This is a genomic window from Prosthecobacter sp. (assembly GCF_044226605.1).
Taxonomy (GTDB): Bacteria; Verrucomicrobiota; Verrucomicrobiia; order Verrucomicrobiales; family Verrucomicrobiaceae; genus Prosthecobacter.
The window spans coordinates 1-57671 of sequence record NZ_JBGAGS010000024.1 but is presented as its reverse complement, the minus strand read 5'-3'; the positions used below and the strand labels follow the sequence as shown (position 1 = coordinate 57671).

Below are 57671 nucleotides of genomic sequence, written 5' to 3'. Positions count from 1 at the left end.
TTTTTGTACACCACCTGCGGCGGCAGGAGCGGCTGCGGCCGGAGCAGGAGCAGCACCACCGCCGGTGAGGCTGGCACCTTCATCGATCCAGGCCTTCAGCGTGGCCAGTTCCGCATCGGTGAGGCGGTTCTTGCCTTCTGGAGGCATCACATCACCATCGTCGTTCGGCAGCGTACAATTCACGTACATCGTGCTCTTCGCTCCTTGGCCCGGAATGATGTTCTTGCCCGGCCCAATCTGGTCGGTGATCTTGTCGTCATCCAGCGCCAGCTTGCCTTTCACCTTCTTGGTGACGCTGTGGCAGGCATAGCACTTGGTTCGAAAAATGATGGCCACCTGGGACTTGTAATCGACCGCGGATGCAGCGGTGGTGGTCAGGGCAAGGGCGAGGAGAAGGCTGAATTTCATGGTTGCTGGTGACATGGAACGCTCAAACGTGGTATTTGCCTAGCTTATTTTGCGGATTCCTTGGGGTCATCGCGCCGCGGGGTCCAGCTCCCGCAGTTGCTGCAGGGTGGCCAGAATGGCATTGCGCTGGACCTGCAGGCGGCTGATGCCCAGCACCGCGCGGCTGCCCGAAAGCGAGTTGAGCAGCGGGCTGGCTTCTGGCTGGGAGGAATTCCACTCCACGCCTCGCAGGGCAGCAGAGTTTTTGGCGGCTAGTTCATGGTACTCCGCATTCAGCAGCTGCCTCTGCGTGGCAAGCTGGGTGCGCAATGCCTCCACCGGACTGCGCGCCGGGGAGGCGGGCAGCGGGGCGGGGACAGGAACTGGAGCTGCTTTCACCGGCTCCGGGGAAGGCCTGGCTGGTGTCTCCCGGCTTTTGGCCATCGTCTTTTCCCGCGCCTTCTCGCTGGCCTCCTGCGGGTCGTAGCAGGCCTCCATCCTCAAATCAGGCGAGCTCTTCGCCAGCGCGACTTTGGCGATGCCATCGGCATGCCGGATGGAAAGCTCGTCCGCACTCACCGCCGTGATCTCCGCCTGGTGCAGCACTTTGCCATCATCCAGATTAAGCTGGGCATACCTCTTCCCCACCATCGCCGTGCGGTGCTGGGTACGGAAATGGTCAAACCGTGATTTCAGCGCCGTAAATTCATCCTGCGACACCTTGAAATCCTGCTGCGTCTTTTGCAGCTGGGCCTGTACCGTCAAATATTGCCGCATCTGTACCTGCAGCGCGGAGAAATCCGCTTGTGATTGCACCAGGGCGTGGTTGGTCTCATCCACACGTGTTTGCAGCGTCTGATTTTCGACCTGCAGCGCATCATACTCGCTTTTTTTGACACAGCCGCACAGCAGCGAAAGCAGCGCGGCGGCTGTCGCTCCGGGAATGCGTGTGGGGTGCCTGCTCATCTCCAAAGAAAACTGTAACCCCTTTGTTCCCCCTTTGTCACGCACCCTCACATCGATTTTCAAAAACACGCCCCAGGCTCAAGCACTTGCAATCAAGCCATCTTGGCCGACACTCCCAGCCCCCCAGATCCTACCCTTATGAGCAAAGCCTCCGTTGAAGACCTCAAACTCGCCTCAGACGGCCTCCGCGGCCAGCTGGCCGAGCAGTTCGCTGACACCAGCACCCCGAACATTCCGGACGACTCCAACATCCTGCTCAAGCACCACGGCTCCTACCAGCAGGATGATCGCGACGTCCGTGCCGAGCGCACCAAGGCCAAGCTGGAAAAAGCCTGGAGCTTCATGATCCGCAGCAAGATGCCCGGCGGCCGCATCACCGCCAAGCAGTGGCTCATCCATGACGACCTTTGCTCCAAGGCCTTCGGCAACATGCGCCTGACCAACCGCCAGGGCATCCAGCTCCACGGCGTGCTCAAAGGCGGCCTGAAAGAAGTGATCCACAATGTCTGCCACAGCGGCCTCAGCACCATGGGTGCCTGCGGCGACGTCGTGCGCAACACCATGGGCCCCGCCGCCCCCATCAAGGATGCCGTTCACGCTGATACTCAGAAGCTTACAGAGGAAATCAGCCAGCGCTTCCTGTGGCGCTCCAGCGCCTATGCAGACATCTGGCTGGACGGCGAAAAGCTCGAGCCGGACTGGATCAAAGACCCCGAGGTGAACCCCGCCGTCCGTGAGGCCACCAAGGCCCCCGAAGGCGACGACCCCATCTACGGCAAAGTCTATCTGCCCCGCAAATTCAAGATCGGCGTGGCCATCCAGCCCTGCAATGACGCGGACATCTACTCCCAGGACGTCGGCCTCGTGCCCCACGTGGTGGACGGCCAGGTCGAAGGCTACACCATCACCGTCGGCGGCGGCTTTGGCATGAGCCACGGCCAGCTCACCACCCGCCCCTTCCTCGGCCAGCCCCTCCTCTACGCCAAGCGCGCCAACGTCGTCGATGCCATCGAGGCCGTCGTGACCACCCAGCGTGACCACGGCAACCGCACCGAGCGCAAAAACGCCCGCCTCAAGTACACCGTGCAGACCATGGGCCTCGACGGCTTCCGCGCCGAAGTCGTCCGCCGCCTCCCCGGCATCGAGACCTTCCCGCCCAAAGAACTCCAGTTCGACAGCGTCGAGGACAAGCTCGGCTGGCACGAGCAGGGCGACGGCAAGCTCTACTGCGCCGTCCACGTCAGCATGGGCCGCATTGTGGACCGCGAAAACGGCCCCCACTACCGCAGCGCCTTCGTCGATCTGTGCAAAGAACTCGACCTCCCCCTGATCGTGACGCCCAACACGAACATGATCATCGCCGACGTCGCGCCTGAGCAAAAGGCCGCCGTCGATGCCATCCTCACCAAGCACGGCGTCATCCACGCCGACGGCATGACCCGCGCCCGCAAGGTCGCCCACGCCTGCGTCGCCTTGCCCACCTGCGGCCTCGCCCTCAGCGAATCCGAGCGCGTCCTGCCCGGCTTCATGGACAAGATCGACGAATCCCTGCGCGAACTCGGCCTCGAAGACGAGCCGATCCTCTTCCGCATGACAGGCTGCCCGAACGGCTGCGGCCGCCCCTACAACGCCGACTTCGGCTTCGTGGGCCGCTCGCCCAACAAGTACGCCATGTTCGTCGGCGGCAGCATCCGCGGCAACCGCCTCGCCGGCCTCGAATTCAAGACCGTCCTCGGTGAAGAAGTCCCCGGCAAGGTCCGCGCCTTCCTGGAAGCCTTCAAGGCCGAGCGCAAAGACGGCGAAATCTTCGCCGACTGGTTCGCCCGCACCCGCACCACCGGTGAAGCCCCCACCCCCGAGCAGTTCCACATCGAACTGGCCGAACGCGCCGCCAAACTCGCCGGCGCCAAAGCATCGGAAGAAGGCTGATCCTCCAAAAAGCACCCTTATTCCAAGGCGGTCCGCACCCAGCGGACCGCCTTTTTTTGCGCTCGCTCGCCCCGAAAGTAACAGGGCCATTCCTGGCCCCTCTGGCCTCTGTTTTCCGTGCCTTCCGTGTGTTCCGTAGGCCAACTCAAGCACCCTCAATTCATCCAAAGATGCCGCCCAATCCTCCAAAAACATTGCCAAACCTCCAATAACCCGCTTTCATCCTCCACATGAGCCTATCGGTGACCTTGTTCGGCGACTCCCTCCGGGATGCAGCAAAACCTTGGCTGGAGGAACTCGGAAAGTCCGACCGCGACCGCCTGCAGAAGCTCCTAAATCTGGCCCTCACCGACAAAATCCGCCTCTCCGAGGTGCTCGCCAGACTCTTCCCCGGCGAAGACACCCAGACCGCCCTCGCCAACCTCACCCGCCTCCGCAACCGCCTCAATGAAGTCGGCGCCTCCCTAGGCCTGAGCTTCAAGGTGGACACCAAAAAGAAAAGCCCGCCCGAAGAACGTACCGTGTGGTTCACCGGACCGGACGAGGCCGTCCTCCGCGCCACCCGCTTTTCCCAAGATGCCACGGCAGACATCGTCGGCAGGCCCTTCATTCCTTCCAAGGGCATCGCCACCACCCGCACCGCGCTGGAGGAGAAGAAAATCTTCGTCCGCTTCTTTGTCTCCTATGCCCGGGCCAACAAGGACTTGGCAGACAGCCTCGTGAATGAACTGAAAGACCAGTTCGGCTGCTCCAAGCGCTACGAAGTCGAGCTGTGGATGGATCAGGACACGACCGTCGGAGATCGCTGGCACGAGCGCATTCAGGAGGCCATCAAAGCCTCCGACTTTGGTCTGCTCCTCATCGGTCCCAAGTTCCTGACTCGAGACTACATCCGGGACCATGAGCTGCCGCACTTCATGCAGGACAAAAAGCCCATCCTCCCGGTGGGCCTGATCAAGGTGGACTTCCAGCATCAAGATCTGCTCGGCCTGGAGGAGCACCAAGTTTTTCGCCTGCCCGGGAAGAACGATGCCGTGCGCTTCTACGAGGAAATGTCCGGCACGGCCAAAAAGCGCGAGTTTGTCCATCAACTCTTTGTCGCCATCCAGAAACGCCTCGATGCACGCTCCCAAAGTGATGCGGGCACTCCTGCCCGCAACGAGGACGAGGAAACCTGCGAGTTGCCGGCAAAAGCACCCGCGCCACCTCCCGACCCCGATCTCCAGCGCTTCATGCCGCCCCCGGAGGAGACGCGCCATTTCCAGCGCCCGCGCGGCTACATGCACCACCTGGCGCAGCGCGAAGCCATCGATCCCACACGCTCCAATCTCGGCGATGCACGCGATGCCTTGAATGAACTGGAAGCCTGGGCGGTGCGTAAAGATGGCGCACCGTTCTTTGCCCTGCTCGGAGAAGTCGGCATCGGCAAAACCACCACGCTCAAACAGTTCACCCGGCACCTGATTCAAAAACGTGCCCTGGAGCCAGGCCGCTACCCGCTGCCCATCTACATCGATCTGCGCGATTACGTGGGCGACAAGCCCGACACCCTGCCCACGATTGAGGAACTGCTGACCAGCGTGATCCAGCGCTCCTGGCGCATCACCGACCGCAAGGTCACAGCGGCAGATCTGCTGCGCCTCGTGCGCGAGGAGGGGGCGCTCATCATCTTCGATGGCCTCGATGAAAAAATCGTCCACCTCACCCAGAACCGGGCACGCGATTTCATCCGCACCCTCTGGTCCGTGCTGCCACAGGCCATGCTGAAAAACAGCGCAGCCTCATCCGGCAAGCTGCTCCTCTCCTGCCGCAGCCACTACTTCCGCGATGTCTGGAGCCAGAACGCCATGCTCACCGGCGAAGACCGCGAAGGCATCGACCGCAGCCAATACCCCTCCTTCTGCCTGCTGCCCTTCGATGAAGCGCAGATTCGCGGCTACCTCACTTCTTTCCTCGGCGATGAAAAACGCGGTGGCGAAGCCTTCGACCTCATCGCCTCCATCCACAACCTGCGCGACCTCGCCGAGCGCCCCTACCTCCTCACCCTCATCAGCGGCCGCCTCGGCGAACTCGAGGCCCTGCAAATGCGCGGCGAGACCGTCAATGCCGCGCGCCTTTACGATCTCGTCGTCCGCTCCTGGCTTGGCCGCGATGACGGCAAGCACCACCTCGACCCCATGCACAAGCGCCGCCTCATGGAGGCCCTCGCCGCCGCCCTCTGGCGCAGCGGCGAAAAGCAGTGGGACGCGGACCGCCTGGAGGAATGGTTCGACGAATTCCTCCACCAAAACCCCGCCATCGCCTCCGCCTACGCCAGCAAAGACCGCTCCCTCCTCAAAGAAGACCTCCGCACCGCCACCTTCGTACTCCGCCCCGACACCGAAGAAAAACACTTCCGCTTCGCCCACACCTCCCTCCAGGAATACTTCCTCGCCAGCCACCTCGCCCGCGCCCTCGCAGACCAGGCCGATGCCCAATGGGACATGCCCATGGCCTCCTTGGAAACCCTCGATTTTCTCGGTCAAATCCTCGCGACGAACAAATCCAGCACAGCCATCGTCTCCCTGGAACGCATCCTCAGCGGCAACTGCCTGCAAGCAGCCGTCCTAGCCTTCAAATACTGGCTTGAGGCCATCAAACACGGTCATCCCGAGCCACAGCCGCAGCAGGTGATTCTCGCCGGTGCGGATCTGGACGAATGGCATCTCAAGGGACGCAGCAAGGAGCAACCACTGAATCTGCGAGGAGCCAATCTGCGAGGTGCGTGGCTCAATCGCGCACGCGTGGAGTTTGTCGATTTCTCAGATGCGGACCTTAGCGGCCTAGAAGCGCGGCAGGCTTTGTTCCTGCGGGTGAATGCTGCGCGGGTGAAGTTGAGTGGGGCCGATCTAGCAGGATTGCTGTGGCGAGGCGGATCGCTGTTGGGAGCAACTTTGGAAGTAGAAGCAATGGACGTGACGGAACTTTTACAGGTCGAGACTTTGGGCCTGGGGCTTTACCAGCATCCTCGCGCGTTGCGGGCGCATTCATCGTCTAGAGTTTATATAGAGAGTTGCATAACAGCGACCGCTTGCGCTTGGAATCCGAGTGGCACTGCCTGGATTTCAGGTTTTGAGGACGGCCGCATCAAACTTTGGGATGCTGCCTCAGGAAGAGAACTCCTCTCACTCTCTGGGCATGCAAGTGCCGTAAACTGCTGCGCTTGGAGTCCCGATGGTTCACGTTTGCTCTCTGGATCCGATGACACGACTCTCAAACTTTGGGATGCCGCTACTGGCAAAGAACTTTTCTCGTTCAAGACACATACCAGCAATCTGAGGTGCTGTGCCTGGAGTCCAGACAGCTCACGCTTGCTCTCAGGCTCTGACGACAACACCCTTAAGGTCTGGGATGCCAACTCTGGAAGAGAAATATTCTCCCTGCGGGCGCATTCCAGTTACATCAATTGCTGCACATGGAGTCCCGACGGCTCACGCCTGCTTTCGGGTTCTTATGACAACACTCTCAAGCTCTGGGATGCGAACTCTGGAAAAGAACTCCTATGCCTCATTGGACATGCCCTTTCGGTCAGGTGCTGCGCGTGGAGTCCCGACGGCTTAAGACTGCTATCAGGATCTGATGACAACACCCTCAAACTCTGGGATGCTTGCACCGGCAAAGAACTTCTTTCCATCAAAGGGCATGCTGGTTCTATCAAGTGCTGCGCGTGGAGTTCTGATGGCTCACGACTGCTATCAGGTTCTTATGACCACGTACTCAAGCTCTGGAATGCCAGCACTGGGCAGGAGCTTCTTTCTTTCCGTGGGCACTCAGACCGAGTCATATGCTGTGCTTGGAACTCCGACGCCTCGAGATTGCTATCAGGTTCCGATGACAACACCCTCAAACTCTGGGATGCCACTACTGGAAAAGAAATTTTTTCTCTTCAAGGTTTTTCACATTCGATCAACTGCTGTGCTTGGAGTCCTGATGGCTCTCAAATACTTTCCGGCTCCTCTATAAACACCCTCAAGCTGTGGGATTCCATCACAGGCAAGCAGCTCCTATCTCTTCAGGGACACAAAGGTGCAGTCAACTGCTGTGCATGGAGTCCGGATGGTTCACGCCTTCTCTCAGCTTCGTCTGACAAAACTCTCAAGCTCTGGAATGCCTGCACTGGCCAGGAAACTCTCTCCATCCGTGGGCATGTCAATTCGGTCAATTGTTGTGCTTGGAGTCGCGACGGTTCACGACTGCTCTCAGGAGCATCCGACAACACCCTCAAACTCTGGGATTCCAGCTCGGGAAAATCACTCAGCTCTATCTCGATGTTTGCTTCTGCAATTTTTTGCTGTGCTTGGAGTCCCGACAGCGCACAGCTGCTATCTGGGTCGGCATATAAGCCCATGTTTGATCAAGAACCTCTTGAGATAAGGGATGCCAATTCCTGCAAACGCCTTCTCTCCTTCTCGGGACACACTCGTTCCGTCATTTGTTGCGCCTGGAGTCCCGACGGCTCACGCGTGCTCTCAGGCTCCCATGACAATTTCCTCAAAGTCTGGAATGCCGCCACGGGCAAAGAACTCATTTCCTTCAACGGACATGACAGCTCCATTCTGTGCTGTGCCTGGAGTCCCGATGGCTCCCGCATCCTCTCCGGCTCCGTTAACAAAAGCCTCAAGCTTTGGGATGCCACTACGGGAAGAGAACTCCTGAACCTGAGGGGTCATGCCGGCGGTGTCAGGTGTTGCGCCTGGAGTCCCGATGGCTCCCGCATCCTCTCCGGCTCCTCCGACAACACCCTCAAGCTCTGGGACGCCACCACCGGCCAATGCATCTGGACCGCCCACAACCTCCCCGAAAACCAATCCGCCGTCATCAACGGCTCCGGCACCGAAATCCTCCACGCCACCCCCGAGGCCTGGCGCTGGCTTGGCTGGGAGGAACGGGATGCTCGAGGCCGCTTCATTCGCCGCCTGCCCGCGGAGGCCTTTGGCCCGATCTCGGGGATGGAGGATTGAAAAGTAGCCTTGTTCCTGTGGAACAAGGATGGGCACCGCAAAACACCCAGAATGTGGGTCCGCCGTGCCTACCGGGATGCTGCGGAGCGCCCCCTTGTTGCGCAGCAACAAGGCTACTTTGAACATCCCGGCACTTGTGCGCAGCGTGGGTCTGGGCCACAGACTGGGCATGTCTCTCCCCGTTTACCACTTCCTGCATCTCATCGGCCTCATCCTCGTCTTCATCGGCATCGGCGGCCTGCTTTCCAGCGAAGGAGCCAAGAAGGCCATGATGTGGCACGGCATCGGCCTCGTCATCAGCCTTGTCTCCGGCTTTGGACTGCTCGCGAAGTACAACAAGCTGCTTCCCGAAGGCGCGCCTTCGTATTACACCTACCACTGGGTGTGGGCCAAGTTCGCCCTCTGGCTCGTCCTCGGCTTCCTCCCCGTGCTGGCCAAGCGCCGCGTCATCGCCGCCCCGCTCGTCGTCCTCATCGCCGCCATCTGCGGAGCCGGCCTCGCCGCCCTCGGCTACTTCAAGCCGCAGTTCTGACGCAGTACAGTGGCCATCTCGCTCCGTCGAGATGAGCCGGGCGTGACCTCTCTCGCGGCGCGCCCTCAAGCCATCACCACGCAGCAGCCTGCGGCAGCGCTGCGTACCTCTCGCGGAGCGAGAGGAGTACTGTTCCTCACGCCCCCAGCGCTTTGCTCTTTTCCGTCGCCGCACGCACGGCCTGGATCATCGCATTCCGCAGCCCGTGCTGCTCCAGCTTTTCCAGACCGGCGATCGTCGTCCCACCGGGACTCGTGACCTCATCCCGCAATGGCGCGGGGTGTTTGCCCGTGCTGAGCACCATCTCCGCCGCACCCGCCACGGTTTGCGCGGCCAGACGCAGCGCCGCCGCACGCGGCAGGCCCATGAGCACGCCGCCATCGGCCAGTGCCTCGATCACCGTATAAACATACGCCGGTCCGCTGCCGGAGAGGCCGGTCACCGCATCGAGCAGCTTTTCCGCCACCTCATCCGCCGTGCCCACGGCTCCGAGAATCTTCGCTGCCAGCGTCGCGTCCTTCGCAGTCGCCGTGCTCCCGCGTGAAAAAGCTGCCGCCCCCTTGCCCACCAGCGCGGGAGTGTTCGGCATGCTGCGGATCACCCGCTGCTTCCCACCGAGCCAGGTTTCCAAATTCGCCAGCGAAATCCCGGCCGCGATGCTCAGGTAAAGCCGCGCGCCTTTCACCTGCGCGAGCGTCTCGCACAGCGCCTTCATGTCCGCCGGCTTCACCGCGAGGATGATCACGTCTGAAGCCGCCGCCACTTCCGCCGGGGTGCCGGTGGTGGATTTACAGCTCAGGCATTTGCGCAGCGAGTTCACCGCCTCGGGCATCACATCGCTCAGCGCCACGTTCAGGCTGGCCTTGCCCAGTGCCTGCTCCACGCCGCGCAGCAGCGCGCCGCCCATTTTCCCACAGCCGATCAGTCCGAGTTTCATCATGCCGCGACTGTGGGGCAGATGCGGCATCCTGCAAGTGCGCCAATCTTCTCTTGCCTTCCACCCCTCATTTTTGCCATGCTCGTACAAATCTTCGCTAAAAATGCATCCCGACGACCCCTTTCAGCCGGAAAAGATCATCGCAGCCGGGCCTTCGGCCAAAGTGTATCGCGGAGTGGAAACGATGACCGGCCGCAAGGTGCTCATCAAAGCCCTGCTTCCGGATCACGAGACCGCCCACCCGCTGGACCGCGAGCGTCTTCAGCAGCTGGCCCCCGCGCTCATGCAGATGCGGCATCCGCAGATCGCCGGACTCATCGCCCTCCTGCCCGAGGAGGAGGAGTTTGCCATCGTGTCTGAATTCATGCCGGGCATAAGCGCCCGCACCTTTGCCGCCGAGCGCCAGCCCACGCCCCACGACCTCCGCGCTCTGGCCATGCAGCTCATGCACGCCCTGATGGTGGGCGAGCACCTGCGCCAGCCGCATGGAGATCCCAAGCCGAGCAATCTCATCATTGCCGACCACCCCGGCGGCGGCCTGTTTCTCCAGGTGCAGGACTGGGGCCTCTCTCTCGCCCGGCAGGTCCACCCCCAGGAGACGCTGTGGTTTCGCGCTCCGGAACTCCATGCCGGGCATCCGCCCACGACGCAGAGCGATCTTTTCACCGCCGCAGGCAGCCTCTTTTGCCTGGCCACCAACAGCTCTCCCACCCAGGCCACCGAGGTGGAGGAAATCCTGCGCGACTGGCACACCTTCAATGCTGGCATGATGCTCCACCACCTGCGGCCGGACATCGATCCACCGCTGCGCGACTGGCTGGGCTGGCTGCTCAATCCCATGCCGCACATGCGTCCGCAGGCCGTGGCCCAGGCGCTGGACATGCTGATGCTCAGCATGCACGCCGGCTACGCCTACATGCCGCAGCATGCGCCAGTGATGGCACCGGGATCACAAACCACTCCGCTGGTGGCTGCCATGCCACCGGGTGCCTACACCGCACCCCTCGTAGCTGCCATGGCACCTCCCGTCGTGCAGGCCACACCTGTCATGGCTGTCCCCGCACCCGGAGTGCACACAGCCCCCCTCGTGGCCGCCGTGGTCCCGGGCCCTCAGACTCCCGCGCGGCCGGCCGCTCCGCAGTCCACCGCACGTTTGGGCAGACCTGCAGTGGCGAATGCGGTGCCGGCGGTTCCTGTCGCGGCCGTTGCCGCAGTGCCTGTCGCCGTAGCTGTGGCCGTCTCGTCCACGGCCACCCCGGTGGCCAAAGCCATTCCGGCTCAGGCCCCGAAAAAACCTTTCAACAGCCGCGTGGCCGTAGCCATCGCACTCAATCTGGTCGCCGTCGTCGTCATCGGCTTTTTTGCCTGGTATTCCCTGAGGCCCCCTGTCTCTGAGCAACCCGCAGCGGCTGCCACTGCTAGCGCTACCAAAACGACCAGCCCCGCCAAACCCATCGCCGCTGCCGATCAGGCACCCGCCAAAGAGCCCGCTCCCGCCACCACAGCCCCCGCTGCACCCGCCGCCGCTCCTGTGACCGCGACTGCTGGCAGCAGTCAATAGCCTCTCTCCCGGTTTGCGGCTGACAGCATTCTCCATGCACTGGGCGCTGATTTCGCATGCGCCCGCAGCGTACTCCTGACCTAGTGAAACGCTCTCCTGCCCTTCTCCTGCTCCTCCTCGCCACACCTGCTGCCGCAGCGGTCGATTTCGTCCAGGACATCCAGCCCATCTTCAGCAGCCACTGCTACAAGTGCCACGGCCCGCACAAGCAGGAGGCCGCCTTCCGCCTGGACCACAAACCCAGCGCCCTCAAAGGCGGCGACTTCGGCATCGCCATCGTCCCTGGCAAAGCAGATGACAGCCGCCTCATGCACGCCGTGCTCGGCACCAATCCCAAAATGCGCATGCCGCGCAAAGGTGATCCGCTCAGCACCGATGAAATCGCCAGACTGAAAGAATGGATCAATGCCGGTGCCGTCTGGCCAGACAGCGCCAGTGCAAACATCGAGAAGAAAACCGACCACTGGGCCTTCAAGTCCCCTGTTCGTCCTCCAGTTCCCACCACCGCGAAGCATCCCATCGACGCCTTCATCCGCGAGCGCCTGGCCAAAGATGGCCTGCAGCCCTCGGCACCCGCATCTCCTGAAACTCTTCTGCGCCGCCTCCACCTCGACCTCACCGGCCTGCCTCCACGTCCGGAGGAAATCGCCCCCTTCATCATCGAGTACAAGCGCGATCCCGCATCAAGCATCCAGCATCTGACCGCAAATCTGCTCGCCAGCCAGCACTACGGCGAGCGCTGGGCACGCCACTGGCTGGATGCCGCGCATTACGCCGACAGCAACGGCTACGAGAAAGACCCCATGCGCTTCATCTGGTTCTACCGCGACTGGGTCATCAGCGCCTACAATCGCGACCTGCCTTACGATCAGTTCATCATCCAGCAGCTCGCGGGAGATCAACTGCCCAAGGCCACGCAGGATCAGATCGTCGCCACCGGATTTCTGCGCAACACCATGATCAATGAAGAAGGCGGTGTCGATCCCGAGCAGTTCCGCATGGAGGCCATGTTCGACCACATGGAGACCATCGGCAAAAGCATCCTCGGTCTCACCATCGGCTGCACGCAGTGCCACAATCACAAGTACGACCCCATTTCCCAGGAAGAGTACTACCGCATGTTCGCCTTCCTGAACAACGACAACGAACCCTGGCGCGTCGTTTACACCGCTCCCGAGCAGATGCAGCGCACGCAAATCCTTGCCCGCAGCGCCGAGCTCGAAGCCAAGCTGAAGCACGACAACCCCGACTGGCAGAAGCGCATGCAGGCCTGGGTGGCTTCCGTCAAAGCCGCGCAGCCGCAGTGGCACACCCTCCATTTTGAGGACGATCCCTCCGGCGGTGAAAAAGCCCTTCGCCAGCCCGATGGCAGCATCCTCGCCCAAGGCTACGCCCCGACCAAGAGCGATGTGAAGTTCGAGGTGAAAGGTTTTCACGATGCCGCAGCCGTCGCACCCCGCACCATCTCCGCCTTCCGCCTGGAACTCATGAACGACCCCAACCTCCCCGCCTACGGCCCCGGCCGTTCGCAGAAAGGCACGGCGGCGCTCACGGAGTTCAGCGCCGAAATGAACATCGACGGCAAGCCCACCAAGCTCAAATTCGTCAAAGCCACCGCCGATTTTGGCGAGGCGGAGGACACACCGCTCGCCGCCTACGCACGCGACAAGGAAGTGGACAAGGACAAGCGCGTCACCGGCCCCATCGCCTATGCCATCGATGGCAAGGCCACCACCGCCTGGGGCATCAATGCCGGACCCGGACGTCGCAATGTGCCGCGCAATGCCGTCTTCGTTTTGGAAAAACCCGTCGAGCTCAAAGCCGACAGCACACTCACCGTGACCCTCAGCATGAAGCACGGCGGCTGGAACAGCGACGACCTGCAGACCATGAACCTCGGCCGCTACCGCATCAGCGTCACCGACGCTCCGAATGCCGAGGCCGATCCGCTCTACGGCAGAAAGCCCGAGTTCTCCGCCTTCCGCACCACCGTTGCGGATTGGAAGCTCATCAATGACGAGATCGAGTCTGCCTGGAAGCAGCACCCCGAAGGCACCACCACGCTCGTGCTCGACAGCCGCGCCGAGCCGCGCATGACCTCCGTGCTCAAGCGCGGCGATTTCCTCAAGCCCGACAATCAGGTGACCGCCGGCGTGCCCGCCTTCCTGAACAATCCGCTGCCCAAGGATGCCGATGGCTCTCGCCTCACCTTCGCCAAATGGCTGGCGGACAAAAAATCTCCCACCACCGCGCGTGCTTATGTGAACCGCGTCTGGCAGGCCATGTTTGGCACCGGTTTGGTCGAGACGGCCGAGGACTTCGGCACGCAGGGCGCCCTGCCCAGCCACCCCGCACTGCTCGACTGGCTCGCCGTGGACTTCATGGAGCACGGCTGGAGCACCAAATACCTGCTGCGCCTCATCACCAGCAGCGAGACCTATCAGCAGTCCAGCAAGGTCACGCCTCAGCTGCTGGAAAAGGATCCCTACAATCGCCTGCTCGCACGCGGTCCGCGTTTCCGTGTGGAGGGAGAAGTCGTGCGGGACATCCAGCTCGCTGCCAGCGGCCTGCTCAATCCCACCATCGGCGGCCGCCCTGTCATGCCGCCCGCGCCTGCCTACCTGTTTGAAAAGCCCGCCAGCTACGCGCCCTTCCCCTGGAAGGTCGATGAAGATGCCAACCAGTACCGCCGCAGCGTTTACGTCTTCCGCCGCCGCAGCACACCTTATCCGTTTTTGACCACATTTGATGTCCCCAATGGCGAAAGCTCCTGCATCCGCCGCTCCAAGAGCAACACCCCGCTGCAGGCTCTCATGACGCTGAATGAGACCCTCAGCATGGCCGCCGCCAAAGCCCTCGGTGAGCGCATGTGGAAGGAAGGTGGCGCCGATGATGCCTCCCGCATCGCCCACGGCTTCGAACTCTGCACCGGTCGCCATCCCACCGCCAAAGAAACCGCCGTGCTCGTGGACATGCTCAAGCGCCACCAGCCCAAGCCCGGAGACATCGACTCCCACACCCTCGTCGCCCGCGTACTGCTGAATCTGGATGAGACGATCACGAAAGAGTGAACTTCAAGGCGCCCACTGCATGCGCCACAGCCAGTCCTTGTCCGTTGCTCCACCATCATCTTTCGCATCCGGTCCTGCAGACCATAGAAGATAGCCAGCAGGTTCAAGCCGATACTCCAGCGGCATCCCCGTGCGTGCCGGATCAGTGATCGTGTAGAGTTTCAGATCCTCCTTCACGGCCTCGAGCGACGTGGGAAAGCCGCCATTCTTCAGGCGATGTTTTTCCAAAGCACAGGCGATGATCAAACAGCGGCGGCGGAAGAGGTTCTTCGCTGCTGTTTCTGAAATGTTCCCCACATTCGGAATGGCGATGGCACCGAGCAGGCGCCGGGGATTGGGCCACGAGTTTGCCGCTCGGCTGCGCATGAGCACCGCTTCACATCGGGGCCCGGCCGTCAGCCAGGCCTCAGACCCCGCCGGACCGAGCTGCTCAAGCATGCAGTCAGCGTAGAACGCCACATTGGCATCGTGCCAGCCGACCGGCCCTTGAACCATGCCACCATTGAAGAAGTTCTCCACCAGCCGGTCCCACACCCAGGGCTGTGTGGAGCGGGAGGTAAAAAGCGCTGCCATTTCGGCACGGTGACTGCGCCAGTAAGCGAGCTGGAAAAACATGCCGAGAATCTCCTGCCCATGAGCCGACTGGTACTGCTGCAGATCATCAAACTGGCCCAGCCGCACCTGCAGACGGCCCAGCGACTCCGGCGTCCACGCCGGATGACTCAGCGCCTCATGCAAAGCATCAAAGCTGATCTCATGCAGTGCCAGCGGCACCAGGCAGCCGATCATGCCGCCGCGAGCCGTGCCTTCGCTGATGCGCAGCATGATCAGCGCCGTACTCGCCGTCTTCGCCGTGTCTCCGGCCAGCGCGGCGCTGCGCAGGTGCAGGCCCAGCTGGCGCTGAAAATCGTTCAGGCCATGGAAGTTGGGGATCACCGCATTCCATGGATTGTCGCCTGCTGCTTCCAGCGCCTCGCGTGGGCCTGGCTTGATGACCGAGAGAGGTTTGTTCAGACCTTCGGCCAGCTTTGGCAGCAGCCCGTTGCCATCTCCCAGTTCACGGGCCAGCACCGTCGCAGCGGGTTCGCTCCCCTGCCCTCCACGTTTCTTCATCCACGCATCCAGATCGAGCCTTTCGATCTCCCCGTCTGCGGAATCGAGAATCTCAGGCTGAATGAAGCCTGGAGGCAGCAGCGCGTTTGAAGGAGGCGTGTATTTCATCTGTCCCCTTTCCGGCTGTGTCACACGCAGCCAGGCTTCGAACACAGGATTGGCAAAATAATTGTCCTCATCAGCCACCTTGGGCAGCATCAGAGTCAGTGGATCATCCGTGCCCAGCCGCTCCACCATGCGCTGACGCACCACCGCCAGTTCACGCGCGCTCCGCCAGTTCTCCCACTGATAGTAAAGGGTGATGAGCGAGACCAGACAGACCATTATCCACGCGGTGCGCCGGTTCCAAACCAGCGACCAAATCCAGCGTGCAAATCGAATGGAATACCAGGAGTTCATGGGAGTTCAGGATTGAATTTCATGCGCCACACAAAGTCTTGCTCGGCCTGCCCGCCATCATCCCGCCCATCAGGTCCGGGAGACCAAAGCACGTAGCCCTCCTTCTCAAGGCGGTAGCTCGGCAGCTGTTTCGGACGAGCAGGATCATTCACAGCAAAGGGCCGGAGTTCGTCCTTCATCCCATCGAGCGAAGAAGGAAACGCCCCATGCTTCATCCGGTGCTTCTCCAGTTCGCAGGCGATGATGAGACAGCGCCGACGAAAGAGAACCTCGGCAGCAGCATCAAACAAGTTGCCAACATTCGGCAGCGAAATCGCCCCGATCTTGCGCCGCATGTTCCAGTCGAGGTGGCGGTATTCCTCATCGCGCCGTTTTTTAAGCGCCACGCCGCGCGCCCTGCCATCCAGCCATGCCAGCTCGCTCTTTGGCCCGAGCATGTCGAGGTAGGTCTCCGCAAAGAAGGCTGTGTTTGCGTCATGCCAGCCGGTGGGACCATAAAGGTAGCAGCAGCGCGTCCCGATGCCGAACACAGACTTGAGCCAGGTGTCATCATCACTGGTGAAGCGCATTTCTTCCGTGGCAGCCCATCCTTTGCGGCAGGTTTCGCGCAGATAAAGGCCGAAGCTGAAGCCGGTCAGCACCTCGATGCTCATGCCGCGCTCCATCACCTCCAGATCATTGATCTTGCCAAGCTGAAGTTGCAGCGCGCGCAGGCCCCCTTCGTCCCACGATGGATGCCCCAGGGCATCCTGCAATGCCTCAAAGGCGATCCCATGCACCGCCGTGCTGACCAGTGAACCCACCAGCCAGGAATGCGAGGTGGCAGACTCCGGAAACAGCCGCAGCAAAATGAGCGCCGTGCTGCGTGTCTTCTCAACATCGCCCGCAGCTGCGGCTGCACGCAGATGCAGGCCCAGATCGTCCACGGCCTTGTTTATATTGCTCACATGCGGCTGTGCTGCCACATAGGGATTCGCTCCCGCTTCGCTGTAGGTCTCCCGTTGCGCCGGCTTCCATGCCGAGAAGGATCGCGAAAGCCCTGCGGCAAGCTGCGTCAGCAGGCCGTTTCCATCGCCAAGCTCGCGGTTCATGACCACAGCAGGTTTCTCTCCCTTCAAATCTCGTCCTGCAGCCCACCCGGCGAAATCCACACGTGAGCTCTTGCCCACTTCGTTTTCGATCACTTTGGGCTTCACAAAACCAGGCGGCAAAAACACCCCCTGCGGGATGACGTAGCGCACGCGCTCCTTGTCACGATGCAGCCACTGCTCCACGACCGGCAGCGCGAAGAGATTTTGCTCATCCGGCACTCCTGGCGCGGCAAAGGCCACCCAGTTGTCGGTGCCAATTCGCTCCACCATTCGCGCATGGGCCGCTTTCAGCTCAAGCGCGCTGCGTCTGTTCTCCCATTGGTAATACAAAGTGAGCAGCGAGACGAGGCAGACCAACGTCCAGCCCACACGCCGGTTCCACACCAGCCGCGCCACCCATCGAAAGATGCGGACACTAGAGAGGCGGGATGGCTCCATGGTGCTGGGGGTGGAGGAGTTCATCGGCAAGCTTTTCGATTTGTTTGAGATTTGCCAGAAGCTGCGCGGGCGTCAGCGGCGGCAGCTTCGCGTAACTGTCCAGCGTGGATTGCGGAATCGCCTCAGGCGTCGTCGCCCGAAAGAAGAACGCCAGCATCCAGCATGCCGCCAGCGGCAGCCGCAGCGGGCGCGGGATGAAAGTGAACAGGGCCAGCACACGCGGTGTCTTCTTATGCGCGACAGCGTCCTGGAACCGGAGCGTAGCGAAGATAGACAACCGAAGGTTGCCCGAAGGGCGAGCAGAGCGAGTCAATGCTCCAGCCCTCTGGAGCTTTCGACCGTCCCCAGGCTCTCGCAAAGCCCCGGACCGCTGCCGCGACTCCTCTAGCGCCGTATGCAAAACGCTCTCCAGAAACTCCGGCGGCGGATCGCGCCAGCTCTGGGCGCGGAGGGTGGCTTCGATGTCTTTTTTCATACCAGGGTGTGTTTTTGCGCACGCAGTTTTTCCAATCCATAGCGGTAACGGCTCGCCACCGTCTGGGTTGGCAGGCCCAGCAGTTCACCGATCTCCCGAAAGCCCAGCTCCTCCCACACATGCAGGTGAATCACGCTGCGCTGTTCCTCAGGCAAAGCCGCCAGCGCCGCGGTGATCTGAGTTCGAGTTTCCTCCGCCTCGGCATCCGCAGACGGCACGAACCAGCCGGGCAGTTCATCGGCAAAGCGCTGCATCGTATCCTCCCGCGAGGAACGCCGCCGCAGGGCATCCAGCGCCAGATTTCGCGCGAGCGTAAAAATCACCGCTCGCTCTGACTGCGCCGCCGAGATAACTCCCGCATCCCGCGCCAGCTTGAGAAACAGCTCCTGCACCACCTCCTGCGCCAGGCACTCGTCCTTCGTCACCGACCACGCAAAGCGATACACGCTGACCGCGTGGTCAGCATGGAGGCGGGTGAGAGTTTCTTCAGAAGGCGGCATCCGTGGTCAGTCTGGCAAACGACGCACGGGCTTGGCGATTTTATTTATTTACTTCAAATCGCCAGAGCATTCTCCGCATCGCCGAAATGCCCCACGTGCAGTCCCATGCGATCCATCAGGGCGATGTGCAGGCGGCACATCTTCCGGTTCGGATCAGCGCTCAAATCATGGAAGCGACCGCCCTGGATGGTGCCGCCACCGTTGCCGGCGAGGACGACGGGGAGCTGGCGCGAGTCATGCGCATTGCCGTCAAACAGGCTGCTAGTCAGCATGATCATGCTGTTTTCCAGCAGGGTGCGCTCGCCTTCATTGGTGGCCTGCATCTTGGTGAGGAACTCGCCCCAGAGCTTCACCTGGTGCTGGTTCACGCGCTGGTACATGTCTAGGCGATGTTCGTCATTGGCGTGGTGGGACAGCTCATGGATGCCGCCGCTGATGCCTTCCAGGCTGGGGAAGCGCATGTTGGAGAGGTCGTTGTTCATCATGAACGTGGCCACGCGGGTGCGGTCCATCTGGAAGGCCAGAAGCATGATGTCGAACATGAGGCGCAGGTGGTCCTCGCTGCTGGTGGGAATGCCCGCCCCGGGACGCGCGAGGGTGGGCACCTTCACCGTGGGCTGCCAGCCAGCGCCATTGGTTTCCGCCTTGCTGATCTTTTCCGCCAGCTCCACGCGCTGCTCGATCTCGCGCACAGAGGTCAGGTATTCATCCAGCTTCTGCTTGTCGCGCTGGCTGAGCTTGGGCTTCAGCGCACCGGCGTCTTCCATCACCAGGTCGAGGATGCTCTTGTCGCGCTTGCGCTTGCTGCCGTCGTCAAAGAGCTGGTCAAAGGCCTGCTGCGGGAAGATCTCTTTTGGTGCAGGAGTCGTCGGCGTGCTCCAGGAGATATACGCAGAGTAGATGGAGGTGAAACCGGAGTCCGTGCTGTAGCTCGGCCGTTCCGTGCCAAGCACCACGCAGGGCATAGGAGTGAACTTGCCCGTCTGCGCAGCCACAAGCTGATCCATCGTGGTGCCCACCTCGACATCCGTCGTGGTCTTCTTAACCTTGAGGCCGCAGAGCACGTTCATCTTCGGGTAGTGCCCGCCCTCGCCTTCCACCGTGGTGGGATTCCACAGCCCCTTGAACACGCTCACGTGCTTCTTCAGCGGCTCCAGTGGCGACAGCGTCTTCATGAACTCCATGCCCGCAGCGCCCTGTGTCGCACCCCAGTGGTGCGGATTGACGCCATTGCCCGTAAAGCACACCGCGAGCCGCCGCGGCGCAGTGTTGTTTTTCACCGACTCAGCGCCAAAAGAGCTGATCGATTCAAACCACGGCAGGCCAAGGGCAATGCCGGTGCCACGGAGAAATTTACGACGGGAAAGATTCATAGAGGTTATAGCAGAAGGTTACTGATTGGAGGCCATCACCGCCTCACTGCGGCGATTCAAAAACTGGCGGCTGTTCACGACTTCGAGCACAGCGGCGGAAAACTTGCCGGCGTTCTGCCTCAGCGTGGCCTGCATCTTGGCCAGCAGGGCCTTGTCGCTCGGCATCGTCTGGCGGCCCAGCGCGTAGCCGAGGAGCTTGCGGCAGAACTGGGCGTTGAAATTGGCTTCGTTCTTTTTCAGGTAGTCGCGCAAACCGGCAAGCCCCTGGAATTTGGTGCCGTCTTTCAGCTCCCCGGTGTCGTCGATCTTGCCACCGGTTTCGTCCGCGGTGCGGAAGCGGCCGATGGGGTCGAAACTTTCGAGCGCGAAACCCAGCGGATCGATTCGCTCATGGCAGACCGCGCAGGCGGCATCCGTGCGGTGGACCATGAGAGCTTCGCGCAGCGAGGCGGGCTTCACGGCGCTGTCCGGCAGCTTGGGAACGTTCGGCGGCGGAGGTGGCGAGCTGAACCCCAGCACCACCTGGTAGAGATAGTCACCACGAACCACCGGGCTGGTGCGGTTCGGGCGCGAGGTCTTCGTCAAGACTGCCCCCATGCCGAGCAGACCGCCGCGGTTTTGCTGCGCCACTTTCACCTCGCGGAAGTCACCGCCGGTCACGCCGGGAACGCCATAAAACTTGGCAAGACGCTCGTTCAGGTAGGAATAATCACCCCCAATGATGTCACCCACATTGCGGTCATCACGCACCAGGTGGGTGAAAAACTCCGTCGTCTCACGCTGCATGTCGTTGCGGATCTCGGTGGTGAACTCTGGATACTTCTTTTCATCCACCGTGCTCTTCTCATCAAAGCCGGCGAACTTGAGCCACTGCCCGGCGAATTCTTTGGCAAGCGCGCCGGCCTTGGGATCGGCCAGCATGCGCCTGGTGTGCGCCGCGAGCACTTCAGGCTTGAGGAGGCTGCCGTCTTCAGCCGCTTTGCGCAGCTCACCGTCCGGCTGGGAGGCCCAGATGAAATAGCTGAGGCGTGAGGCAAGCTCAAAGGCATTGAGCTTCACGTCCCCTGCAGGTGCCGCGTTCGCCAGAGGCAGCGTCTCGGCCTTGAAAAGAAAATAAGGCGAGACAAGCACGCGTACAACGACCTCGCGCGCCGCAGACTCACGATCGAGCTCCTTCTTCCGGCCTTCATAGTAAAGCGCATCAAGCTTCTGGCCCTCTTCCGGCGTGATCGGACGACGCCAGGCACGGCCGGCAAAGTATCGCAGATGACCGATCATGGCGGCGTCGAACTCTTTCTGCTGCTGCGGATTGAGATTTGGATTGGCGGTGTAGCCAAAGTCCTTCTTCATCGCCGCGAGGTAGTCGCGGTCCTTGGGTCCGAGGAGCTGCCCCAGCTGCTCGTCGCTGAAGTAGTAAACTGTGATGCCCGGATTCCGGCGATAGAGATTGCTGGCCACCTCCTCCAGCCGGCGTTCATACATGTCCGGGAAGGCCTGCTTCATGACGCTGAAATCCCGCATGGTGTTGCGTGCGGCATCCGTCTGCGTTTTCCAGACGGTGAGGAAGCCGGGCATGATCTTGCTGACATCCGGCGGCTGGCCTGCGGTGAGCTTCCACTGGATGGTCCCGTCATTGATGTCCGGATTCTGCAAATCCAGCCGCGCCTCGGCATGGATGGAGGTGACCGTTTCCGGAAGCGGCAGCGTGAATACGAGCGGCGCCGCGATCGCCAGCACACCCGGTTCGATCTGCCGGCCCTGCGGGTGTTTGCCGAAGGCGCTTTTCACTTTCTCCAGTTCGGCAATGCGCTGCTTCAGTGGTTCCGCATTGGCGGGTGGCGGCGTGGCACCGAGAGCTTTCTGATCTTCACCGATCTGCTTGTTCAGCCAGTCCATGTAAAGGAGGTGCTGCCCCTTGGTCGTCTTGATGTCGAGCTTCGTGATGAGGGCGATGTCTCCCTTGTTGCCGTCGCCGTCATCGCCGATGCAAAGATGCACCTTCTTCTGCCCCTTCACATCGAGCATCATGTGGTAGGCGCGGATGCCGTCCGCATCCTGCTGCTGGCGCTGCACACCGCTGCCGGGTTTCTTGGGATTGTTCCAGGAAAGGAGCTGGGCCTGGATGGCCTTGGCACCCTCGGTCACCGACTGCGGCACCTGCCCGGGCTTTGCGGCATCGGGTCCCGCCAGTTCACGCCAGGCCACACGGGTCAGATCCAGGAAACGTGACTTGGGTTCCGTGGCGTTCACCAGCTTGTTCCAGTTCTGCAGGAAAGGCAGCTGCAAGCCCCCCTCCTTGGCGAGCTGTTCCAGCGGAGTCTTGAAGTGCTTGTGCTTCCAGCAGGCCACCATGTAGTCCGCCTCGCGCATGTCGTCGAAATCCTTCGGCAGATGCGGCCCGGACTTCTGCTGGTACCACACATACAGCGCCTGCTGCGCCTGCGCCTTCACCTGCTCCGGCCCGCGCAGGCCGATGCGCTGCGTGTTAAACACAATGCCCGTGCCCGGCATGATGGTGGCATGCTCGGCCACCTTGCGCGCAGCACCGAAATATTTGTCCAGCGCCGCGGGGCTCATGAAGAGCACATCGCCAGTATTGCTGAAGCCCTCGCCACCGCCGCCATCGGTCTGGAATTCTTTGGCAAAGCCGTAGTCGTGTCCGGTCAGATCGCGCACTGTGTAGTCATATTCGGCATTGGTCAGCCGCCGCATGGTCACAGGGCCGGGATCTCCCGACTGCGCGGCGGCCAGAGCATCGAGCTCCCCATTCACCCAGCCCAGCAGGGCCTGGTGCTCCGTGTCGCTCATCTGGTGCGCCTTCGGCGGCGGCATGTCGCCGTTTTCGATGGTATCCTTCACCTTCAGCCACACTTCGAAATGCTTGCCGATCTGCGGATCCGCCGCGAACTGCTGCAAATCCACCTCCCCTTTCGCCTTTTTCGGGTTGTGGCACTCGTAGCATTTGGACTTCAGGACGACTTCAGCGTCCTTCCACGCCGGAGCGGCGGAAAGCGGAAACGCGCCGACGACAAAGCCGGCCAAAGCAAGATGGCGTGAATTCAAAAACATGAGGGGGTACCAGTGATACGGGGCTCCGCCTCCTTTTAATCAGCAGCTTTCGCTCCTTTTTTGCGCTTTCTTGTGCTATGGATTCTCCCCCAAGATTCACGCGAAAACATCCCCCTGCGGAGACGTATCCTTTTTAACCCCATGAGTTCTACTTTTTCACATCATGCCCCCAATCTGGAGCATGCGTTTCTGACGCGCCGCGAACTGCTGCAACGTGTCGGCATGGGTTTTGGCACGATGGCCGCGGGCTCTTTGTTCCATGGCCAGCAGGCCTCCGCGGCAACGATGGATCCCATGGCCTTGAAGCGCCCGCATTTTGAGCCAAAGGCCAAGCGTGTGGTGCATTTCTTCATGAACGGCGGCCCGTCCCACGTGGACACCTTTGATCCGAAGCCCATGCTGGACAAATTCGACGGCAAGCCGCTGCCGAACGTGCTCAAAACCGAGCGCCCCACCGGCGCGGGCTTCAAGTCCCCCTTCAAATTCACCAAGCGCGGCCAGTGCGGCCTGGAGGTGAGCGAGATCTTCGAAAAAACCGGCGCCTTTGCGGACGACATGTGTGTCATCCGCTCCATGCACGCCGACGTGCCAAACCATGAGCCCTCCCTCGGCCTCATGAACAGCGGAGAAGGCCGCCTGAACCGCCCCACCATGGGTTCCTGGGTCACCTACGGCCTCGGCAGTGAAAATCAGAACCTGCCCGGCTACATCGCCATGTGCCCTGGCGGCATGCCCACCCGCCGCACCAAGAACTGGCAGTCCGCCTTTCTCCCCAGCGCCTACCAGGGCGCCTACATCAATACCGAGGATACGCGGGTCGAAAAACTCGTGGAGTTCATCAAGAATGGCTCGCTCGACCTCAAGCAGCAGCGCCGCCAGCTCGACCTCCTGCAGGAGCTAAACCAGCGCAATCTGGTGGCCCAGGACCGCGACCAGCTTCTGGAGGCCCGTGTGCAGAGCTACGAACTGGCCTACCGCATGCAGATGGAGGCCACAGACGCCTTCGACATCATGAAGGAGCCGGAATCCCTGCGAAAAATGTACGGCGACCACGCTTTTGGCCGCCAGTGCCTCATCGCCCGTCGGCTCCTGGAGCGCGGCGTGCGCTTCATCCAGCTCTGGACCGGCGCAGGCCAGCCCTGGGACAACCACGACGAAATCCTCGAACACCGGAAACTAGGCAGCCAGACCGACGGTGCCATGGCCGCTTTCATGAGCGACCTGAAGCAGCGCGGACTCTGGGACGAGACGCTCATGATGTGGGGCGGCGAATTTGGCCGCACCCCGGCCGTGGAGCTTCCCACTCCCGGTGCCAATGCCGGCAAGCAGCACGGCCGCGACCACAACCATTACGGCTTCACCATGTGGCTGGCTGGCGGCGGCGTCCGCGGCGGCTACACCCACGGCAGCACGGACGAATTCGGCTTCGCCGCGCAGGAGGACCCGGTGCATGTGCACGATCTGCACGCCACCATCCTGCACATCCTGGGCTTCAATCACGAAAAGTTCACCTACCGCTACGCTGGACTCGATTTCCGCCTCACCGGCGTGAACGAATGCAAAGTGGTGCGGGAATTGCTGGCCTGACCGGTTCGGGAAAGCCAGCCACCGGCCCCTTGCAAGGCTGGCGCATACGTTTACAATCGCCGCCTCATGCACCGAAAAATCCTCTTCGCCCTGGCCGCGCTGGTGGCGCTCATCTTCACGATGAACCTCAGCCAAGCCCAGGCCCAGCAGCCCTCCCCTGCCGCCCGTGGTGCCACCGTTACCACCCCTGCTCCCGCCTCGGACGAAGACAACCCCTACGCTGATGTGCTGACCTTCCAGGGCTTCGTCAAACGCACCGGCGTCATGGCCTACCCGCTGATCATCCTTTCCATGATCGCCTTCTTCATGATCGTCCTCTTCGGCTTCACCGTCCGCCAGGGCACCGTCGTCAGCGATGCCTTCATGAACTCCGCCGACGCCCTCATCCGCAAACAGGACTATCTGGGCCTGCTGGCTGTGTGCAACCGCCGCAACGAGTGCATCGCCCGCATCACTTCCAAGACCCTCGACTTCGCCACACGCAACCCCACCGCCAGCTTCGAAGAGGTCAAGGAAGTGACCGAAGCCGAGGGCAATCGCCAGTCCAGCCTGCTGCTCGCCCGCATCGCCTACCTCGGCGATGTCGGCGCCATCGCCCCCATGCTTGGCCTGCTCGGCACCACGCTGGGCATGATCACCACCTTCCATGAAATCTCCGGCAAAGGCGTCGGCGGCTCCAACCAGCTCGGCCTGGCCCAGGGCGTGTCCGAGGCCCTTCTCTGCACGGCCTCCGGTCTCGTCATCGGCATTCCCTCCCTCATGTTCTACGCCATCTTCCGTGGCAAAACGAACCGCCTCATCTCCGAGATGGAAGCCGCCACCACGCACCTCATGGCCCTCCTGGCCGTGCAGTACAAGCGCGCCGCGCGTGCCGTCGGGAGCAACTAAAAGGCACGATCTCCACCCGCGATGAACTTCCGCAAACAGCACTCCATCGAACCCTCGCCCATGCAGCTCGCGCCGCTCGTGGACGTGCTGTTCCTGCTCGTCATTTTCTTTGCCGTGACCTTCCAGTATGCCAAGGAGGAGCAGGTCATGGACGTCAGCGTGCCCGCCGCGGAGGAGGGGGAGGAAAAGAAGGACCGCAACGTCGGCGAGATCATCATCAACATCAAAAAAGACGGCGAGATCCTCGTCAACGGCCAGAAGTTCAACACCGACGAGCTGCTGGTGAAGCTGAAGAACATCGTCTCCCTCTACAAGGACCAGGCCGTGATCCTGCGCGGCGATGAAGTTGTCAATTATCAGCACGTCATCCGCGTGCTGGACACCTGCCAGAAGGCCGGCATCTGGAACATCGCCTTCGCCACGCGCAAACCTGACGCTGCCGACCAACCTGCTGCCACGCCCAAGTGAGATGACCGCCGCGATGTTCCCAACCACCACGCGCAGTCATGCGCCCCGCCTGCTGCCAGCCTTTTTCTGCCTGGTCACCCTCTCCTCCCTCGCGCAGCAGCCTGCTCCGCCGCGCGCACTCCCGGTGCCGGATGACGCGCCAGTGCCAAAGGCCATCCCCGTGGCACCGCCCCCGAAGGCCCAGCCTGTCCCCGACGGTGCGGCGGCGCCCAAGGCGCTTCCCCCCAAAACCAAGGGACCGGACGATGACATGTACGATTTTGCCACCCTCGCCTATGATCGCGGGGAGTGGGGCATGGCCGCGCAGTCCTATGCCAAATACCTGCAGCAATACCCCGGCGGCAGGCAGGTCGCGGATGCCCTCTTCCGCATCGGCGAGTGCTACAAAAATCAAAACCAGCTCAAGCAGGCCGGCGGTTATTATGAGGAGGTCGTAAACCGCTACCCTTCCAGCGAAGGCGCGCCCTCCGCCGCCTACCGCCTCGGAGCCATGCTCTTCAATGACTCCAAGTTTGCAGACTCCGCCAAGTACTTCGCTTTTTGCGAGTCCAAGACCAAGAGCACTCCTGTACGCGTCGCTTCCGCCTACCACAAAAGCCGCGCCTATGGCATGCTCGGAGACAAGACCAAGCAGGCCGCCGCTCTGACCACCGTCATCGCGGTGAAGTCGGACGCCCAGTGGGAGAACCAGTTCCGCGAGACCGCCCTGCTCACGCTCGGCAGCATCTACCTCGGCCAGGACAAGCGCGCCGAAGCCCTGCCCATCTTTGATGAACTCGTCAAGTCCAGCACTGACCGGGCCATTATCGCCGAGGCCAGCATCCGCGCCGCCGTGCTTTATGCCGAACTGAAGAAGCCTGACGAATCCATCGCCATGTTTGAAAAGGCCCTGCGCATGCCGGAAACGAGCGAGCAAAACCGCGGCATCTCCCTCGTCGGCATCATCCAGGCCCTCTATGCCAAAGGCGACTACGATGGCGTCATCGACTACTACAACAAGAACTCCGAGATCCTGCCGCAGGGCGAATCGCGCGCCAAGATGCTCCTCCTCGTCGGCCATGCCTACCGCATGCGCAAAAGCTACGCCCGCGCTGTCGAAGTTTACCTTCTCATCGAGCAGTACCATCCCGATTCCGAGGAGGCATTTGATGCCGGTTACTGGAAGCTTTACTGCTTCTATCTGCTCAATGACAAGGACCTCGGCGAGTTCTCCACCGCCTTCATAACCCGTCACTCCCAGAAGCACGCCGACCACGAGTACCTCGCGCTGGCGCGCCTCATCCGCGCAGACTTCTACTTCAACAAAGGCGACTACAAGCAGGCCGCGCTCAGCTACAATGACGTCAACCTCGAAAAGCTGCCCGAAAAACTGCGCCCCGGCACCCTCTTCAACATGGGCTGGGCTCAGGGAGAGGCCGGGCGCCATCAGGAAGCCGTCGGTACCTTCACCCGCTTCATCAACGAAAATCCCACCCACGAGCTTGCCCCCAAAGCCTACGCTCGCCGCGGCCTCGCCAATCGGGACGCCCGGGACCTGCCCAAGGCGAAGGCAGACTTCGAACACGTCACCAAGGAGTTCCCCAAATCAGACGCATGCGAGCTCTCCTGGCTTCAGCTTGGCTTCATCGCCATGGAGCAGAAGGACCCCAAGGAGACCATCACCGCCTTCGAAACACTGCTGAAAAAATTCCCCAACACCACCGCCGCCGCCCAGGCCTACTACGGCATCGGTCGAGGCAATTTCGACCAGAAGATCTACGACAAAGCCGTTCCCGCCCTGCGCCGCTCCATCGAGCTCGACAGCAAAGGCTACCTCGAAAAATCCAGCCAGCTCATCATCCTCTGCGACTACGCCCGCCAGAACGCCGACAACCTTGCAAAGACCATCGACAGCTATCTGCTCTCCAAACCCGACGGCCAGGTGCCCCCGAACATTTTGAAATGGCTCGGCCTCAAGCTTTACAGCAGTGACGACTTCAAGCGCGCCGCCCGCTTCCTCGAGCTCGCCGTCACTCCGCAGACCCCCGAAAACACCGAGCCGATTATTTGGAACTACCTCGGCATGGCGCAGTTCCACAATCAAAAGTACGACGCCAGCATCCAGGCCACGGACAATTTCCTCAAGTCCAACCCCGACAGCGCCGCCCGCGCCCGCGCCCTTCTCACCAAAGGCCGCGCACAGCTTGGCAAAGGCCTCTTTGATGAAGCCGATCAGGCTGCCCAGGATGCCCTCCAGGTTGTCAAAGACGGCAAGCTCCAGGCCGAGCTCCTCACCCTTGAAGGCGACATCTATGCCGCTCAGGGAGACAAACTCGCCGCAGAAGGCCAGAAGGATGCTGCCGTGGGCAAATGGAAGAGCGCCGCCGCCAAGTATGCCGTCCCCAGCCAGGTCTTCGAGGATCCGGACGTCACTCCAGAGGCTCTCTACAAAGCCGCCCAGGTTCTCGAAAAAGCCGGAGACGCCGCCAAGGCCAAACAAATGATGGATCAGCTCAAGCAGCGCTATCCGAAGTATCAGCCGAAGCGCTAGGAGTTCATCAAAACAAAGCAGTTTCGGAGATCACAGAGAATGAATTTCAAATCTCATCTCTGTGTTCTTCTCATTTGCCTTCGGCTGCTTCCGCTTTGCTCCAGAGCTGCGTTGTAAATCAGTCCTCACCGAAACGCCGCCGGCTCCAGCCCCACCGCGCTCCCATCCTCCGCCTTCGCCAGCGGATTGCCTTCCGCCGGGATAAAGTCTTTAAAACCCAGCGGCGCAAACTCGCTCCCATTCCGGCCCAGCTCCGCCTTCGCCCACTCGCTCGGAATCGCCTTCGGCGGCATCAACTCGCCCACAGCCGCGATGCCAGGGTTCCCGAACCGCGTTCCCTTCTCCTGCCCCACCAGTTTCTGCACCTCGGCCAGCACCAGGTTCTCTCCGCGATAGGTCGCCGGGTCTTGATGCCCCACACGCTTGCCGCCGATGTCTGCCGTCTCCACAATCCGCCGCTGATCTCCGGCGATCCGCGTGAAGAAGACATTGTGGTCAGATCTCAGGCAGTCCAGATGCGAGAGACGCAGCAGCGCATTGTTCACTTTCTGCGGAATGCTGTCGCACACCAGATTGTGCGAGAAATGCACCAGATACGACGGCTCATACTGCCAGGCGGAAAGCGCCCGGATGAAGTTGTTGTAAAACACACAGTGCCTCACCGTCACCCCCGGGCAGCGCGAAACCGAGACACCTTCGTTCATACCGTTGATCATCACCGTGTTCTCGACCAGCAGCCCCTCGCACTCAGACGCCGCCACCAGCGTGCCGACATAACCGTCCAGCTCCCGCCCGTCATGAAAACAGCGCCGGACGACATGCCCAGAGCCACCTTCAATGTCGATGATCGGCTTCGCGCCAGATCCAAAGCGAAAATGGCGGAAGCGCAGCCCGTCAAGATGGATGCAGTGCTTGTTCTCCAGGCGGAAGGCCGTCCCGCGGAAACGAGTGCTCCCGTCCATCCACACCACTTCCCCCGGCGCTGCGCAAAAGGTGATGGGAGCCTCCGCGCTGCCTGAGCTGCGCACATTCACCGTCTCCTCATACGTCCCTCCATGGATCAGCACCGTGTCCCCGGCTCGCACTTGGTCGGCAGCATGCGCCACACTCCGCCACGCACGCTGCGCGGAAAGGCCGCCGTTCGAATCATCACCCGTCACCGCCACGTGAAGCGTGCGTGGCGCCTCCCGCTTTGGCAGCGTCGTGAATGATTGCGGCGCAGAAGCCAGCTCAGCTCCCGCCATCTTGCGATCCACCATGTGCGGAGCAAACAGCATCTCGTCATCCAGTCCGCGTGGCACAGCACGGAAAAAATACGCGGTGCCCGGCTTCAGGCCGGAAAGACTCACCGAATGAAAGGTCCCGCGTCGTGGCTGCATTTGGCTGCTGCACCTGGCATCTGGCCCCCATTCAAAAGTCGTCTGCGCCGCCTGCGTGGGCGTCCACCATTCCACGGTGGCCGTCGTGTCTCCCACCTCATGTACCACCACGTTTTCAATCGGCAGCGGTCGCTTCACCGTGAACCGTTGAAAGGGCCCGATCACGCTCGCCAGAGGACCACGGCCAATCAACGGCGATCCCGGCTTCAAAACCTCATCCGCGCCAATCCCAAGATCCACCTGATCGGCAAAGTGGTTCGCATTTGCCCAAAGCCCGTCGCGGGAGATCTCATCCACCACAACTCCCTCCTTCTTTTCCAGCACGTTGGCCGCCACCGTGGCCTGCGGCGACTTCACTAGGCTCAGCCCATTTTCACGCACCAGATTGTGCTCAAAACTCAGCCCGCTCACCCCTTCAAACTTCGCACCGGCCATGAGGCAGTTCTTGATGCGCAGCCCCGCTCCATCGGCTGCGTGCACACCCTCCCTCACCTCCAATCCTTCGATCTCAATGTACGCCCCTCGGATCTCCACGCCTCTCACCACCACGCGATCGAGCCCATGCCGCACAAAACGCACCGGCTTGTCCGCCGTTCCGCTGCGCCCAATCTCCAGCGGCTCCGCATAATCGCCAGCAAGGATGTAAATCGTCCTGCCAGGCTCCGCAGCTCCGGCCGCATGCTTGAGCGTGCGCCACGCCTGCTTGATGGATGTCCCCGCAGCCGCATCATCGCCTGAAGGCGAAACAAAAAACACACCGGCTTCAGCTCCCTGACGCCGAAAATCATGATTCAGCGCATCCGCAAAAAGCTCGCGCTCCTTCACACCGGGAGTGCTTGGCAGTTCCAGGTTCGTGCTGTCCGGCTTGCGATAAAACTTATGCCCCGTGGCCACATTGCCACGCTGGATGGCATCCTCAAAACCGCCTTTGATCATCACCCCCGCATGTATGGCGGCATTGTCCTCCATCACACAGCCGTTGCCGCCGCTGTAGAAGGTGATGTCATGCTTGCTCGTTCCAGACTCAGGCATGAATCCCTCCACGCGATTCCTTCGGAACGTGGTCCCGCTCACACCCCAGCCGTTGATGTTGTTGCCAATGTCCACATGACGCGACCAGTTCGCAAACGCCTGGCAGTCCTCCACCACGCAGCCCTGACCACCGCCCAGAAAATGAATGCCGCCGCTGTTCAGATAAGCCGCACACCGGCGCACCGTCACGTGCTCCGCGTTCTTGAACATCAGCCCCCACCGCGTCCGCGACCCATGCTGAATGTCATAGTCCAGATGGCTGAAACCCGTGAACACCAGCCCCTCGACAACGATATGCCGAATGCCCATCGCTCCATCAAACACCATCCCGCACGCATTGGTCACAGAGGCGCACAGCGCATGCGCCTCCGGCGGCTGTGAGTCGGTCGTATGCACATACAGCAGCCCGTTTTTTCCATCCTGGTAGTAGCTGCCCAGCGTCATCTCCAGTTCGCTGGTGCTCAGCTTCGGCTCCAGCATGCGCAGCGTGCTCCGCTCCGCCACGCTCTCCACGCGCTGCTTGCACGCAGTCACAAACACATGCCCCAGCCCCGGCGCAGGCTTGAAGCCAGCAAGCTCCACATCGCCACGCATCACCGCCGTACCCGCCCGCCACGCCCGGATCGTGATCGGAGCTTCCGCCGTTCCGCTGACCGTCGTCTGGATCGCTTCACAATACTCGCCCGGCATGATCGTCAGCGTATCGCCCGGCTTCAGCGCCGCCATGCCTTCACCCACGGTCTTGAAATCCGGCGCCTGTCCCTTGGGATCCACCCGCAGTTCAGCGGCATTCAGCGTGGCACAACACGCGAGCAGAAGCAGGAGCAATGGCTTTTTCATGATGGCACAGGCACAGAGCCATTCTATAAGCTCCGGCAGCCAGGGATCTTCGATGAATTTGCCGCTCAGTCGCGCAGCATGAATGGTGGACGTTAACTCCTCTTGGAGCGGTCCCACCCGTCACGCTGATCGCGCTTGCCACCACCACCTCCTCCTCCGCCACCGCCACCGCCGAAGCTTCTCGCGGGGCGATCCTCCTTGGGCCGCGCCTCCACCACTCGCAATGGGCGCCCTCCGACATCCTTCGCATTCAGCGCATTGATCGCCGTCAGCGCTTCCGCTTCCACGGGCATTTCCACAAAGCCGAAGCCGCGCGAACGACCGCTCTCGCGATCCTTCACCACTCGGGCGTTGGAAACATGGCCATAGGTGGCAAACGTGCCCTGCAGTTCCTCATCCGTCATGGTGTAAGGAAGATTGCTCACATAAAGGTTCATCATATCGGCAGTTGAGGGACGGGCCATGTCGCACGTGTCAGAGAACAGGTCATGGCGTGAACCCGGTTTTCCTTTTTTGCTCTCCATCGCGGAGAGCAAACTTCAATCAAGCTAGGCTTGCCGCCTATTAGTGTCAAATAAGCGCTTTATTCTTGTGCACGAGCGCCTCTCCTTTTCCCCAAGATAAAGTTTCTGTTGCGCAAAATCCGTGAATTCGTATCCGAGTATCCCCTTCCTACCTTTCCGCCCCATGAAATACCTCCTCACCCTCATCGCTGCTCTCAGCCTGCTGACCGGCTTTGCCTCCGCTGCCGAGCCCCTGAACACCGTCTGCCCCATCTCCGGCAAGCCCGCCAATCCCTCCATCACCAGCACCTACTCCAAGACCGTCGCCGTTTGCTGCGACCGCTGCAAAGCCCAGTTCACCGCCGCCCCTAAAGGCTACTTGAACAACATCCTCAACGCAGTCGCTGGCCAGTGCCCCCTCAGCAAAAAGAAATCCGACGCCTCCAAGACCGTGACCTACTCTCGCCAGGTCGCCTTCGCCGATGCCGCCAGCAAAGCCACCTTCGACGCCGCCCCTGACAAGCACATCAAGGAAGTCCGTCAGTAATCATCATTCCCCCCTTTCCAAAGCGGAGCTGCACCCTGCGGCTCCGCTTTTTTCATGCTCGCGCCCCACGAAGGCGCGCTACTCTCCCACCGTGAAAGCCGATGCCGCCGCCACCTCCGCCATCGAAGCCCTGCGCGATCTCTTCGACGTCCTCCCCGACGTGCAGGCCTGGATCAAAGACGCCAAACGCCGCTACCTCTGGGTCAACCGCACCTTCCTCCTCAACTACGGCATGCACCAGCTCAGCGAAGTGCTGGGCAAGACCGATGACGACCTCTCTCCTCCTCACCTCGCTGCCCATTTCCGCGCAGGCGATGAAGCCGTCCTCGCCGGACAAACCGTGCAGGGCCGCCTCGAACTCGTCGGCCGCTTTGACCACACCGCCTCCTGGTGCTTCACCACCAAGCGCCCCGTCTGCACTCCCCGCGGCCGCATCATCGGCACCGCCGGCATCACTCGTGTGCTCGATGCCACCCAGATCGACCAGCGCAGCGACATCCGCCTCGGCGTCGTCATCGCCCTCATGACCCGCCGTCTCGGCGAATCCGTCACCAATACCGACATGGCCCGCGCCGTCGGCATGTCCCCCCGCGCCTTCGAGCGCAGCTTCCTCCGCGAATACAGCCTGCCCCCGCAGCAATACCTCAAACGCCTCCGCATCCAAACCGCCTGCCGCCTCCTCGTGGACACCCGCGAATCCATCGCCGCCATCAGCCTCCGCTGCGGCTTCGCCGACCAAAGCCACCTCACCCGCGCCTTCCGCCGCGTCACCGGGCTCACGCCGGGAGCTTATCGCGAAAAATACGCTGCCGCGAATATTCCACGCCCTGCCGTTTCTGTTCTATCCAGGCACAAAGCGAAGCGATAGCATCCGCGCACCATGAAGCTCCAACCAGGCACCACCGTCGTCAAAAACGGCCAGCTCATCGACGGCACCGGCAAACCCGCCATCCCCAATGCCGCCCTCATCATCACCGACGGCCTCATCACCTACGCCGGGCCCGCCGCAGATGCGCCTCCGGCTCCCGATGCCCGCATCATCGACGCCAAGGGCGGCACCATCATGCCGGGGCTCATCGAGGCGCACATCCACCTCACCTACTTCAATGTCTCCGAGCTGCAGGATCTCGACATCAAGTTCCCCGTCGAATACGTAACCCTGCAATCCGCCGTGAATGCCAAGACCGCGCTCGAATGCGGCTACACCGCCGCACGCAGCGGCGGCTGCCTGCACAACATCGACGTGTGGATGAAGAAGGCCATCGAGGAAGACATGATCCCCGGCCCGCGCCTCAGCGCCAGTGGCCGCGAGATCTGCGGCGCCGGTGGTCTCATGGACTGGAACCCCGACTACCGCCGCATCGGCATGGAGGGCATCGTCTTTATCGTGAACGGACCCGAGCAGGCCCGCACCGCCGTGCGCAAGCTCGTCAAAGACGGCATCGAATGGGTGAAAACCTACCCCACCGGCGATGCCGCCTCTCCCGACATCAACGACCACCACACGCTCTGCATGACCTTCGAGGAAATGCACGCCGTCGTCGCCACTTCGCACAATCACGGCCTCAAAGTCACCGGCCACTGCCGCGCCACCGAAGGCATCCGCAACGCGCTCAAAGCCGGTTACGACGCCATCGAGCACGGCACCTTCATGGACGACGAATGCCTCGACCTCCTGCTCAAACGCAATGTCCCCATGTGTCCCGGCCTCGGCTTCGAACTGTTCAGCGTGCAGCGCGGCAAAGAATTCGGCCTTTCCCAGCGCGTGCTCGACGGCCACCAGGAGACCCTCGAGGCCGGTGCTGAAAGCTGCCGCAAAGTCCTCAAAGCCGGCGGCACCATGGGCCTCGGCGGCGACTACGGCTTCGCCTGGACGCCCCACGGCACCTACGCACAGGAACTCACCTTCTTCGTCAACTACGTCGGCTTCTCCCCGCTCGACACCATCAAGTGCGCCACTCTCGGCGGCGCGAAGATGATGGGCCGCGAAAAGGAGATCGGCACCCTCGAACCCGGCAAACTCGCCGACGTCCTCGTCGTCGCTGGCGATGTTCTCCAGGACATCTCCATCCTCGAAAACCGCGACAACCTCCTCGCCGTCATGCAGGGCGGCGTGGTGAAAGCCGGAACCCTCGTAAAGCCTGCGAGTTTGTGACGCCCCGGCTCGTTCCATCGTCATGAAGCCAACCCTTCTCCTCGCCGCCCTCCTCGCCGCCCCCGCTTTCGCCGCCGATATTCAGGTGGAAAAGCAGGGCTCCGTCCTGCACTTCACCACTGGTGGCAAAGCCATCTGTGATTACCAAATGGAAGCCGGCGATGTCCCCGAAGGCGTGGCCCCCGTTTTCAAACACGGCGCGCATCTTCATCCCGTTTATTCCCCCAGCGGCAAGCTCGTCACCGGGAATCACCCCGAAGACCACCGCTGGCACCGCGGCATCTGGCTCGCCTGGACCAAAACCGAATTCGGCGATTCCCACCCCGACTTCTGGAACCAGGGCAAAGGCGAAGGCAAAAACAAAAGCGGCGATCAAATCCTCGCCGAAGTGCGCTTCGATAAACTCGACAAAAGCTGGGGAGGCCCCGACGTCGGTGGCTTCATCAGCCAGCACCTCTTCCTCGATCACAGCCATGCCCCAGATCAAAAGGTCCTCAATGAAACCTGGAATGTCGAAGTCTCGCAAAAAGATCTCGACGGCAAACCCGCCAACATCATCGACCTCACCAGCACGCAGACATGCGCCACCGACAAGGCGCTGAAACTCCCCACCTACCACTACGGCGGCCTCGGCGTGCGCGGCAATCTCGCCTGGAATCCCGTCGAAGCCGTGACCATGCTCACCAGCGAAGGCCACGACCGCGCCAAAGGCGACTCCACCAAGGGCAAATGGGTCCACATCGGCGGTCAGGTCGATGGCGCACCCACCGGCATGGTCATCCTCATTCATCCCTCGAACTTCCGCTTCCCCCAGCCCCTCCGCCTCAACCCCAAAAACCCCCAGCTCTGCATCGCCCCCTCCCAGAACGGCGACTGGTCCATCGAGTCCGGCAAACCCTACGTTTCCAAATATCGCATCCTCGTCTTCGACGGCGCCCCCGATGCCAAATGGATCGATGCCCAGTGGCAGAACTACGCCAAGTAGCCGCTCATGAAGCCCATCCAATCCATCCTGCCGCTGTTGGCCCTCTCCTCCCTCCACGCGGACATGGTGGATACCGGCGCGGATTTAAAAGCACTGCCATCTGTCCCCTCCGGCTACGAAGTCTCTCTCTTCGCGCAGGAGCCGCTCGTCCGCCAGACCTGCTCCATGGCCTTCGATGCCAAAGGCCGCCTCTGCATCGGCATGGGTCCGCAGTATCGCAATCCCAAGCCCGACACCCCCGGCGACAGCGTCGTCATCGTCACCGATGAAAACGGCGACGGCAAAGCCGACAAAACTCACACCTTCGCCACCGGCTTCAATGCCATCCAGGGCCTCGCCTGGCATGGCCGCGATCTGTGGATCGCCAATTCACCCGACCTCACCGTCGTGCGCGACATCGATGGCGATGACGTGGCCGATGAATACATCAAAGTCTTCACCGACCTCGGCAATCTCGAGCACGGTCTCCACGGCCTCGTCTGGGCACCCGATGGCCGCCTCTACATGAGCAAGGGCAACTCTAAAGGACTCAACGATCCCAAGAACCCAGACCGCATCGCGCCACCCCCCTTCCGCGAACTCTTCGGCCAGCCCACGCAAACGCCCGCAACCAAGCCGCAGACCTTCACCGCCGCCACATATAAACACACCTACCACGATCCCAAAGACGACTGGGGCCTCATGGGCGGCGTGCTCCGCTGCGATGACATGGGCGCCAATCTCGAAATCGTCTCCCGCGGCTTCCGCAATCCCTGGGACATCGGCATGGACGACGCCTTCAACTGGATCGGCACCGACAACGATCAAAACGAAGGCGACCGCGTCTTCATGCCCTTCCACGGCGCACACTTCGGCTGGAATCATCCCTGGAGCAGCTCATGGACCGGCGAAGACCACCTGCCCACCGTCCCCCTCAGTCACGATGTGTTTCACGGCAGCGGCACCGGCGTCACCTTCGGCGATCTCGGCTCGCATCACGGCGTCTTCTTCATCAACGACTGGCTGCGCAAAACCACCTTAATTTTCAAACCGAAATGGAACGGCGCACTCATGCAATGCGAAGGCGGCGAATGGGAACCCTTCATCTCCGGCGGCAAATCCCTCTTCCGTCCCACCGACATCTCCTTCGGCCCTGACGGCGCACTCTACTGCATGAGCTGGAGCCGCGGCTACGGCGCAGAGTACGATTCCTCCGGAAACATGACCAGCGAAGGCCGCGTCTATCGCATCACCGCAAAAAATGCAGCGAAGAACACTCTCCCCACCAAGCCCCTCAAAGATCAGTCCATCACCGAATTGATCTCCACCCTGGCCAGCCCTGTTCCCGCGCAAACCGTCGATGCTCAGGAGGAAATCATCCGCCGTGGCAACAGCGCCAAACAGGAACTCATCGCAGCCCTTCAAAGCGACAAGCTCACCACCCGCCAGCAAACCTGGGCCGCATGGGCCTTGGGCCGTTTGGGCGAAACCGCCTTCTTCGAGTCCGCCCTGCAAACACCCGGCAATCTTCGCATCCAATCCCTCCGCATCCTCGCCCGCGCCCCGCTCTCTCCCGCCGCCATCGCTCTGACCAAAGCCAACGACGCCCGCACCCGATTCGAAGCCGTTCAGGCTCTCTGGCAATCCCATCGCGCTGAAAACGTCCCCGCCTTGATCGAAGTCGCCGCAAACGAAACCGACCGCCTTACCTTCTACAGCGCCTGGCGCGCGCTGCGCGATCTCGCCGGCACCGCTAAGCTGAAGCAGCTTCTCACCGACTCACGCGGCGGCGTTCGTCGCGCAGCCCTCCTTGCCCTTCTCGAAGACGGCGCTCTCACCGAAGAAGGCGTGAAACCCCTTCTCTCAGACGCCGACAAAGAAACCCGCCATCTCGCCGAGCACTGGATCAAGATGAACACCGGCGCAGGCCAGAAGATCGAGCTCCGGGGCCTTGGCGTGAACACCGCCAACATCGCCCCCATCACCGGCACACCACCCGCACGCGAACCCATCACCACCCCCACCACGCTGGAGGCCGCCATGGCCGCGCTGCCCACCGCCGATGTCGAGCGCGGCCGTCTTCTCGCGTTGCATCAGGCAGGAGCGGGCTGCATTTTGTGTCATCACATCTCTGGACGCGGCAACCAGTTTGGCCCCGACCTCACCGGCATCGGCGACCGTGCAGATGCCAAGCACCTGCTGCAGTCCATCCTCGACCCCAGCGCCGTCATCACCGAAGGCTTCAATTCCCACGTCGTCACCACCGCCGCTGGCACACAAACCGGCGTGCTGCTCGACGAAAGCGGCCTCGCCGTCACCCTCGGCCTCATCACCGGCCAGCGCGCTCGCATCATGCGCGCAGACATCATCAAGCACGAGACCCTGCCCATCTCCGCCATGCCTCCCTTCAGCGCCGTGCTCAGCGCCCAAAACAGCGCCGACATCGCCGCATGGCTCCTCACCCAAAAAGCAGGCGCGAAGCAGCAGTCCAAAAAGTCCGATAAAAAGCCGGACAACAAAACCGCCGAAAAAAGCCCTCATAAAAAAGACGGCTCCGAAGTCACCCCCGTCCCCGACTCCAATCCCCTCCGCTTCCATGGCGATGCCGTGAAAGGTTTCTGCATCGAAGAACACGAAACCAAACTCCGCGTGCTCTACAACAGCAAGCCCGTCGCCGAATACGTCACTCGCCATCCCGATGTGAAGCGCCCCTTCTGGATGAACCTGCGCAACCGCGCCGGCGTGCAGCTCACCCGCAGCTTCCCACCTCAAAAAGAGGAACCCCAGGATCACCCCGACATGCACCCTGGCCTCTGGCTCGCCTTCGGCGGCATCAATGGCACCGACTTCTGGCGCAATGAAGGCCGCGTCGTGCAAGCCGAGATCAAAGACATCACCGATCACAGCTTCTCCGTCACCAACCGCTGGCTCAGCGCCAAAGGCGATGAAATCTGCCGCGACACCACCACCTACTCCTTCTCTCTCCAGGACAAAACCGTCGCCCTCCACTGGGACACCAAGCTCGGCAGCACCGACCACGACATCACCATCGCCGCCCAGGAAGAAGCGGGCATCGGCATCCGTTTGCCCGGCGCACTCTGCGTCAAAACCGGCACCGGCCACATCACCAACAGCAACGGCCAGCGTGATGAAAAACAATGCTGGGGCCAGCCCGCACAATGGTGGCGCTACGGCACCGACACCGCCGCCATCCGCATCACTCCCTCCGCCAGTGAATCCTCCCGCCCAAGCTGGAGCCACGCCCGCGACTACGGCGCCCTCGTCATCAATCCCACCGGCACCCCCGACGCCAAAAAGAAACCTACCCCATTCACCATCCCCAAAGGCGAAACGCTCCGGCTGGTGTATGACGTCACGCTCGAAAACTGATCTTCCGATCCATTCATGAAACAACGCCTGCTGCTTCTGCTGACCCTTTCTGTGTATTCCGTGTGTTCTGTGGTGAGATCCGCCGACCTCTTCGAAAAATCCAACCTCGCCGCCTGGTGCATCGTCCCCTTCGACAAAGCCAAACGCGGCCCCGAAGAACGCGCCGCCATGCTCGAAAAAATGGGCGTCAAAAAATTCGTCTATGACTACCGCAAGGAACACATCCCGCAGTGGGACGAAGAACTGAACGCCCTCAAAAAACACCACATCGAGCTCATGGGCTGGTGGTTCCCCACCACGCTCAATGACGAGGCAAAACAAACCCTCGAACTCTTCAAGCGCCACAACGTCCACCCTCAGCTCTGGGTGAATGGCAACGGCGGCGCCATCCAAGTCAAAGACGCGGCCGATCAGCAGACACGCATCGACAAGGAAGTCGCTCGTCTGCAGCCCATCTGCGAAGCCGCCGCCCCCCTCGGCTGCCCGGTCGCTCTCTACAATCACGGCGCTTGGTACGGTGAACCCGAAAACGCCATCGCCATCGTGGAGGCCCTGAAAGCCAAGGGCATCAAAAACATCGGCATGGTGTACAACCTCCACCACGGTCACGGCCATCTCGACCGCCTCGCCAAAATCCTGCCGCGCATGCTTCCGCATCTGCTCTGCTTCAACCTCAACGGCATGGACATCGACGGCGAAGCCAAAGGCCGCAAGATCCTCCCGCTCGGTGTCGGCACGGAAGATGTAAAGGTCCTGCGCATCGTCCGCGCCAGCGGCTACAGCGGCCCCATCGGCATCCTCAATCACACCAACGAAGACGCCGAAGGCCGACTCCTCGACAACCTCGACGGCCTCGCCTGGCTCATCCCGCAGCTCGACGACAATCCCCCCGGCCCCAAGCCCAAATACCGCACCTGGACCGACAAACCCGCCGCTCCCGCCGTCACCACCAAACTCACCGTCGTTGGCGAAAGCGTGCCCTCTCTCAGCAAGGAATTCGGCAATGCCCTCAAAGGCAGCTATTTCCAAAAGGACAACGAATCCTTCCGCTCGCTGCCCCTCACCATCGAGTGCCGCGCCAAGCTCACCGGCAAAGATCATTACAACATCCTCATCGCCTCAGACGCCAAATCCTCCGCCACCCACTGGGAACTCTACACCCACGCCAAGCGCGGCACCCTCGCCCTCTACATGCCCGGCCGCGGCGGCGACTTCGACTCCCAGGTCAACATCTGCGATGGCGAATGGCACGACCTTCACGCCAGCATCAGCGAAACCAACCTCATCCTCTGGATCGATGGCAAGCAGGTGCTGGAAAAGCCCATCAAACCCCTCACCGGCAACTCCACAGCAGGCGGCATCGCCTTCGGCAGCCTCGTCGATCACAGCATCGGCTGCGATGGCATCATCGATGACGTGCGCCTCTCACGCGGTGCCATGAAGCCGCGCAAGGGCGTCGGCGGCCCACGCCTGCGCATGGACAACACCCTCGGCCTCTGGGACTTCGACAACCTCGCAGCCCTCCTCCCGCCGCCCGCGCCGAAGCCCGCCGAATTCAAGCCCGACCTCAAACCCCTCCACCCCGAAGACAACGTTCACTGGCAGGAATTCGTAAACCGCGAGCGCGTCTTCGACTTCTACGGCAAGCAGGCTTTGCAGTTCATGAAGCAGAAGCCCCTGCCCGAACTCATCCCCCAGTTCCCCGGCCTCGATGGCGGCCAGCAAGGCCACTGGGGCAATCAAAACGACCAGGTCACCTGGAAAGACAACCGCTTCGCCACCAGCGATCACGGCTCGGTCTTTAGCGGCGTCTTCAAAGGTGCGGGGGTTACGATTCCGAAAGCAGTGTGCGTGCGTTATGATGATCAAGCCGCTGTCTTCGACCCTGATACTTTTACATTCCCGATCGTGTGGTCAGGGGGCTTTATCAAACTCAACGATGCACGCCACGGATTTATGGGCGGGGCTGCGATGGATGGAAAAGTCGTCAAAAAAATAGTCAGCGAAGGAACCGATGGCCCAGGTGTTTATCACGGCTTCTACCGGCACGGCAAAGAAGTCATTTTTTCGTATTCAATCGAGGGCCGCCCCTTCCTTTCCACCGCTAGAAACGAACACCAGGATCCTGAGAAGTTTGCCAAACTCATCCAAGGCGGCCCCGCCCAATGGCCCAAGTGGATCGAAACCAAAGGCAAGCTCGGCACCCAGCAGCCCTTCGCCACCGACACCATCGAGCTCCCTTTCGAGAACCCCTACGGCACCCTCTTCTTCATCACCGCCCACGACTTCTTCAGCGACGGCACCGCCGCCATCGCCACCATGACCGGCGAAGTCTGGCTGGTAAAAGGCATCGACGAGAAGCTCGAAAAGATCCGCTGGAAGCGCTTCGCTACCGGACTCCACCAGCCCCTCGGCATGAAGATCGTGAAGGACAAACTTTACGTCCTCGGCCGCGATCAAATCACCTGCCTGCATGATCTCAATGGCGACGACGAAGCCGACTTCTACGAGTGCATCACCGACGCCATGCAGACCTCCCCTGGCGGCCACGACTTCATCGTCGGCCTCGAAACCGACAAGGAAGGCCGCTGGTACTTCGCCTCTGGAAACCAGGGCGTTTGCCGCATCACCATTACCAATGGCTACCGCCCCGACGACAAGCTGGAAGTCCTCGGCACCGGCTTCCGCAATCCCGATGGCCTCGGCATTTCTCCAGACGGCCGCTTCCTCACTACCAGCGGTCAAGAAGGCGACTGGACTCCCGCCTCCTCCATCTTCCAGATCGAGCTCGACCACAATCTCGGCGCTCACTTCGGCGCAGGCGGCCCCAAAAACGGCCAGCCCCCCGAACCCGTGCTCCTCTATCTGCCACGCGGCGAGGACAACAGCGCCAGCAGCCAGGCCTTCATCTCCGGCGACAAATGGTCCTCGCTCAAAGGCGATGACAATTTCATCCACCTCTCCTCCGGTGGCGGCGGCGCCTGGCTCGCCATGCGGCAGAACGTCAAAGGCCGCTGGCAGGCCGCCGCGTTCAAGATCAGCGGCAACTTCGACTCCGGCCCGCAGTGCGCCCGCTTCAATCCCAATGACGGCCACCTCTACGTCAATGGCATGCAGGGCTGGGGCAGCTACACACCCAAGGACGGCTGCTTCCAGCGCGTCCGCTTCACCGGCGGCGAGAAACCCGTCCCCATCGCCTTCGAAGCCCGCGACAACGGCGTTGTCCTCCGCTTCAACCAGCCTGTCAAAGAAGCCGACACCGCCACCTGCTTCGCCCAATGCTGGAACTACCGCTACGGTGCCCAATACGGCTCCCCCGAATACTCCGTGAAATACGCCGACACCCCCGGTCACGACCCTCTCGAAGTCCACAGCGTGCAAAAGCTCGACGGTGGCAAAACCCTCTTCCTCGAAATCCCGCAGATCGTCACCGCCAGCCAGATCCATCTGCACCTGACCACCGGCCACGACATCTTCCTCACCGCTCACGCCCTGGCAGAACCCTTCACCGAATTCCCCGGCTACACCAAAATCGCCAAGACCAACCACGCCGCACAGATCGGCATGGAAGCGCCAAAATCCGCCAAGCCCAACCCCTGGGCCAAAGGCGAAGGCGGCCGCGAAGTGATCATCGAAGCCGCCCTCGGCCTCCAATACGTGCAGAAGAAGCTCACCGCCAAGCCCGGCGAAAAACTCACCATCGTCTTCAAAAACCCCGACGTCGTCCCGCACAACTGGATGCTCGCCAAGCCCGGCACCTTGCAAAAAATCGGCAACCTCGCTAACCTCATGATCACCGATCCCCAGGGCCTCGCCAAACACTACGTCCCCGACTCCCCCGACGTCCTCGCCTACACCGACATGACGAATCCCCAGTCCACCTTCACCATCCACATCACCGCCCCCAAAGAGAAAGGCGACTACCCCTACCTCTGCACCTTCCCCGGCCACTGGATGGTGATGAACGGCGTGCTGAAAGTAGAATAAAGTAGTCGAGAACTTTAGTTCACTCTGGCAAGCCTCTCAAAACCTCCAGCCGCAGCAAAAAGCGGAGCCGATTTGTTGCTCCCACACTGAACTTTCAGGCGTTTTTTCCGTCTGAAAAGGAACATGCTTCGTCTTCTGTCCCTCATCCTCCTCATGAGCCTCACGCTCAGGGCGGAGCAATGCCTTGTCATCGGCGACAGCCTCACCAAGGAATACGAAGCCGAATTCCCCGCCCTCTATCCCAACAATCCCGCCTCCTGGCAGGCACGAAACTGGATCGAGACCCTCCACCAGCACCGCACCGCCTGGTTCGATACCGGCACCTGGAGCACCTATTCCGACCCCCGCCTCACCGGCCACCGTTTCAACTGGGCCTTCCCCGGCGCCACCACCACAGACATCCGCAACCAGCTCAGCAGCATCTATAATTTCTGGTGGACCAACACGCTCAAGAGCCAGCTCCGCACCGATGTGCAGCGCGTGGTCATCTTCGCCGGCGGCAACGACGCCGACAGCTACTACGCCAACCTCTACAATGGCACCGTGGACGTCTCCGTCACCAATACCACCCTTGGAAACATCCAGTGGATCCTCAATTTCGTCCGCACTCAAAACGCCACCGTCCCCATTGTCCTCGTCAGCGTTCCCCACGTCGGCTGCACGCCGAAAATTCAAGCAGGCTACCCCACAGACCCCATTAAGACAGCCCGCGTCACCGCCGCCATGGACGCACTGAATGCCAACCTCGCCGCCTACGCCCAGTCACAAAACATCGGCTTCGTCCCCGACGTTTACGACTTCACCAAGGCGATCATCACCCAGCCCTTCCGCATCAAAGGCATCGAGTTTTATCGCATGGCAGATGCCGATGCTCGCACCCGCTACACCTTCTCCGGAGACGGCTTCCATCCCAACACCTGCGCCCACACCAAGATCGCGCAGATGGTCGTCGATGCCTTCAACGCCAAATATCCCTCCACCGCCATCACTCCGCTCACCGACGATTACATCATCTCCACCGTCCTCGGCCTCGATCCCAACATCCCCTTCACCGAGTGGCAGGCATCCTCAGGTCAAACCGGCAGCTTCACCGCCGACTCAAATAACAACGGCATCCCCAACGGCATCGAATTCGCCCTCGATCAGCCCGCCATGCCACAGCCCCAGTTTCAATCCGGTGCCCTCACCATGACCTATCGCCCCCGCACCGTTTTCACCGAATGGGGGACCATCCAGCCCCAGTCCTCCCCCGATCTCATCAACTGGACCAACATCCCTCCCGCACAAACCACCACCAACTACGACGGCACCATCACCGTCACCCCAGGCCTCGTCAGCAAAGGTTTCATCCGCCTCAAAGTAACCCCCGGAGGATAGGCCTCCGGCCTGTCATCACCTCGAGAGTTTCCGCCACCCTCTTTCCACACAGGCCTGATATCATGCCCCTTTGAAAACGCGTCTGCATTCTCGTCGCAGCCAACCGTTTCTCGAACATGCGTATTCATGCCGCACAAGGTGCTGTGACACCGGAGGCCGAGCGCACGATGCATTGCTGGGAGCGCTGGCATCTTGCCGGCTCCGGACGCGCGTCCATTGCTATGGCCATCTCTCTACCCGCACTTCTGTCCAGACTCGTTTTCAACCGTGTATGCGATAGAACCTCTCGCCACTATCAGTCAAAAATGCCCGTCCTGAATGACATCGGACAAGAATGGTTTCGTTGAGCTGCCCGCTACTCAGAAGCACCAAAGGTGCGGCCTATCGCAGCCCAGGGCCAGCGAGCCTCAGCGAGCGCCGCCCTGGGTAATTCATGCAATGCTGGGAAGCAAAGCCAGCGCTCCGCTACACAATACGGTCACCAGCAGCGTAGTCAAAACGCCTCGCCACACGCCTGCGCACACCGGTACCAACAACATCACCGCGCCCGGTTAACAATCGTTAACCGAGCGCCATAGATGCCGCCCTCCGCTACGCCGCCACCGCCGTCTGCCCCTGCTCTCCGAGTCCTTCGACTCCGAGCTCAATCACATCCCCCGGCTTCATAAACAGCGGCTCCGGCTTGAACCCCAGCCCCACTCCCGGAGGCGTCCCCGTCGTGATGATATCCCCCGGCAGCAGGCTCATGAACTGGCTCAGATAGCTCACCAGCGTCTTCACACCAAAGATCATCTGCGCCGTGCTGCTGTTCTGAATCGTCTTGCCGTTCAGCTTCAGCCACAGCTTCAAATTCTGCGGATCAGGAATCTCATCGCTCGTCGCCAGAAACGGCCCGATCGGCGCAAAGGTGTCGCAGCTCTTGCCCTTCACCCACTGGCCACCACGCTCAAGCTGCCACTCACGCTCGCTGTAGTCATTGTGCACGCAATACCCCGCCACATGGCTCATCGCGTCTGCTTCAGACACATAGCTCGCCTTCTTGCCAATCACAAAAGCCAGCTCCACTTCCCAATCCGTCTTCTTCGAATTGCGCGGAATCACCACATTGTCATTCGGCCCCACGATCGCGCTCGTCGCCTTGAAAAACACAATCGGCTCCGCCGGGATCGGCATCCCGCTCTCCTTCGCATGGTCGCTGTAGTTCAGCCCGATGCAGATGATCTTGCTTGGCCGCGCAATGCACGGGCCCAGCCGCGTGTCAGCGCTCACCGTCGGCGCAGAAGCCGCATTGGCCTTCGCCCACGCCGCCAGACGCTCCAGCCCATCGCCACCAAAAAACTTCTCATCATAGTCCCCACCAAAAGCAGACGCATCAATGCGGCGTCCATCCTCAAGCTGCAGGCCGGGTTTCTCTTCTCCAGGATTTCCAAAGCGGATCAGTTTCATGTTCGGTTGTTCAGTTCGTGTTTCTCAAATTCAATTTATCATTCGTCATTTCTTCTCGTGATCTTGCTGCTTCAGCGGATCACCTTCATGATTCGTGTAGCGGCCAATCAGCGGATACTGCTCCAGCTCCGCCACCGTTCCGGTGACAGGAAAGCTCTCGCGCCCCACCCAGTAAACGGCCGCTGCGGCAATGTCTTCCGGCATCAGCAGTCGTCCCATCGGCACCGCATACGCAGGCAGACGCTCCGGCCAGCCTTCACCGAGTCCGTCACCCAGCTTCACCTGATATTCGTTTTCCGTCAGCGTCCAGCCAACATTGAGCTGGTTCACCCGCACGCGATCCGTTCCCAGCGCATCCGCCAGATTCCGCGTCATCGTCATCAGCGCGCCCTTGGACATCGAATACGCCAGCAGGTTCGCCTGACCGCAATGCGCCAGCACCGAGCCAATGTTCAGCACCACGCCCTGGTTCTTCTTCAGCTCTGGCAGCAGCGCACGGATGAGCAGCATCGGCGCACGCGCATTCACAGAAATAATCCGGTCAAACATCGCCGCATCCGTCTCGCCAATGCGCGCGCGATTCGTCAACGCCGCATTGTTGACCAGTGCATCCACCTTGCCAAAAGCCGCGATCGCATCCTTCGCCAATTTTTCTGGATAGGCCGCATCCGCCAGATCTCCCTGGCAAAACGCCGCCTTGTCCGTGCCAAGTTCCTTGCACAGAGCCTCGCCTCGCGCCAAATCACGGCCATGCAGGATGACTTTGCCGCCTTCCGCGACAAAGCGCCGCGCCATGAATTCGCCGATGCCGGTCGTGCTGCCGGTGATGAGGATGACCTGGTCTTGAAGTCTCATGTTTTGTCAGGGTGTTTGGGTGAGTCGTCTTCTATGGCGAGCGCGCGCCGATGCTCAAGGCTGCACCTCCATCGCCTCAAAGAAAATGCGTCAGCGTTTCGCCAGCACATCTTCAATGCTCTTCATAATGTACGCGTTGTTTTTGGGCGACCTCTGATTCTCCTCCGACCACCGCTCATACCCCAGCTCCCGAAACGCCACATCATCCGCCCTGTCCAGCGCCTGCAGCACTTCGCGGATAAACTCCCAGCCCGTCAGTTTAAGATCTTTCAGCACCGGTGTCCCATCGGTATAGCGCATCTCTTTCACCCGCGCGAGCGCCGGCACTTCAGGTATCACACCTTCGTCATCAGCTTTTGCGGCGAGCGGATTCCAGAACTGGTCCGCCGCCTCATACGCCATCCCATACACCGCCGCCTCTTGCTCTTCCGGCAACGGCCACGCGCTCAAAATCTTCGCCGGTCCCAGCCCGCCAATCCCCAGCGCCTTCTCAGACCACCGTGCCGTCCCTTCGCTGTACCACTTGTTTTTAAAATACGTCACGCTGTTCTGGATCAGGTGAAAAAACTCATGCGCAGGGGTCAGATTCGTCGCCGCCTTCACCGACGTCGCCACCGTAAAGCTGATGCTCAGCGTCCCTTTCGGATCTCCGGCTCTGTTATACCGCTGCAGTTCATCATACGCCACGCCATTGGACTTCAGCACATCCTTGTGCCGAAAACTCACATCAATAAAACTCGCCGTGCGAAACCTCTCCGTCAGCAGCGGATCAGGAAAGCCCAGCACCTCCACAAACATCGTCCTCGCCGCCACGATCTGTGTCAGCAGATCCTCCACCTGGTCCGGCACCCCGCTCTTGTTCGCATCCGTGGCATCCACCGCATGCTGCCCCTCCAGTTGATAAAACACCCGGATCTTCCCCTCCTGATGCACATGCTTCACCGGCTCCTGCGCACGCAGCACAGACGCATGCCACAACACCATCACGATCATCATCCATTCAATGTTCTTCATGCCAAAATCCCCTTCACCACATTCCCATGCACATCCGTCAGCCGATAATCCCGCCCTTGAAAGCGATACGTCAGCAGCTTGTGGTCAATCCCCAGCTGATGCAGCAGCGTCGCGTTCAAATCATGCACATGCACCGGATCTCGCGCGATGTTAAAACAAAAATCATCCGTCTCCCCATACTGCACCCCTGGTTTGATGCCTCCGCCCGCCATCCACATCGTGAAGCAGCGCCCGTGATGATCACGCCCATGATTCGTTGCCTCCAGTTTGCCCTGTGAGTACGTCGTCCGGCCAAACTCCCCGCCCCAGATCACCAGCGTCTCATCCAGCATCCCACGCTGTTTCAGATCCCGCACCAAAGCCGCCGCAGGCTGGTCCACATCGCCGCACTGCAGCCGCAGATCGCTCGGCAGATTGTAGTGCTGGTCCCAGCCGCGATGATAAAGCTGGATGAACCTCACACCGCGCTCCGCCATCCGCCGCGCCAGCAGGCAGTTCGCCGCAAAGGTCCCCGGCTGCCTCGACTGCGGCCCATAATCATCCAGCGTGGCCGCACTCTCCCCGCTCATGCCCGTCAGTTCTGGCATGCTGCTCTGCATCCGAAAAGCCATCTCATACTGTGCGATCCGCGTCGCAATCTCCGGATCATGCTGCTGCGCCAGCTGCTTCCGGTTCAGCGCCGCAATCACATCCAGCTCATCCCTCCGCGTCACCGCATCAATGCTTGCCGGATTCGAAAGATACAAAACAGGATCGCCACTGCTCCGCAGCGCCACCCCCTGATGATTCGACGGCAGAAACCCCGAACCCCACAGCCTCGCATACAGCGGATCCGCCGGCCTCGCCGCACTACCACGAGATACCATCACAATAAAGGCTGGCAGATCGCTGCTCTCACATCCCAGCCCATAGCTCAACCACGCCCCAAAGCTCGGCCTCCCTGGCTGCTGATGCCCCGTCTGCAAAAACGTCACCGCCGGATCATGATTGATCGCCTCCGTGTTCATCGAGCGCACCACACAGATCTCATCCATGATCTTCCCCGTATGCGGCAGCAGCTCGCTCACCCACGCACCGCTCTGCCCCTGCTGCGTAAAGTTAAACATCGACGCCGTGATCGGCAGCGACTTCTGCCCGCTCGTCATTCCCGTCAGCCGCTGCTCCCCGCGCACCGAAGCCGGCAGCTCCTGCCCATGCAGCTTCTTCAGCCCGGGCTTGTGATCCAGCAGATCCAGCTGCGAGGGCCCGCCATGCATGAAAAGATAAATCACCCGCTTCGCCTTCGGCGCAAAGTGCGCCGCCGCTCCCGCATCTCCACGCATCAGTCCAGCCAGCGCCATGCCACCCAGGCTCAAACCCGAGTTGCAGATGAATTGCCGCCGCTGGAGAAAATCGTTCATCGCTTCGTGATCACCTCATCAAGATTCAAAATCGCATGCGCCACCACCGTCCACGAGCCACGCCGCTGCAGCAGCCGCTCCAGCAGCCGCCGCTCCTCCGCATCCGGCTCACGGCGCATCGCCGTCTTAAACATCCACACGAGGCGATCCCCCTGCCCTTCAGACCTCTTCGCCAAAGCCTCGGCCGCCTTGAGAAAAGTCTCATCATTCAGCAGCATCAGCGCCTGCAGCGGCGTGTTCGTGCTGGAGCGCCGCACCAGGCACTTCTCACGCGTCGGCCCGTCAAACGTCAGCAGCATCGGGTGAGGCGACTGCCGCTTCACATACGTGTACAAACTCCGCCTCCACAGCCCATCTCCCGTGTCCGGCACATAGGTCTCTTCCCCGTTATAAGACACCGCCTCCCACAATCCCGGTGGCTGAAATGGCTTCACACTCGGCCCTCCGATCTTCGGCACCAGCAGACCCGACAGTACCAGCGCCTGATCCCGCAGCATCTCGGCCGAAAGCCGCCCGCTTGGCCCACGCGCGAGCAACCTGTTCTGCGGATCATTCGCATCCCGCATCACTGAGCTCTGCCGATACGTCTTCGACATCACGATCATCTTCAGCATCGCCTTCACATCCCAGCCGCTCTCACGAAATTTCGCCGCCAGAAAATCCAGCAGCTCCGGATGCGTCGGCGCTTCGCCTTGAGATCCAAAATCATTCGGCGTCCGCACCAGCCCTTCGCCAAAGCACTGCTGCCACAGCCGGTTCACCGCCACTCGCGGCGTCAGCGGATTCTGCGCCGACACCAGCCATCGCGCAAAGCCTAGCCTGTTTCGCGGCGCATCCGCAGGCCACTCCGCCACAGCTACCGGCACACCCGCCTCCACCGCCTCCAGCGGCTTGTCATACTGTCCGCGCTCCAGCACATGCGCAGTGCGCGGCTTCTCCATCTCCTGCATCACCAGCACAGTTGGCACAGCCTCACGCACTTCTTTCTCTTTTTGCTGCGCAGCCTTCATGCGGCCTCGCACCGTTTGCTCAGACGCGTCCGCAAAATGATCAATGTAGTAGTCCAGCAGGATCTCACGCTCCGCAGTCACTCGCTTGGCAGCGTCCATTTCCACAATGCCCCGAATCCTCTCCGCCCAGAACCACTCGCCCGCCGCCTTGCCATCCAGCGCTCGCGGCACGATGCGCAGTTCATCGATCTTCCCATAAAATCCCAGCCCCGAATCCCGCCTTCCGATGCGCAGCGGCTCATCATTCGCGATGCTCCCGTTCAGCGTGTCGCGTCGCACCTCCAGCGTCGTTGGCTCTCCATCAAAAAACACCCGCAGTCCCGCCGCCTTCTGCGTCCCGTCATAGCTCACCACCACCTGGTGCCACGCCTTCTGGCTCAGCGCTTCCACCGTTGATACCTCGATCGCGCTCGCGCCCCAGCGATGCACCAAGTTCACCTGCACCCGCCCCTTCTGCCAGATCAGCTCCAGCCCCCGGCGATTCCCCTCGGGCTCGATCAACGAAAGCGGACAGCTCAGCGATCCCTCCGCATTCACCCACAACCCGATGCTCCACGCCCGGTCCGCATCAAACCCATTCACACGCCCCTCCACATGCTGCGTCGCATCAAACTTCGCCGCCTCATCACGGATGCCACGCTCAAACACCACCGTGGTTCCTTCCGCCTTCATCCCGGCACTCATCTGTCCGTTGAAATCCACATGCAGCACCGCAGGCGACGGCAGCTTCGGCACGGTCTCATCCGCATGCTTCTCCCACTCCGCAATCTTCGGCTTCAGCATCGCCTGCACCGGATCAAACGCCTTCGCCGCCTCTTTCGCTTTAGCGCCCAGCTCCACCAACTCCCTCTGCTGCTCCGTAGACGGCACCTCCATCAAAGGCGGCGGATTCTCCTGCTTGATCACCCCCTGCTCAGGCACGTTGTTAAAAAACGCAAACAGCTGATAAAACTCACGCTGTGAGATTGGATCAAATTTGTGGTCATGACACTGCGCGCAGCCCGCCGTCAGGCCCAGCCACGTCGTCATTGTCGTATCCACCCGGTCCACCACATACTCCGTGCGAAACTCCTCATCAATGCTCCCGCTCTCATTGTTCGCCATGTGGTTACGGTTAAATCCCGTCGCAATTCGCTGCGCCACCGTCGCATTCGGCAGCAGATCACCCGCCAGTTGCTCCACCGTAAATTGATCAAACGGCATGTTCGCGTTGAACGCATTGATCACCCAGTCACGCCACAGCCACATCTGCCGCGGCTTGTCGCCAAAGTAACCATTCGTGTCCGCATACCGCGCCGCATCCATCCAGCCTACCGCCAGGTGCTCACCAAAATGCGGTGACGCCAGCAGCTCGTCCACCGCCTCCTCATAGCTCGCAAACTTCTTCTCCGGCGGCAGCCCTGTCAGATCCAGCGCCACGCGCCGCACCAGCACCTCCGCATTCGCCTCCGGCGCCAAATTCATCCCCCGTTCCTTCAGCCCCTTCTCCACAATCTCATCGATCGAACTCCCCACCCCCTCCAAGCTCAGCGGTTCAAACGCCCAGTGCTTCTGATACTTCGCCCCCTCCGCCATCCACCGCTTCAGCTTCTCGATCTGCACACCCGTTAGCGGCTTGTTCGTCTCCGGCGGTGGCATCACCTCATCCGCATCATGCGAAGTGATCCGCTCCACCACCTCCTTCAGTTCACCTCCGGGAAGATCCAGCCTCAGCTTCGCCTTCCGCGCCTTCACATCCGGCCCATGACACGTAAAGCAATGATCCGAAAGGATCGGCCGAATGTCCCGATTGAACTGCACCCCCCCCGCCACCAGCAAAGAAGGCTGGAGCATGCCCACGGCAGCGATGGAGCACAGAAGTCTCATTTCATTTCTCCAATGCCCACGCGATGCCATTCAGCAAAAATCGCCTGAAAGCCGGCAGCTTAAAATCATCCCAATGCCCCATCGAGGTGTAAAACACCCGCGCCTTCTTCTCTCCGTACAAATGCGTCCACGCCACCGGCTCCGTCTCCGCGCCTGGCAGCGTTCCTTTCAGCAACGGTGTCGTCCCCTCTTGCAGCGGCGTGTTTTTATACAGCCCCCCATGTCCAATCAGTTCACTCACGGTGACTTCCTTCAAAATCGGATGCGTCTCTGCACCCGGCACCAGCGTGATCTTCGCCGGGTCTTTGCCGTAATGCCCCGTGTAGTTCCCACCCAGCACCTCGTGGTCAAACTCCTGCCAGATTGCCAGTCCCGCCTTCGGCTCCGGCTCCTTCGGACGCAGCGCAAAGCAATGGCTCGCCGTGCGAATCCCCACCAGCGGCTTCCCCGCCGCCAGATGCGCCCTCACCGCATTCACCACCTCAGTTGTCGGCGTGCGCCTTCTCACACTAATGAGCAGCAGATCCGCATCCTTCATCGCCTCCAAAAATCCCGGAAACTGGTTCTTATCCGTCGCATCCGCCTGCACCACCGTCACACGATAAGGCACCTCCTTCAAATCCTTGGCCGCAAACTCCGGCAGCGTCTCCCAGGTATGATATTCATCCTCACCAATTATGATGACGACATGCGCAGACTCCGCCGCTTGAAGCTGCCACCCCAAAACAACCGCAACAAAGATCAAGGCTCGAAAAACAAAGGATAGGTTCATAGGATTAAAAATCAGTTCAAGGTTTCGTCGCCGCTTGCAGTGCCGCCTTCGCCGCCGCCCACTCCGCGTTCGGCAGCGCCTCCCACACCCGCAGATGTCGGAAGCTCGCCTCCGTGCTCGCTCCCAGCATTAGGCTGTGCTTCGCCACACCGATCAGCGGATTGCTCAAAGTCGTGCTCTTCCCATCCAGCGTTCCCACCACCTCATCCCCCTTGATCTCCAGCACCACCGTGTGCCATTCGTTCAGCTTCACCTGCGCCTGCACTCGGCTCGCCGTGCCCTTCTCCCGCTGCTTCGTCGCAGGATTGATGCGCTCCGCATCATACGGAATCAAAAACAGCCCTCCCGGCCCGATGCTCAACGCGATCACATAGTCCTTCACATCCGTCGCCTTCACAAGCAGCGACCGATACTTGCGCCCCTCATCCGGCACATCGTTCAGCCTCACTTCGCACTGGATGATGGCATCCGTGAATTGAAACCCAAACGACGCCGTCGCCGGATGATTCGCCGTCGGACTTTCCATGCCCGTAAAGCACCCATCCGCCAGCTCCCAGTGCCCCGACTTCCCACCTGCTGGCCCCGCATTGTATCGCCAGCCGGTAAACCCGCTCGCAAATCCCACCGGCTTGCCCGTGACCGGCGCCAGCGGCGGCGTGAAGTCTTCGTTCACCAGCAGCTTGCCCCGCGTCGTCATGATCGTCTTCGGCAGCTCTTCAGCGGCCACCACAACACAGGTCCACGCGATCAATAAAAGAATGAGAGATGCTTTCATGAAAATATCTATCGGCTGAGGCTGCTCAAAACTTCCAGCGCCTTCGTTTCAAAAATCTTCTGCCACTCCGGCGCCACCAGCGTGTCGCAGTCCTCCTGCGCATAGCCCGTATTCAACCGCTGCTCCACCGTCGGCGTGTACCAAATATACCCATTCGTATATCCGGATACAAAAGCCCCCGCATCCTTCGCCGCCTTCTTGATGTTCAGCCCCACCTGCACCGTCACCTCGCCGGGAAACGTCACCAGCTTGAAATCCCCCACACGCAACCCGCACACTTCAGCATCCAGCGTCGCTTTTCCCGCTTCCTGCGTCTGCTTCAGGTGCATCTTCAGCAGCGCCATGTTGGCATTCAGCCGCGTCAGCCGCTCCATGATCTCAATGTTCGCCAGATAATTCTCCACGAGCACCCGGTTGTCCGCATCCAGCTGCGTGATCCCCTTCCGCCCCTGCGCCTCATCATGCAGATAGCTTTGCGAATAATGCGAAGGCGTCTCTGGCCACAGCTTGTGCTGCATCAGCAACGGCAGAAAGCTCTTAAAATTAATGTTCGTCGGCTTCAGCGCTGCCGTCAGCTTCTTCTGCTCCACTTCAATGCGTGCAATCCTCGCCTCATAATCCGCCGCACGCGGCACGCTGACCGTCTCATTGCTTACTCGCAGCACACCATCGCCCTTCATTTCAATCTTCCGCGTCGCAGCCAGCACCGTCGCACCCAGCATCGTTCCCAGCGGCTCCGCATCCGCCGCACGTGTCACCTCCTTGTACCGCACCGGATTGATGTCCCCGCCACAGCCCTGCACAAAAAACGCCATCGCTCCCGTCGCATCTTCAATCACCTTCGACGCAAAACCCGGATAATCCGCCGAGCACCCCTTGCTCGGCGGGTTCATGATCGGGTGGCAGGCAAACTGATACAGCACGGCCAGCGGCTCGCCATCATCACCATCCAGCCGCAGCACTCCAACCTGCGGATCGATCGGCCCCACACTCGCCACGGCTTCATCCAGCGGCATCGAGTACGCACGCCTCATGTCCACCATGCTGCCGTCTTTCATGTTCAGCCGCCGGTTTTCACTGATGCGCGTCTCCAAACCCACGCCACATCCGGCTTTCACCGGCACCAGATTCTTCACCGCTTCCTTCACTGCCTGAATAATGAGCGGCTCCAGATCACCACGCACAATCCCATGACAGTGGCTCGCATTCACCACCACATTCCCCGGCGCAATCCCCAGTTCCTCCAGCCCGCGCCGCACCGTCGCCATAAATCCATTCCCAATGCGCCCGATACCACCCACCGCCACCGCATCCAGCGTTATCAGCACCGCCGTTGTCTCTCCGCTTTTTAAAACAAGCGCCTTGGCAAAACACGGATCATTCACCGGTCCCGTGCGGTCCGTGATATCGACCTTCGCCACACCCGCGAGCATTTGAGCCCGGGCCGTGACCACACATGCGCACAAAAGGAGACAGATGATTTTCATGAATGTTTATTTCTGCAAAGTCCATGCCACCGCATTCAGCAGCAGCCGCCGCACATCCGCACTGCGCATGTCTTCCGGCGCACCTAGACTCGTATAAAACACCCGTGCCTTGCCCGGCCCATACGAGCGCGTCCACGCCACCGGCTGCGGCGGCGTACTGGCACCTTCCTGCGCCGCGCCGATCAAAATCGGCGTCGCATCCACAGCCAGCGGCAGCACCTTGTACATCGACTGATACCCTCGGATCTCCGCCACATTCACGCCCTCCAGCAGCGGCGTCTTGATCCCAGCCGGCACACTCACGCTGTACGGCAGCCCCTTCGTTTCATACCCGGTGTTCTCTCCACCCAGAACCTCATGGGTAAACTCCGGCCACGGCGCCAGACTCGCATCCACCACCTCGTTCGGCTTCGGCAAAAACGCATGATTCGCCGTGCGAATGCCCAGCAGCGGCTTGCCTGCCGCCAAGTGCGCCTTGATGGCCGCCATCTCCTCCTTCGGCGGAAAGCGCCTGCGTGAAAACAACACCAGCAAATCCGCCTCTTTCAGCGCCTCAATCAGCCCCGCAAAGTGATGCATCTGTGGCTTGTCCCCCTCCACAATCGTCACCTTATGCCCCAGCGGCCTCAGCTCCTTCTCCGCAAACTCCCTCATCGTCCTCGGCGCCTCATAGTTGTTCGGATCCTCAACCGTTATGATGACAATGTTCGCCGCGGAAGCAGCGCAAGTGAGCAAGGCTAGGCAAAACAATATCAGTTTCATCGCAGTGTATCCTATTTCAGTTTTTCAAACAGCTCCTCCAGCCCCGCCACGATCTTCGTCGAAGCGTCCACTTCCAGACACGCCGACCTCGCACGCCACGTCTCATACCCACCGAGCTTATGTTGCTCCGGCGTCGGCAGATAGCCATGGTAAGCATTCGCCAGCGACACCGTAAAAGTCTTGGGATGCCTCAGCTTCAAATCAAGGCCGATCTCCACAAACACTTCCGCAGGAATCGCCGACACTCGCAGCTCGCCAATCTTCATCACTTGCAACGGTGCGGACACCTCCTTCGGAAAATCCGCCAGCAGCACCGTCTCCCGTGCATACACCTGCTCCATCGTCTCCATGCGCGGAAACAGCTTCGACTGCTTCGTCACCGCTCGCGCCTTTTCCACTTCCGCATCTGTCGGGATGCGCAGCCCCAGCTTCATCTCCTTCTGCGCCACACCCAGCTCCACCCAGTCACGATACGTCAGCGTCTTGCACGCGCCCGCCACCGCCTGCGCCACATCATTCGCCACGATCTTGATCCTTCCATACGGCCCCTCCTTCGCCTGCCCTCCACGGAAGTCGATGTTGTTGATATCACCGCTCGTCCCGTTCGACATGATCCCCACAAACGGCGGATCCTGCCTGTCCGCTCCAAGAAGTTTGCCAAGTCGGTTCGCAAACGCCCCGTAGTAATCCGCCGAAATGTGCCCCGGCCCCACACCGCCCACATAGTGCAGCGAGTAGTTCGCATACAGTGCAATGGGTTTCCCTTCCACCGACTGCACGCTGATAAAGCTCACCTGCGGATCCGTCGGTCCCGCGGGCTCCACCAAGTTTGGATTGTTCACGCCCGGGTTCGTCTTCACCTGATCCGTCGTCACACCATGCGGTGTGGGTGGGATGCTCCCCGGCTTCATCTTCCACCGCCGGTTATACACATGCTGCGGCACATCCACCGTCCCCCACGCAATCTTCGCTGGCGCCAGGTTGTCCAGCGCACAGCGCATGCCGTCCGCCATCCGCCTCGCCAGAAACCGCTGATACATCGGGTTCGGTTCGCTCTGTCCCACCGCCTGCGCCGTGCCGCATGAATGCGAGTGCGTGGCGGACATCATCATGTTCTCCATCGGCACACCCGTCGCCTCATTCACCATCTTCTTCGCCTCATCAAAGATCCCCCGCCCGATCACACAACTGTCCGCCACCACCAGCACCAGCTTCGTCTTCCCATCATCCAGCGCCACGCACCGCGCATTCAGCTCATCATGGATGAACACCGCATTCCCATCCTGAAAGCCCCCGTTGATCGAGCTCCCCAGTTCAGGCGTGATGTTGCTCGTCGCCGCTCCCGCTCGGAACTCGGCGGCGTGCAGTGCGGAAACTACGGATACGACACAGCAAATGGTCAAAAATTTCATCCCAGTCGTACGGCTCCAAACGCCCGAACTTCATCAAATCAGTTCGCGGATCGGTTGTGCGCCGTTTTCCACGAGGTAATGCGGCCGCCCCTTCGTGTCGGTGATGGTCGTCGTGTTCACGTCGATGCCCAGATTCCGATAGAGCGTGGCAAAGACCTCCGGAAACGTCACGGGCCGGCTGTCTGCCTCACCACCCAGTCGGTCCGTTGACCCGATGACCTGGCCGTTCGGCATCCCGCCTCCAGCGAGCAGCGCCATCGCCACACGCGGCCAGTGATCACGCCCCGTCTGTTTGCTGATGATCGGCGTGCGTCCAAACTCACCCCACACCAGCACCGTGACGTCCTTGTCCAGCCCGCGTTGATGCAGATCCTCCACCAGCGC

At 61.1% G+C, this 57671-nt stretch carries 38 protein-coding genes (1 of these 38 running past the window's edge); 16 read left to right on the top strand and 22 right to left on the bottom strand.

Going from position 1 to position 57671, the window contains the following annotated elements; all coding sequences use genetic code 11:
* Positions 1–408 carry the 5' portion of a c-type cytochrome domain-containing protein gene (locus ACILSO_RS26530; protein ID WP_395740504.1) on the bottom strand. It extends 159 nt beyond the left edge of the window, so the window shows 408 of its 567 coding nt (coding positions 1–408); its start codon is at positions 406–408; the stop codon falls past the left edge of the window.
* 66 nt (positions 409–474) lie between these two features.
* Positions 475–1353 carry a hypothetical protein gene (locus ACILSO_RS26525; RefSeq protein ID WP_395740503.1) on the bottom strand — a complete coding sequence of 293 codons (879 nt, stop codon included), beginning with the start codon at positions 1351–1353 and terminating at the stop codon, positions 475–477.
* Positions 1354–1491: 138 nt separating this feature from the next.
* Between ACILSO_RS26525 and ACILSO_RS26520 the strand changes: the two genes are divergently transcribed.
* The 3 genes from ACILSO_RS26520 (at position 1492) to ACILSO_RS26510 (ending at position 8814) form a co-directional block, all read left to right on the top strand.
* Positions 1492–3282, top strand: coding sequence for an NADPH-dependent assimilatory sulfite reductase hemoprotein subunit (locus ACILSO_RS26520; RefSeq protein ID WP_395740502.1), 1791 nt, complete (start codon positions 1492–1494; stop codon positions 3280–3282).
* A 230-nt stretch (positions 3283–3512) separates the two neighbouring features.
* The gene (locus ACILSO_RS26515; RefSeq protein WP_395740501.1) at positions 3513–8282 is read left to right on the top strand and encodes an eIF2A-related protein; all 4770 of its coding nucleotides are present in this window, start codon (positions 3513–3515) and stop codon (positions 8280–8282) included.
* Positions 8283–8451: 169 nt separating this feature from the next.
* Positions 8452–8814, top strand: coding sequence for a hypothetical protein (locus tag ACILSO_RS26510; protein WP_395740500.1), 363 nt, complete (start codon positions 8452–8454; stop codon positions 8812–8814).
* A 136-nt stretch (positions 8815–8950) separates the two neighbouring features.
* Here ACILSO_RS26510 and proC read toward each other — a convergent pair whose 3' ends face one another.
* The gene (gene proC / locus ACILSO_RS26505; RefSeq protein ID WP_395740499.1) at positions 8951–9754 is read right to left on the bottom strand and encodes a pyrroline-5-carboxylate reductase; all 804 of its coding nucleotides are present in this window, start codon (positions 9752–9754) and stop codon (positions 8951–8953) included.
* 100 nt (positions 9755–9854) lie between these two features.
* Here proC and ACILSO_RS26500 point away from each other — a divergent pair, with 100 nt between their 5' ends.
* Entirely contained in the window at positions 9855–11312 is a 1458-nt protein-coding gene (locus tag ACILSO_RS26500; RefSeq protein WP_395740498.1) for a serine/threonine protein kinase, read from the top strand.
* Positions 11313–11395: 83 nt separating this feature from the next.
* Positions 11396–14383, top strand: coding sequence for a PSD1 and planctomycete cytochrome C domain-containing protein (locus ACILSO_RS26495; RefSeq protein WP_395740497.1), 2988 nt, complete (start codon positions 11396–11398; stop codon positions 14381–14383).
* Between the two features lie 3 nt (positions 14384–14386).
* Here the strand turns inward: ACILSO_RS26495 and ACILSO_RS26490 are convergent, their stop codons facing one another.
* The 6 genes from ACILSO_RS26490 to ACILSO_RS26465 are packed head-to-tail and all read right to left on the bottom strand — an operon-like array spanning position 14387 to position 22841.
* Positions 14387–15895 carry a hypothetical protein gene (locus tag ACILSO_RS26490; protein ID WP_395740496.1) on the bottom strand — a complete coding sequence of 503 codons (1509 nt, stop codon included), beginning with the start codon at positions 15893–15895 and terminating at the stop codon, positions 14387–14389.
* Entirely contained in the window at positions 15892–17448 is a 1557-nt protein-coding gene (locus ACILSO_RS26485; protein ID WP_395740495.1) for a hypothetical protein, read from the bottom strand. Before ACILSO_RS26485 ends, ACILSO_RS26490 begins: the two co-directional genes overlap by 4 nt.
* Entirely contained in the window at positions 17402–17899 is a 498-nt protein-coding gene (locus ACILSO_RS26480) for a hypothetical protein (RefSeq protein ID WP_395740494.1), read from the bottom strand. The genes ACILSO_RS26485 and ACILSO_RS26480 overlap by 47 nt, the downstream gene beginning before the upstream one ends.
* Entirely contained in the window at positions 17896–18399 is a 504-nt protein-coding gene (locus tag ACILSO_RS26475) for an RNA polymerase sigma factor (protein ID WP_395740493.1), read from the bottom strand. The genes ACILSO_RS26480 and ACILSO_RS26475 overlap by 4 nt, the downstream gene beginning before the upstream one ends.
* Positions 18400–18452: 53 nt before the next feature.
* The gene (locus ACILSO_RS26470; RefSeq protein WP_395740492.1) at positions 18453–19772 is read right to left on the bottom strand and encodes a DUF1552 domain-containing protein; all 1320 of its coding nucleotides are present in this window, start codon (positions 19770–19772) and stop codon (positions 18453–18455) included.
* 18 nt (positions 19773–19790) lie between these two features.
* Positions 19791–22841: a DUF1592 domain-containing protein gene (locus tag ACILSO_RS26465; RefSeq protein WP_395740491.1), complete on the bottom strand. Its 3051-nt coding sequence runs from the start codon at positions 22839–22841 to the stop codon at positions 19791–19793.
* A 141-nt stretch (positions 22842–22982) separates the two neighbouring features.
* Here ACILSO_RS26465 and ACILSO_RS26460 point away from each other — a divergent pair, with 141 nt between their 5' ends.
* The 4 genes from ACILSO_RS26460 (at position 22983) to ACILSO_RS26445 (ending at position 28314) form a co-directional block, all read left to right on the top strand.
* The gene (locus ACILSO_RS26460) at positions 22983–24428 is read left to right on the top strand and encodes a DUF1501 domain-containing protein (protein WP_395740490.1); all 1446 of its coding nucleotides are present in this window, start codon (positions 22983–22985) and stop codon (positions 24426–24428) included.
* 66 nt (positions 24429–24494) lie between these two features.
* A complete protein-coding gene (locus tag ACILSO_RS26455) occupies positions 24495–25316 on the top strand; it encodes a MotA/TolQ/ExbB proton channel family protein (RefSeq protein WP_395740489.1) in 822 nt (273 codons plus the stop codon).
* A 21-nt stretch (positions 25317–25337) separates the two neighbouring features.
* The gene (locus tag ACILSO_RS26450; protein WP_395740488.1) at positions 25338–25784 is read left to right on the top strand and encodes an ExbD/TolR family protein; all 447 of its coding nucleotides are present in this window, start codon (positions 25338–25340) and stop codon (positions 25782–25784) included.
* A 13-nt stretch (positions 25785–25797) separates the two neighbouring features.
* Positions 25798–28314, top strand: a complete 2517-nt coding sequence (locus ACILSO_RS26445) for a tetratricopeptide repeat protein (protein WP_395740487.1) — start codon at positions 25798–25800, stop codon at positions 28312–28314.
* Between the two features lie 125 nt (positions 28315–28439).
* On the opposite strand, the gene ACILSO_RS26440 is transcribed toward ACILSO_RS26445, so the two are convergent.
* The gene (locus ACILSO_RS26440) at positions 28440–31565 is read right to left on the bottom strand and encodes a hypothetical protein (protein ID WP_395740486.1); all 3126 of its coding nucleotides are present in this window, start codon (positions 31563–31565) and stop codon (positions 28440–28442) included.
* A 92-nt stretch (positions 31566–31657) separates the two neighbouring features.
* A complete protein-coding gene (locus ACILSO_RS26435; RefSeq protein ID WP_395740485.1) occupies positions 31658–32029 on the bottom strand; it encodes an RNA recognition motif domain-containing protein in 372 nt (123 codons plus the stop codon).
* Positions 32030–32252: 223 nt separating this feature from the next.
* Between ACILSO_RS26435 and ACILSO_RS26430 the strand changes: the two genes are divergently transcribed.
* From ACILSO_RS26430 to ACILSO_RS26400, 7 genes are all read left to right on the top strand, one after another.
* Entirely contained in the window at positions 32253–32615 is a 363-nt protein-coding gene (locus tag ACILSO_RS26430; RefSeq protein WP_395740484.1) for a hypothetical protein, read from the top strand.
* 91 nt (positions 32616–32706) lie between these two features.
* Entirely contained in the window at positions 32707–33483 is a 777-nt protein-coding gene (locus ACILSO_RS26425; protein WP_395740483.1) for a helix-turn-helix domain-containing protein, read from the top strand.
* A gap of 12 nt (positions 33484–33495) precedes the next feature.
* The gene (locus tag ACILSO_RS26420; RefSeq protein WP_395740482.1) at positions 33496–34770 is read left to right on the top strand and encodes an amidohydrolase family protein; all 1275 of its coding nucleotides are present in this window, start codon (positions 33496–33498) and stop codon (positions 34768–34770) included.
* A gap of 22 nt (positions 34771–34792) precedes the next feature.
* On the top strand, positions 34793–35755 hold the full coding sequence (locus tag ACILSO_RS26415) for a PmoA family protein (RefSeq protein ID WP_395740481.1): 963 nt from the start codon (positions 34793–34795) through the stop codon (positions 35753–35755).
* A gap of 6 nt (positions 35756–35761) precedes the next feature.
* A complete protein-coding gene (locus ACILSO_RS26410; RefSeq protein ID WP_395740480.1) occupies positions 35762–39124 on the top strand; it encodes a PVC-type heme-binding CxxCH protein in 3363 nt (1120 codons plus the stop codon).
* A 15-nt stretch (positions 39125–39139) separates the two neighbouring features.
* On the top strand, positions 39140–43111 hold the full coding sequence (locus tag ACILSO_RS26405) for a LamG-like jellyroll fold domain-containing protein (protein WP_395740479.1): 3972 nt from the start codon (positions 39140–39142) through the stop codon (positions 43109–43111).
* Between the two features lie 123 nt (positions 43112–43234).
* Positions 43235–44488 carry an SGNH/GDSL hydrolase family protein gene (locus tag ACILSO_RS26400; protein ID WP_395740478.1) on the top strand — a complete coding sequence of 418 codons (1254 nt, stop codon included), beginning with the start codon at positions 43235–43237 and terminating at the stop codon, positions 44486–44488.
* Positions 44489–45079: 591 nt separating this feature from the next.
* Here the strand turns inward: ACILSO_RS26400 and ACILSO_RS26395 are convergent.
* From ACILSO_RS26395 to ACILSO_RS26345, 11 genes are all read right to left on the bottom strand, one after another.
* Entirely contained in the window at positions 45080–45934 is an 855-nt protein-coding gene (locus ACILSO_RS26395; protein WP_395740477.1) for a fumarylacetoacetate hydrolase family protein, read from the bottom strand.
* Positions 45935–45979: 45 nt separating this feature from the next.
* Positions 45980–46789 carry an SDR family NAD(P)-dependent oxidoreductase gene (locus ACILSO_RS26390; RefSeq protein WP_395740476.1) on the bottom strand — a complete coding sequence of 270 codons (810 nt, stop codon included), beginning with the start codon at positions 46787–46789 and terminating at the stop codon, positions 45980–45982.
* A gap of 90 nt (positions 46790–46879) precedes the next feature.
* Complete coding sequence (locus tag ACILSO_RS26385; RefSeq protein WP_395740475.1) at positions 46880–47803, bottom strand: hypothetical protein; 924 nt, start codon at positions 47801–47803, stop codon at positions 46880–46882.
* Positions 47800–49203 carry a DUF1501 domain-containing protein gene (locus tag ACILSO_RS26380; protein WP_395740474.1) on the bottom strand — a complete coding sequence of 468 codons (1404 nt, stop codon included), beginning with the start codon at positions 49201–49203 and terminating at the stop codon, positions 47800–47802. Before ACILSO_RS26380 ends, ACILSO_RS26385 begins: the two co-directional genes overlap by 4 nt.
* Positions 49200–52079, bottom strand: coding sequence for a DUF1553 domain-containing protein (locus ACILSO_RS26375; protein WP_395740473.1), 2880 nt, complete (start codon positions 52077–52079; stop codon positions 49200–49202). Before ACILSO_RS26375 ends, ACILSO_RS26380 begins: the two co-directional genes overlap by 4 nt.
* Before the next feature lies 1 nt (position 52080).
* The gene (locus ACILSO_RS26370) at positions 52081–52851 is read right to left on the bottom strand and encodes a ThuA domain-containing protein (protein ID WP_395740472.1); all 771 of its coding nucleotides are present in this window, start codon (positions 52849–52851) and stop codon (positions 52081–52083) included.
* A gap of 16 nt (positions 52852–52867) precedes the next feature.
* Positions 52868–53626, bottom strand: a complete 759-nt coding sequence (locus tag ACILSO_RS26365; protein ID WP_395740471.1) for a hypothetical protein — start codon at positions 53624–53626, stop codon at positions 52868–52870.
* 8 nt (positions 53627–53634) lie between these two features.
* The gene (locus ACILSO_RS26360) at positions 53635–55113 is read right to left on the bottom strand and encodes a hypothetical protein (RefSeq protein ID WP_395740470.1); all 1479 of its coding nucleotides are present in this window, start codon (positions 55111–55113) and stop codon (positions 53635–53637) included.
* Between the two features lie 6 nt (positions 55114–55119).
* Positions 55120–55875: a ThuA domain-containing protein gene (locus ACILSO_RS26355; protein ID WP_395740469.1), complete on the bottom strand. Its 756-nt coding sequence runs from the start codon at positions 55873–55875 to the stop codon at positions 55120–55122.
* 11 nt (positions 55876–55886) lie between these two features.
* Positions 55887–57287, bottom strand: a complete 1401-nt coding sequence (locus ACILSO_RS26350; protein WP_395740468.1) for a hypothetical protein — start codon at positions 57285–57287, stop codon at positions 55887–55889.
* 33 nt (positions 57288–57320) lie between these two features.
* Positions 57321–57671 (bottom strand): DUF1501 domain-containing protein (locus ACILSO_RS26345; protein WP_395740467.1); only part of this gene is annotated, 351 nt, incomplete at its 5' end.

What these genes read in the sequence shown, in the direction of transcription:
- ACILSO_RS26525 (WP_395740503.1), bottom strand. Translation starts at nt 1,353, where the DNA reads ATGAGCAGGCACCCCACACGCATTCCCGGAGCGACAGCCGCCGCGCTG.
- ACILSO_RS26520 (WP_395740502.1), top strand. Translation starts at nt 1,492, where the DNA reads ATGAGCAAAGCCTCCGTTGAAGACCTCAAACTCGCCTCAGACGGCCTC.
- ACILSO_RS26515 (WP_395740501.1), top strand. Translation starts at nt 3,513, where the DNA reads ATGAGCCTATCGGTGACCTTGTTCGGCGACTCCCTCCGGGATGCAGCA.
- ACILSO_RS26510 (WP_395740500.1), top strand. Translation starts at nt 8,452, where the DNA reads ATGTCTCTCCCCGTTTACCACTTCCTGCATCTCATCGGCCTCATCCTC.
- proC (WP_395740499.1), bottom strand. Translation starts at nt 9,754, where the DNA reads ATGATGAAACTCGGACTGATCGGCTGTGGGAAAATGGGCGGCGCGCTG.
- ACILSO_RS26500 (WP_395740498.1), top strand. Translation starts at nt 9,855, where the DNA reads ATGCATCCCGACGACCCCTTTCAGCCGGAAAAGATCATCGCAGCCGGG.
- ACILSO_RS26490 (WP_395740496.1), bottom strand. Translation starts at nt 15,895, where the DNA reads ATGAACTCCTGGTATTCCATTCGATTTGCACGCTGGATTTGGTCGCTG.
- ACILSO_RS26485 (WP_395740495.1), bottom strand. Translation starts at nt 17,448, where the DNA reads ATGAACTCCTCCACCCCCAGCACCATGGAGCCATCCCGCCTCTCTAGT.
- ACILSO_RS26480 (WP_395740494.1), bottom strand. Translation starts at nt 17,899, where the DNA reads ATGAAAAAAGACATCGAAGCCACCCTCCGCGCCCAGAGCTGGCGCGAT.
- ACILSO_RS26475 (WP_395740493.1), bottom strand. Translation starts at nt 18,399, where the DNA reads ATGCCGCCTTCTGAAGAAACTCTCACCCGCCTCCATGCTGACCACGCG.
- ACILSO_RS26470 (WP_395740492.1), bottom strand. Translation starts at nt 19,772, where the DNA reads ATGAATCTTTCCCGTCGTAAATTTCTCCGTGGCACCGGCATTGCCCTT.
- ACILSO_RS26465 (WP_395740491.1), bottom strand. Translation starts at nt 22,841, where the DNA reads ATGTTTTTGAATTCACGCCATCTTGCTTTGGCCGGCTTTGTCGTCGGC.
- ACILSO_RS26460 (WP_395740490.1), top strand. Translation starts at nt 22,983, where the DNA reads ATGAGTTCTACTTTTTCACATCATGCCCCCAATCTGGAGCATGCGTTT.
- ACILSO_RS26455 (WP_395740489.1), top strand. Translation starts at nt 24,495, where the DNA reads ATGCACCGAAAAATCCTCTTCGCCCTGGCCGCGCTGGTGGCGCTCATC.
- ACILSO_RS26450 (WP_395740488.1), top strand. Translation starts at nt 25,338, where the DNA reads ATGAACTTCCGCAAACAGCACTCCATCGAACCCTCGCCCATGCAGCTC.
- ACILSO_RS26445 (WP_395740487.1), top strand. Translation starts at nt 25,798, where the DNA reads ATGTTCCCAACCACCACGCGCAGTCATGCGCCCCGCCTGCTGCCAGCC.
- ACILSO_RS26440 (WP_395740486.1), bottom strand. Translation starts at nt 31,565, where the DNA reads ATGAAAAAGCCATTGCTCCTGCTTCTGCTCGCGTGTTGTGCCACGCTG.
- ACILSO_RS26435 (WP_395740485.1), bottom strand. Translation starts at nt 32,029, where the DNA reads ATGGCCCGTCCCTCAACTGCCGATATGATGAACCTTTATGTGAGCAAT.
- ACILSO_RS26430 (WP_395740484.1), top strand. Translation starts at nt 32,253, where the DNA reads ATGAAATACCTCCTCACCCTCATCGCTGCTCTCAGCCTGCTGACCGGC.
- ACILSO_RS26420 (WP_395740482.1), top strand. Translation starts at nt 33,496, where the DNA reads ATGAAGCTCCAACCAGGCACCACCGTCGTCAAAAACGGCCAGCTCATC.
- ACILSO_RS26415 (WP_395740481.1), top strand. Translation starts at nt 34,793, where the DNA reads ATGAAGCCAACCCTTCTCCTCGCCGCCCTCCTCGCCGCCCCCGCTTTC.
- ACILSO_RS26410 (WP_395740480.1), top strand. Translation starts at nt 35,762, where the DNA reads ATGAAGCCCATCCAATCCATCCTGCCGCTGTTGGCCCTCTCCTCCCTC.
- ACILSO_RS26405 (WP_395740479.1), top strand. Translation starts at nt 39,140, where the DNA reads ATGAAACAACGCCTGCTGCTTCTGCTGACCCTTTCTGTGTATTCCGTG.
- ACILSO_RS26400 (WP_395740478.1), top strand. Translation starts at nt 43,235, where the DNA reads ATGCTTCGTCTTCTGTCCCTCATCCTCCTCATGAGCCTCACGCTCAGG.
- ACILSO_RS26395 (WP_395740477.1), bottom strand. Translation starts at nt 45,934, where the DNA reads ATGAAACTGATCCGCTTTGGAAATCCTGGAGAAGAGAAACCCGGCCTG.
- ACILSO_RS26390 (WP_395740476.1), bottom strand. Translation starts at nt 46,789, where the DNA reads ATGAGACTTCAAGACCAGGTCATCCTCATCACCGGCAGCACGACCGGC.
- ACILSO_RS26385 (WP_395740475.1), bottom strand. Translation starts at nt 47,803, where the DNA reads ATGAAGAACATTGAATGGATGATGATCGTGATGGTGTTGTGGCATGCG.
- ACILSO_RS26380 (WP_395740474.1), bottom strand. Translation starts at nt 49,203, where the DNA reads ATGAACGATTTTCTCCAGCGGCGGCAATTCATCTGCAACTCGGGTTTG.
- ACILSO_RS26375 (WP_395740473.1), bottom strand. Translation starts at nt 52,079, where the DNA reads ATGAGACTTCTGTGCTCCATCGCTGCCGTGGGCATGCTCCAGCCTTCT.
- ACILSO_RS26370 (WP_395740472.1), bottom strand. Translation starts at nt 52,851, where the DNA reads ATGAACCTATCCTTTGTTTTTCGAGCCTTGATCTTTGTTGCGGTTGTT.
- ACILSO_RS26365 (WP_395740471.1), bottom strand. Translation starts at nt 53,626, where the DNA reads ATGAAAGCATCTCTCATTCTTTTATTGATCGCGTGGACCTGTGTTGTG.
- ACILSO_RS26360 (WP_395740470.1), bottom strand. Translation starts at nt 55,113, where the DNA reads ATGAAAATCATCTGTCTCCTTTTGTGCGCATGTGTGGTCACGGCCCGG.
- ACILSO_RS26355 (WP_395740469.1), bottom strand. Translation starts at nt 55,875, where the DNA reads ATGAAACTGATATTGTTTTGCCTAGCCTTGCTCACTTGCGCTGCTTCC.
- ACILSO_RS26350 (WP_395740468.1), bottom strand. Translation starts at nt 57,287, where the DNA reads ATGAAATTTTTGACCATTTGCTGTGTCGTATCCGTAGTTTCCGCACTG.